The organism is Pseudoalteromonas sp. S4741 (genome assembly GCF_005886135.1).
Lineage (GTDB): Bacteria > Pseudomonadota > Gammaproteobacteria > Enterobacterales > Alteromonadaceae > Pseudoalteromonas > Pseudoalteromonas tetraodonis.
This window is the reverse complement of the sequence record NZ_PNCN01000015.1, coordinates 1-57671: the sequence shown is the minus strand read 5'-3', so window position 1 is coordinate 57671 and position 57671 is coordinate 1. Positions and strand designations below refer to the sequence as shown.

Below are 57671 nucleotides of genomic sequence, written 5' to 3'. Positions count from 1 at the left end.
GAAGCTATCATCACTATCTAATAATGATAATGCGTAAAACAGCGCTTTTTTAGCTTGTTCAATAGACTGCCCATGCATAGATCCCGAAGTATCAACTACAAACACCATTTCACGCGGTAAACGCTGAGATTGAGTAAAACTATCGCTTGGCGGCATTAACATTGCTAACGCATACTGCTCACCATTTTGTGCTTGCTGAGTAAAAAGTGCAGCTTGCGCTTTCGCTATTTGAAGTGGCTTAAACTCAAGTACAAAGTCTCTATTTATGGCTTGCTGTGGTTTTAGCACAATGCTGTATTGCCCAAATGCAGGGTTTTCAATATTAACTTGATGGTACTTAGCATTTATATCAACCAATTCTAAGCCTATATCCATGTTAATTGTTAAGCTTAAATCGCTGGCATTTGCCGCCTCATTGGTTTGTTTTGTATAAACAGGGCTTAACCAACCCTGTGGAGTGAACGAAGGTGCATTAGTGTTTTTTACCGCATGCTTATCTTGATCATCGTTAACTTCCCCTGTTATTGCATGATAGCGTGGCGTAATTGTGGTTGGAAAATGAATCGCAAAGGTTCCGTGTTTGTAATCAATAATCTCTTGATACTCAAGCGTTATAACTATTTCTTCTCCTGGCCCTACATTTGCCACATTTGTAATAAACATATTTGCACGTTGCTGTCGCAACAATGAAGCTTGTTTGCCTGCTTTTTTGGCAGCTTGGTACTGTTTTTCAGCTTGGCGTTTTTTTGCTATTTTACCTTTGATAACTCGCTCGCCAATGCGCATGGTCATTGCTTGCACGGCGCTTTCATCGGGTAAAGGAAATACATAACGTGCATTTACGGCAAAAGGGTTTTCATTTATGTAGTGCTGCGTTACTACAACATGATTAATTAGCCCTGTTAGGGTCATTTTTGCATCGCTTTTTAAAATAACCCCAGGGTTAACCGCCACTCCTTGGCTATCAAACAAAGATAGTTTTGGCGACTGTGCATGGCTTTTAAAGCTGGCCAAAAGCACGATAATAATAAAAATAAAAAGGCTTACCTTGGTAAGCACTTTGGTGGGTTTACTCAACATAAATCACTCCATCGAACGCCTTGCGATTAATTGCTTGCTGTTTGATTACTTGACTGATTTAACGCACGAGTAGTGAGAGTAACGCGTCTGTCAAAAAAGTTATCTTCAAGGGTGTTACTGTTTGCTATGCTTTGTTGCTCGCCAAATGCTTGTGCGCTTAAACGTGTATGGCTTACTCCCTGTTTAATTAAGTAACTTTGTACGGCGTTTACTCTGGCTTTTGAAAGTAATAAATTTGCTTGCTCTTCACCGCGCTGATCGGCAAAGCCACTTAAATCGAGTGCGAGTTGCGGCTGGCTTTTTAATAACGCAACTAATTGATCAAGCTGCTTGGCAAAATGAGGAGCAATATCGCTAGATCCAGTTTTAAATTGCACTGTCATCGCCAATAAATTATTAAGCTGTGATTGCGTTAGTTGCTCATTTTGCTGCGTCAGTAGTTCAAGTTGCGCCTCTAGGTGGCTGTTATGATTAAGTACGTGCTGGTAGTCGTTGGTTTTCTCTGCCATTACAGTTAAAGCTTGCTGCTGCTCAGCAATGGTTTGCTCAGCCACCTTGGCATCGCCAATTAAGCCACCAGCAAATGCGCCTACAAACGCGCCAATAGGCCCACCAACAACACCACCAATAATGGCACCGGTGCTCAGGCCAACAATTGTTTCTTTTTTTGCTTCTTTTGATGGGGTATCCGCAGCAAATACTGGCGTACAAAAAGTGCTAACAAGTGTGAGTGCGATTAATGTTTTCTTCATGGTCTATTCCTTACTATTAATAATGGTTGGCAAGCTATTGGTTGGCACTTGCGTTGTATTGGTAATTTCAATAGCTGTATTAAAACACCATGAAGTGGCAATAAAGGGGAGTAAAAATGGCAAACTGCTGAGCAATTGTGGCAAAAAAATGGCAATTGTGTTTTTAACCTTACTTAGCGCAAAAACTTCGCTATAGTGCGCCTAAGTCAATATGAGTAATTAAAAAATGAAAAAAATAGCTATCGTTGAAGATGAAACCGCCATTCGCGAAAACTACATAGAAATGCTAAGCGCTCAAGGCTATCAGGTAAGTGGTTATGAAAACCGCCCTCAAGCAGAAGTAGCTTTTAAAGAAGCACTCCCCGATTTAGCCATTGTTGATATTGGCTTAGGCCATGAAATAGATGGCGGCTTTTTACTGTGCCAAACACTGCGTTCACTTTCTAAAACCTTACCAATTATTTTTTTAACCGCTCGCGACAGCGAAATAGACACCGTATGCGGCCTGCGCATGGGCGCCGATGACTACTTAACCAAAGATATTAGCTTAGCGCATTTAGCCGCGCGTATTGGTGCGTTATTTCGCCGCATGGAAGCATTAGAGCAACCCGCCGATGCCAACGCATTAATAATTCGCGGTCAACTAACACTCGACACGCAACGCATGCAGGTGCTTTGGCAGCAACAGTTGGTTGATTTAACCGTAACTGAGTTTTGGATGCTGCATTCACTCGCCCAACGACCTGGCCACGTTAAAAGCCGTAATGAGTTAATGAGCGATGCTAAAATTTATGTAGACGACAGCACCATTACCTCTCATGTAAAACGCATTCGCAAAAAGTTTATAGCACTCGATAGCCAGTTTGACTGCATTGATACCGTGTATGGCATGGGTTACAGGTGGGAGCAACCCACATGCTAAGATTTGGCCTACGCAGTAAATTTATTCTACTTTCATGCTTTTTGTTTTTGTTGCCATGGTTAGGCTACGAATACGTATGGGAAATGGAAAAGTTTTTACGCCAAGGCCAAGAAAAAACGCTCGTAGGCACTACACGCGCACTGGCCACGGCCCTGCATGAACGCCCCGCTTTATTTGACGAACAAACCAACTTTTTAGATCAAGTTGTAAAAGGTCGCGATCTCTATGCTTATAATTTAAAAAGCCCGATTCAACTCGATGGCAAACTCAACGACTGGGACGCTTATCAATCGCTGTTTTGGCTTTATGATAAACGCTACTTACAAACAGCCAATGATAACCATCAACTGAGCAACTTATCATTTAGCCATATGGTAGGTAAGTTTGATAATTACTTATATGCTGTATTTAAAGTCACAGATGACACTGTAATTTACCGTGCTAAAAACAGCCTCAGCATTACCAATAACGATTACATAAAAATTGGCCTAAAAAATCCTGATGGACAATTTAATACTTATATTATTGCTCCGCGCCAAGATGGCTGGGTCAACGCATTTGATGCCTACAGTAAAATGCCTTTTACTAAAATTCAGGGCTTTTTTAAACAAACTGAAACAGGTTACAACCTTGAGCTGCGCTTTCCTTTGAGTATGCTTGGCAATAAACTGGGGTTTGCCATTGCTGATGTTGATAGTAAACAGCCAAGCCAAACACCTAATATCATGTCTACATCCAACTTAAATAACCCAAATGATTTAGGCTCAGTACTGGTGCCCTCCCCTGAAATAAACCGTATATTAAAAGGCATGGGCCACAGCGGCAGTCGCATTTGGGTGGTCGATAATCATCACCGTGTTTTAGCGCAATCGGGCAGTATTCAAAATGCCGATGGTGTATGGGCCGATGGGCTAAAAAATCAAGCGCCAAAAACTGCGTGGCAGCGCTTTGAACAGGCCTATTTACATCCTTTGTATTATAAAATTTTAACCCGTCCTGAAGATGAATTTATAGATACCTTACACGATGTTGCTTCAATGCAAGGTACTCATTTAGCCAAAGCACTCAAAGGCCAACCCGCATCGTCGTGGCGACTCACCCCCGACAATAAAGCAGTGATTTTATCGGCCGCGTATCCTATTTGGATTGAGGATAAGGTTATTGGCGCAGTTATAGCCGAAGAAACCACCAATGGCGTGCGCACACTGCGTAATAAATCGCTGGAAAAACTGTTTAATGTGATTTTAGCGGTCATGTTAATTGGCACAGTCACTTTGTTCTTTTTTGCCTCACGTATATCGAGCCGTATTAGGCGACTACGCGATACAGCAGAGCAAGCCATTGATGCACAAGGGCGGGTAACAGGCCATATAAATTACAGCGATGCCAATGACGAAATTGGCGATTTATCGCGTAGCTTTTCAAATATAGTGAGCCGACTTGGTGGCTATACCGATTATTTAGAAAATATGTCGTCGCGCTTATCTCATGAGCTGCGCACGCCGGTTGCGGTTGTACGTTCATCACTTGAGAACTTACAAAGCTTGCAGCAAAGTGAACTGAGTCAAAAATACCTTGAGCGTGCCAGTGAAGGAGTTGAGCGTTTAGGGAAAATAATTACCACTATGAGTGAAGCAACCCGACTTGAGCAAAGCATTCAAAGTAATGAGCCAGAGCCGTTTGATTTACAAAAAGTAATTAGTGGCTGTATGCAGGGCTACCAACTTACTTATCCTAACCAGTTATTTACACTCAACATTTGCCAATGCACACTGCCAATGCAAGGTGCCCCTGAATTTATAGCGCAACTGCTCGATAAGCTAATAAATAATGCCTTGGAATTTAGTGAAGCCAAGACCGCGATTGAAGTCAGTCTGAAGCAAAGCGAAAACAAAGCAACATTAACGGTAAGTAATACAGGTACTTTATTGCCTGAGGGGCTTACTGAACATATTTTTGATTCTATGGTTTCGGTGCGCAGCCAGCAAATGCAGCAACAACCGCATTTAGGCTTAGGACTTTATATTGTCAGACTGGTGTGTGATTACCACAAAGGTACAGTAACGGCGCACAATAATGAGCAAGGTAATGGGGTGGTATTTACTGTGAGCTTGCCACTTAATAACTAAAGGTTCCCTAGAAGCTATGCCTCTTTTTTTAACAAGCGATACAAAGTATCCATACGCTTATGCGCTTGCTGCACCTTTGCTTGCGCCTCAACTTTTATAGTTAAGATAAGTAGTAACAACAGATAAAAACTAGGCTGAGCTAATACGTCTGGGAACATCAATGAAACAAATGCGATATAAGCAAAACTGCCAAATAATCCCTTAAAAATATCAAAGGGTTTAGATGAGTGTTTTTCAAACTCATCTTCAAGAACTCGTTTTTTTTCAGCTTCGCTTATCGCTAATTTTGCGTTAATTTGTTCTGGTGTCATTAAATTAACTCCTTTTAAGATAAATACAATTATGGATATGCAGCTTTCACTATTAAGAATGATAAGCAAACTCAATTGTATCGCTATTTGGTAAAAGTGACGAGCAAAAAAGGCTGAAACGTCCTAGTTATAGCAAGGACGTTTAAAAATGACTTAATGCAATATTACAATCAGTTTAAGTGACCTTGGGAGTGTTAGTGTTTAAAAACGCTTTAATGCAGTCTATTTCTGCCTGTTTGACCGTTTCGCCTATTTCGGGGCCCTTTTTGCCGCTTTTAAGCGCGTCTTGCACTATCTGCTTTTTATCCATTTTTTGTAGTTCATTGTGAATAGCACGTAATTTAGCGGCTTGTGGATAGGGCTTATCCACCAGCGTTTCGCCTCGTCCTTGTGCATCACACTGGCACGCTTGAGTAAAGGCAATAAAACGCTCTGGGTGCACTAGTGCATTTAAATTAGTGACGATTAATTTATGAATGGTTTGCGGCCTTAATTGTTCAAGTGTGTGGCAAAGGGTATGGTTATCACTGGTGAGCACGCCGATATCACGAAAGCGATTAGGTACTTTTAAACGTTCACAAAAGGCCTCAACTACAGCAACCCCTTCACGTTCATGGCCGCGTAAATTACCGCGTTTTTTATAGCTTAGCGCTTTACCAAAGTCATGGGTTAAAGCAGCAAACCGGGTTTCTAGGTTAAAGCCTAAATCGGCTGCTCGTCTAAGCACTAGCATAGTATGGACAAACACATCGCCCTCGGGATGATGATTTGCAGGCTGCGGGGTGTTTTTCATCAGTTCTATTTCAGGAAAAATACCTAACCCATCTAATGCTTGAAAATAAAGCTCGGGGTGTTTTTCGCCAAGCGCTTTTTCTGTTTCAAGCCATACTCGCTCTGGCACTAAATGTTCCAGCTCGCCTTTATTTTTAAGCTCATGCATTAATGCAGTAGTACTTGGATGAATAGACCATTCACTACCATAACGGGCTAAAAAACGGGCAATACGTAATACCCGAACCGGGTCTTCTACAAATGCGTGTGTGGTGTGGCGCAGTATTTTATTTTTTAAATCAGCTTGACCATTAAACGGGTCAATAACAGTGCCGTTTTCATCTAGTGCCATAGAATTTATGGTTAAATCTCGGCGTGCTAAGTCTTCTTCAAGCGTAACATTGGGGCTCGCATCCACTACAAAGCCGGTATAACCTTTACCACTTTTACGCTCAGTGCGCCCTAGTGCATATTCTTCTTTAGTGTTTGGGTGTAAGTAAACGGGAAAATCGCTGCCAATGGGTAAAAAGCCAAGCGCTTCCATAACCTCTGGCGTTTCACCAATAACAACGTAATCGTTATCTTTTGATTGTATGTTAAGCAGTTTATCTCGTACTGCTCCGCCCACTAGGTAAACTTGCTTTAAGCTTTGTTGCACTTTATTCCCAACCACTACTTTTAAGGTTTTCTTTGATGTTAATCATACCTAATCGCAATATAAAAATCAGTGTTGTTTGCCAAGCTTTAGTAAGCTCATTACAATAGCGCATTATTTTTTTATACCTCAACTCACCTTAACTAATGAAAAAACACTCAGCAAAAAAAGAACTTAGGTTACTGCCCATCCTTTTGGTGGTTATTATTATGTGTGTTGCGGGGCATTTCTTGCTGCAAGCTAATTTTCAAGACAGTCATCTGGTCGAATACCTATTAGCCGCGATTCCATTTGCTATGTTTGGCTTAGTGATAGTGGCCTTTAAAATGGCAGCTAAAAGTGAACAACAAGAAAATGATGAGTAAATAAGTTACTGATAGTTTTTTTCTGCTTTAGTGACTTTATATAAATAGCGTCTTGATTCCGCACGTGAGTGCTTAGTGGTGAGAATGTTATAAAACTGGCTTGCAGTAAGCTGATTTATTTGTGAAAACGCCACACTTCTATTTTTATTAAATATACGCAGTACATTACCCGCCCCGCCGTTATAAGACGAGATCATGGCAAAGTGCTTACTTTTGTCGGTACTAATTTTGTTTAAGTAGTTATTTTTTAAAATACTTAAATAGGCGCTGCCAATATCAATGTTATGTTTTGGATTAAACAATACTGCTTTGGTTGGCTGCCCAGGTACTTTTTTTATTTTTTGGTATACATCGCGCCCTGCGGTAGCCGGGATCACTTGCATTAATCCATAGGCGTTTGATGAGCTCACCGCATGTGGATTAAAGCTACTTTCGGTTTCAATAATGGCATAAATAAGTGCTGCCGATATTTGATATTTTTTTGCAGCCGCCAGCACATAGTCACTGTATTTTTGTTTTCTTAAATGGGTGTTTTGCTCCACTAAATCAAAACTAACCGACGAAATAACGTGCCCATATTGACGTTGCTTTTTTAAATTATTATTTACTAAATAACGCGCAAATCGATTAGCACGCCAGCTATATTTTATGGGTAACTTATCTTGATCGAGCACTTGTTGGTATAAAAACGGCTCGCCTTCTAAAATTGGCGCTTCGCTGGTAAAAATATCGGTTTTATCGGGGTTGCTGGAGGTCAGTAAGGTCATAACAATGGCCTGCTGTAACAAGCTTATTGTATTTTTTAACGCGATGGTTTCTACTTTTACAGTGCCTTGCTCAAAATCAATAATGGCACGCGCTTGGTAATCATTACTGTATTTTACGTATTTTTTGGCACTAGGTTGCTGAGTGTTTTGTTTACCCCACTTGCGCCCAACAACGCTTTCTAATGCGGCTAAAAGCTGTTTTACGCTACCAACCTGTGCCTTAATAGAACGGTGTGTTTTTTGTGCTTGCTTGTGAATTGCAACCACGTCAGTAGGATCGTTTTTTACTTGCTTTACCAGTTTATTTAAATCAACAACGGGCGGTAAACCCGACAGTGATTTACAGCCACTTAAGCCAACTAGCAAAAGTATAAACGCATACTTTTTCACACAACATCCTAATAAACTTAATAAATCCTCATTTATTATAATACATGATAACCAAACCAGTCAGGTTTAATTGTTTGTGCTTGACCACTTGGGGTTAGTTTAATATTAAGCTGACTATCGAGTAAATCAATCGCAAAGCAGTCATCAACGTCATGTAAATCATCTTTATGTAGATGGCTCAGCCCTGCTAATAAGTCATTTTTAGCGCGCTGTTTTGCTTCTTCACTACTGCTGGCAACATACAAAGCAAAGTCGTGTTGCTCTGCTAGTGAGTCGCTTCTGTAAGCACCTAAGTTAACAAAATAAAGTTGCTTATTTTGCTCTACATAACTATCAACTACCTCGATTTTATAACCATCAATGTGATTAACCGCCATGTAGCTATCCATGTGTACACTGTTTTTATCACCCACCCATTGGCCTTTTAATTTGGTATAGGTTTGCTCAATATTTTGGCCTACCACAAAACGTACGTCGTGCATTTCTATGTGGCAACCTTGAATACGCCCACCTAAATACACCATGAATAACTGCATGCTCACTTCCTTTTAAAAACCAAATTAAATTAAACTATCTACGTCAATCTCATGCTTTTTAATCAACTTATAAAAATCAGAACGATTACGCTTGGCAAGTTTGGCGCCTTCTGCCACATTGCCCCCTGCCATTTTCAGGGTATTAATTACATAGTCTCGTTCAAATTCTTTTTTAGCTTCATTAAGTGATAATGGCTCAACGTTGCTTTCATTACTGTTTAGGGCACTAAGCACTAAATGTTCAGATATAACCTCACTAGGAGTCAACGCAACCACCTGCTCCACTACATTTTGTAATTGACGTATATTACCTGGCCAATCATACCTTACTAGGGCATGCATGGCATCGTTTGCAAAGCGCTTTTCTTTTTGCTCCATACGCTTTGCGATGTTGGCACTAAAAAAGTTGGCTAATAAGCTAATATCTTCACGGCGTTCACACAGCGGGGGCAACTTTAAGTTTACGACGTTTAACCGGTAGTATAAATCTTCTCTAAACTGTTGATTACTAATCGCTTCAGGCAGGTTTTTGTGGGTTGCAGAAACAATTCGCACATTAATAGGAATTTCTTCTTGAAAGCCCACTGGGCGAATGGTTTTTTCTTGTAGCACACGTAATAACTTAACTTGTAAATTTAGGGGCATATCACCAATTTCGTCTAAAAATAAGGTACCGCCTTGCGCTTGCTGAAATAGGCCTTGGTGATCTTTTACAGCTCCTGTAAATGCCCCTTTTTTATGACCAAATAGCTCTGATTCTAATAGCTCACCAGGCACGGCCCCACAGTTTATTGCCACAAATGGACCATCACTAACATGGCTATGCTGATGAATCGCCTGCGCAAGCAACTCTTTACCGGTACCGCTGGCACCAGAAATAAGCACGTTAACTTGTGTAGGCCCTAATAGTTTAACTTGCTCCAGCAAATGCAGCATAGCGCCACTGCGGGTGACAATATTACTTTGCGGAGTAATATTATCATTATTAACCCCATGTATCTCAATGGCTTTGGCTAGGCTGTCAAACAGCTCATCTTTATCAACGGGTTTTGTGATAAAGGCAAAAATACCTTGCTTGGTGGCCTCTACCGCATCAGGGATAGATCCATGAGCCGTCATCATAATAACAGGCAACGCAGGGTAGCGGTTTTGCAATTGTCGGTGCAGCGCCATGCCGTCCATTTCATCCATTCTTAAATCGGTAATCACCGCATCAAACACTTGGTTTTTAAGTAGTTGTAATGCGTTCATACCACTATCACAGGTCGTTACTTCATAACCCTTTGATTGAATTCGAATTGCCAGTAATTGCAGCAAGCTGGCATCATCATCAACGAGTAAAACTTTAGCACTTGATGGAAGTGTGACTGACATAGTTACTGCTCCTTGGTTTCTTCACGTAGTAAAAGTTGCTGTTCAATTGCGGCTAATGACGACAAGGTTTTTTGCATTTTGGCGTTCAATGCTTGCTGTTGTTTTTTTGCATCTATTTGCATTAATACGTGCTGTTTTTGCAGCCATAAATAGTGCTTTATATCATCGGGCCAATAGTACGCCTGATCCAGCTTAAGTAATTGACTCATAACAGTATTGGGGTCACTACTAAGCTTTAAACATGCTGTACTAAAAAACGCTTTCAGTGCTTGCTCCCCTAAGTAGGTTTCATTGTCAGGCGTTAATTTAAAGCCACCACACTGATTGGCATGCCAAGCAATAACTTGCGCTGCAGAGGGATATATTGGCTCTGCTTTTGGCCGAGGTTTGGGGTTTGGCTGATTCGTTTTTTTATCTGGCTGAGAGGGTACATTTAATGCTGATTCACCCTGTGTTTGAGTGTTTGTTATTTCACACCCAGATAAAAAAACAAGACTGCTGGTTAGCCATACAATAGCCATTAAACGCGCAGACATATTATTTAACTCCTTTATTTTTATAGGGGATGACAATGTTAAATCGACAGCCTTGCGGCTCATTATGCTCAATTTTTAGTTGTCCATGTAACTGTTCAACTGACTCTTTGACTATAGTAAGGCCTAAACCACTGCCTTGTAAGCTAATCTCTTTGGTATGTTTACCTTGATAAAACGCCCCAAAAACATGTTCTCTTTCATGCTCTTTAATGCCACAGCCCTCATCTGCCACCTGCATATTTAGGCCGTTATTTTCTAGACTCAAGCTAATAGTAACGACTTGGTTTGGCTGAGAAAACTTTAAGCTATTGGAGATTAACTGAATTAAAATCATTTCAATTAACTCCCGTGGCAAACTAAGAGAAATATTAGGTAAACTATTGTGCCAAATAAGCGATTGTTCTCGCGCATTTAAGCGGTGCTCAAAGTGGTTATTTACCTTTTTTATTAGCTGATTAAATTCCACTTCACTGACGTTGTCTTTACTGGTGCGAATGGCGTTATAACTCAATAAACTGTCTATCATAGTACGTAGCCTCACCATCGATTGACTGATCAGCCCAAGTACCGCTTTTTGCTCGTTATTGATGGGGCCAACGATTTCATCGGCTAGTAATTCAGTGCCCTCAACCATAGAAGCCAAAGGGGTTTTTAATTCGTGAGTAACGTGGCGTAAAAATGTATCTTTTTGTTGTTCTAACATATGCAGCTGCGCTTGCACCCACTGCAACTTGTTACCTAACTCTATGAGTTCAGCTGATCCCTGCACCGATATTTTTTGCTGCCAATCTCCTTGGCCTAATTTATCAATCACTGAGGTTAAGCTTTTTAAGCGCCCGCTTATGCGCCACAAAAACCCGCCACCAACAAGTAGCGTTAAAGGCGTAAGTGCAACCAACCAGTTTATAAATGAAGCTTGTAAATTTGTGAGCTTAATTTGGTTTTGAGTGATTTTGGCTTCATTTTCCTCACGCAACCACAATGTTAGCTCCGCTAGTATTTCGCTGATTGGCACAAATAATTCAGCTTGTTGACGCGCTTCAACCACAAGTTGAGTATGCGCCGTTTGCAAAGTATCCGTTAGCCGTTGCCATTGGTGTGTATTTGCTTGGTTATTTGAAAGTTGTTTTAGCTCATTGATGTTTTGCAATGATGATTGCCATTTATCTACGATTAGCTTATCGAGTGAGTCGCTCTTTAATACCCAGTTTTGTCTTGTTGCCCTTTCTAAACTATTAAGCTCTTGCTTAAGCACATTAAACGACTTAGTTACTTGGTAATTATTACTCACAATTTGCTGAGTGACCGCTAATTGCTTATTTAATACATTTAAAAACACAATAACTACTATAGATAAGGGCAGCAGCGACAACAGCATGCTCATTACAAATTGGCCAATTAAATTGGGGCGCCAATTTATCAATGCTTTATATTTTTCAGCCATGACTGCGGGCATACAAAAGTCCTTTGCTATTTTTTTAACGTTCTATTATTAAGTGCTCAACTTATACACTCGCTGAACCATCAAGGATAAAAACCCCTACTGTCTCAAAATAGCGACAAGTTAAGCAATTGATTTAAAAAATTTTAAACGCTTATAACTGCAAAATTGTTGCATAAAACACACAGTTACTTGTAAAAATTACGCACCAACCACCACAAAAAAACATAACCCGCTGATTATTAATAAAAATTAATATTGGCATCATTTTTGTAATGGAAACATTAATATTAATTTTAAAAGAGCCAAGGAATGTTCAGAAATAATTTACAGAACGCTGCACTTATTGGTCTGTGCCTAACCAGTACTCATTTATTCGCTCTTGATGTAGATGCTGAATTTAATCGTTTAGACAAAGACAGTAATGGCACATTAAGTGAAGCTGAAGCAGGTGAAGATGCTTTATTACATGAGAACTTTGCACAGATAGACACCGATGAAAACGGACTCATATCTCTAAATGAATTTAAGCTGTTTATAAAATAAAGGAGTACATTCATGAAACAACTAATTGGTGCTTTTTCGCTCCTATTTTTAGCTATTAGTGCCACCGCACTGGCATCGCCATTAAATGTACGTTTTATGCATTTAGATAAAAATATGGATGACCAAATATCGCTTGTTGAGGCAAAGCAAGATAAACAATTACTTAAGCAGTTTGCCGATTTAGACAAAGATAACAACGAGATGATTTCTAAAAAAGAATTCCAAAACTTTAAACCTTAAGTTTAGATTCAAGTTTAATCTATTAGTATAGAGTTAAAAGCACTTGCCATAATCCCTGAGGGAGTGTGTAAACGGATTTAATGTTGGGAGTTAAATTATGGCAAGTGCTTTCTTTCAATACTGTCAGCAATTAAAATACACCTTGGAACGCCAACTATGAGAATACTGCTTCCCTTTATTGGTGCTTTACTTTTTATCAGCCAAAGTGCATTCGCACTTGATGTAAAGCAACGCTTTGACCACTTGGACAAAAATAATGATGGATATTTAACCCATAGCGAGCTTGCTGCTCAGCCTCAGCTATTAAACTCATTTTCAAATTGGGATGAAAATCAAGATAACAGAATTTCTTTAACTGAGTTTAAAAACTACTTAACCACTAACCTGTACTGAGCATTTATATGAAGCCTTTTCATAATATTATTTTACTAACACTGACTGTTTTTAGCTGTATGAGTTTTGCAACAAGCAGTTATATTGCCGAAAAGTTTGAAAAACTTGACCGCAACCAAGATGGCTTTTTAACTTACCCTGAAGCTGCCAGTGATCCTGCTTTATGGTCACGTTTTGGCAGTTATGACCGTGATAAAGACGCACAATTATCATTAAGCGAATACAGCTTGTACGCCAGTAAATAAATAGCCCCACTCAATTAAAGCTTGGTTAACAATATCAAGCTTGAAAAAGTTTAACTCCTATTGTTAACACATCCTATTTCACCCTTAACTTGTTGCTTGCTTTAGCTAAAAGCTGACTTATACGACGCTTAATAAATTATGCTATTGGTATTCTAAATTTGAGTTTGCTACTGTGATAGTACAAATAATAACAACATACCTCTTATGCAACTCAATAAATTAATTAAACCGGTATTACTAGCAAGCCTCTGCGCCTTATCTAGTGTGGCAATTGCACAAACGAAAGTAATATATAATGCCAATGGCTACACCCCTTTATACAAAGGAAAAATGCGCCATGGCGAAGTAAATACGTTTACGACCTTAGTTATAAAAGATGGCAAAGTAGTTAAAACAGGTCCTGACAGCTTAAAAAATAGCTTCCCGGGCGCAACCCTAATTGACGCCAATGGAAAAACCTTATTACCAGGGCTCATTGATGCCCACGGACACGTAATTGGACTGGGTGAAAACTTGTCACAGCTTGATGTGCGCGGTGCAAAATCAGTCGATGAAATAACCGCTAAGCTCAACGAATTTGCCAAAGGTAAAGAAGGTTGGCTCATTGGTCGGGGCTGGAACCAAGAGCTATGGTCCGACACGCGTTTCCCTACCGCTGCTGATTTAGACAAAATCGTCAGCGACCGCCCTGTTATTTTATCGCGAGTAGATGGTCACGCCATTTGGGTTAATTCAAAAGCACTAGAACTTGCCAATATTAATGCTGACACACCAGCCCCAGCAGGTGGAGAAATTATAAAAGACGAGTTTGGCAAACCAACCGGTATTTTTATAGATAAAGCAGAGACCTTGGTTACCCAGCATATGCCTGCAACGTCTGCGCAATCGGTTAGCAATGCATTAGATGCCGCAGGTAAACATTTGTTAAGCTTAGGCATTACCTCAACACACGATGCAGGTATTGATAAAACCACGTGGCAAGTTTATAAACAGCGCGCTGAGTTAGGTACATTACCGCTTAGAATTGTAGCGATGTTAAGTGCAGCAAGCCCAGATTTAAACATGATGCTTAAAGCGGGTCGGTATCAAGATGCTCAAGATTTTTTATCTATTCGCAGTGTAAAAATTTACGCTGACGGTGCCTTAGGGTCACGCGGTGCCGCGCTTATTGAAGAATACGCAGACAGAGCAAACCACTTTGGCCTAATGCTTGAAACCCAACAAAAGCTAGAACAATTATTTACACTCACTTTTAAAAGCGGGTTTAGTGCAAATACCCACGCAATTGGTGATAGAGCAAATAAAATTGTGCTCGATGCCTATCAAAATGTATTTAAGCAAACCGGTGGTATACTACTGCGTAATCGCATGGAGCATGCACAAATAGTCTCGCCGGAGGATATACCGCGCTTTAAAACCCTGAAAATAATTCCATCAATGCAACCTGTGCATGCTACATCTGACATGCATATGGCAGAGCAGCGTTTAACCGATAAACAACTCAAAGGCGCATACGCTTGGCAAACATTCTTAGAGCAGGGGTCGACTATTGCAGCGGGTTCTGATTACCCTGTCGAGCTGGCGAATCCGTTTGATGGCTTATATTCTGCCATTACACGTATGGATCATAATAAATTGCCTGAAAATGGTTGGCGCGCCAGTGAAGTGTTAAGCAGAGAAGATGCATTACATGCGTTTACCCTTGGCGGCGCGTATGCAGCGCATCAAGAGTTTAAGCTAGGGAGTTTAGAGCAAGGTAAATGGGCTGACTTTATACTGGTTGATCAAGACTACTTTAAAGTCCCCATTGAGCAGCTATACAAAACTCAGGTGCTGCAAACGTGGATTGCGGGTACGTTACGCTACGAAAAAGACGCTGGAAAAGCTGAGTAATTAAAAACAAAAAAGGGTTAACTTGCGTTAACCTTTTTTGTATCAACTTTTGACTGACGATATAGCTTAATAATGTGATAAATATTAACCAAAGCCAACAAGCCGTTGGTAAAAGCCACCGGCATTGAGCCTATAGCCGCACCGTAAAAAGTAAACGCAATACAGCCCAATAAATTAAACCAACGGAGTTTGGTTACATCAGTCATGGTTAATGATATGACTAATAAGACGGATGCTAAATAACCTAAATATTCCCAACTCAATTGTTCTCTCCTAGGCTTTAGGTTAGTATTACGCGTTAAATTTTAGTACATTATTAAGCTACGCTACGCAGTAGTTAAAATAAAAAAGCTAACTTACCAATAAAACCTTAAAATATACTGGTTAATACCACAATTTTTAATCATTACACGGAAGAATGAAGGTCATTTAACGCTGTTAATTATATTAACGGCGTGGGCAAGTTAGCATAAATTCTTAATCTTAATGCTATCGTCATTAAGGTGTAATAAATAGGACAATTGTCCGAAGAGCATGATTGATGTTTCAATACCATTTTTCCAGTTACCTTGTTGATCAACTGCTGACGTTTGCCGGCAGTAGCTTTCAGCAATCAAAAAAAGAAATATTAATACAGCAAGACCAACCGTTAACTAAGTTGGTGTTAGTGCGAAGTGGAACTGTATCGTTTAGTTACGATGTAGGTAATGGCAGGCGCCTGCTTCTTGGCCAACTCGACTGTAACAATACCCTAATTGGCGAAATTGAAGCACTTAATAATAACCCCTGCATTTACACGGTAACCTGCTTTAGTGATGTCACGTACAACTTGATTGAATTAAAACATTGGCGCGCATTATTGCTCGATAAACCCGAGCTAAGCTTATATACGGCGCAAACGATTGCGGCTAAGTTTCAAGAAAATCAAAAAATTAATTTAGATAAGCTGTTACTGCCGTTGAGCTACAATATTGCCAAAGACTGCTTATTACGTGCAGAGAATAACAATCCCACTTTATTACGTGCTTACCCTACGGTAAATGCAGAAGCTGAGCGCTTTGCAACCACTGAGCGTGCATACAGGCGTGTAGTGAGTGAGTTAGTAGAGAAAAACTTAGTGCAAAGAAGCACACAAGGACTACAAGCTGTCGACATTCCTAAATTAAGTGACTATGTAGATAGCTTTGCACAGCTTTAAAGACAATAAAAAAGGCCATTAAGGCCTTTTTTATTGAGCAAAATCACGTTTACTTTTCAAGTAAAATATCGTGGATTTTAGCTAAATCAGATTTACCTTCAATAATTTCATCCGGCGTTAAACCTGATAATTCATGCGGGAATACTAACCATTCTTCAGATTCATGAATGTAGTAATCAGGCACTGTATCAACTTTTGAATTTTTTGGCTTGTAGTATGGACAAGCAATACGAATATCACGTGGTAAGTTTAAACGCATTAGCTCAGAAAGCTTCTCTTTTAACGCTACAATACTACGACCTGAGTCAAAAACATCGTCAACAATCAGTAAAGAGTCACCAGCATTTGCGTTCTCAACTATGTAGTGTAAACCATGTACTTTGATTTCTTTTGATTGCTTACCAATACCGTAATAAGATGAGGTACGAACCGCAATGTGATCCGTTTCTATGCCTTTGTAATCATAATATTCCTGAACCGCTATCCCAATTGGAGCACCACCGCGCCATATACCAATAATAAAATCTGGACGAAAGCCATCTTTATACACTTGTGCCGCTACGCGGAATGAATCTTCAAGTAATTGTTGAGCCGTGATATAGCACTTTTCTGACATAATAAGGATCCCAGTGGTATGTATAATATTTGAGCGAGGTTTAAATAAAAATAGATGCCCAAACACGTAATGGCGAAAGATTTTACCGTAAATAAAACAAAATTGCTTGTTTGACGGATAAAAAAATAGGCACCCTAAGGTACCTATTTTTTAACTAATGCGTAATCTCAATAGATTATGCCTTTTCAAGTAGGGTGCGTGCTACGGTGCGCATACCTTGTGTAGTTGCACCTGAAGCCCATTGACTTGTGCTACCACCCATATTAAATGCAGCAGCTAAATCGATGTGTACCCAGCCTTTGCCATCGTTTGGCACAAAGCGAGATAAGAAACCAGCGGCGTTAGATGCACCACCGAAACCACCGCCTTTTTGGGCGCGGCTATTTGCTGTATCCGCATACGGCGATGGGCAGTTTTGTTGATGCCACTTTTCAAGTGGTAATGGCCATGCGGCTTCCATTTCTTGTGACGCAAAGTCTTCCACTTCACGCACTAGCTCTTTATCAAGGGCAAACAATGCGTTGTACTCTTGACCAACAGCAACAAGGGCGGCACCTGTAAGGGTTGCCGCATCAATAATAAGTGGAGCGCCTGTCTCACCTGCGGCCATTAGGCCATCAGCTAATACTAAACGCCCTTCAGCATCGGTATTTACAATTTCAACGGTTGTGCCATTTTTGTAGGTAAGAATGTCACCTAGCTTGTATGCATGACCGGAAATTAAGTTCTCTGCACAACATAAAAACAACTTAATACGCTTTTCTACGCCACGGCTAATTGCCAGTGCCAAACCTGCGGTTACCGTTGCTGCACCACCCATGTCGCACTTCATACCCAACATACCTTCGCTTGGTTTAATTGAGTAACCACCTGAGTCAAACGTAATACCTTTACCAACAAGTGCTGCGCTTACCGGTGCGTTCTCATCGCCAGTTGGGTTGTAATCAAGCTCAAGTAATACTGGCGGACGCTCACTACCACGACCAACGGCATGAATACCAATCCACTGCTGTTCTAATAGCGCATCGCCTTTTATTATTTGATAGCTAACATGCTCTGGTGCAAGTGATTGAATAAATTCAGCGGCTTTTTCAGCCAAGCTTTCTGGGTAAATGTCATCGGCGGTGCCATTGATCATTTCGCGCGCCCACGTTGCCGATGCTTTTAAATCAGCAAGTTCTTTTAAATCAGATTGTGCGTTATCAACAAACTCAACACCGTTTAGTACTTTTGGTGATACAAAGCCTTGGTAAAAAGCCCATTGGCTCTCTGTACACCAAACATCGCCTTCAAGCACAACACTTTTAATGCCTTGGCTGGCAATAGTACGACCTGCTTTTTGCACATTTTTTAATGTTTCTTGCTCAGATAAATGAACCGTTGCGCCGTGTTCGTTAAAAGATAGTGACGCACTTTCGCCCCAATGCCCTGGTGCCAACTGCTCGCTTAATTGAACAACAAATTTTTCACTCATGTTAGAATATCCTTGCACTTAAATGTGTGGTTGAGTTTACTATAGCGCGCTTAAGTTCCCAACTGCTTGCGGTAAATAACCTCAAATAGTCCGTAAAGTCTTATTTTACTTAACCTGAATTCTGGTTATAAAAGGAAGTCATTAATGAAGTACACCCCGCCATTACAATCTGCTACGTTATTAAAACGTTACAAACGCTTTTTAGCTGATTTAGAGCTCAGTGATGGCAGCACTTTTACCGCTCACTGTGCTAATACGGGTAAGATGACGGGCTGTGCCGATGCCGGTTTTACTGCCTTTTATTCCACCAGCAGTAATACTAAGCGAAAGTACCCGCAGTCATTAGAGCTGACGCAAAATAACTTATCACAACTTATTTGTGTAAATACAGCCGTTGCCAATAAAGTGGTCGAAGAAGCACTTAATAATGGGGTTATTGATGAGCTTACAGGCTATCAACACATACAAAGTGAAGTGAAGTATGGCAGTGAAAACAGCCGCATCGACTTTTTACTTACCCACAGCAGCAAAGCCAATTGTTATGTTGAAGTTAAATCAGTCACGCTGCTGAGCGAAGATCGTCCACAAAGCGGTCAAGGCTACTTCCCTGACGCCCAAACTGTTCGTGGGCAAAAGCATATTCGTGAATTAATCGACATGGTAAATCAAGGGCATCGAGCGGTATTACTATTTGCAGTGCTGCACCAAGGCATCACACAAGTCAGTGCTGCGGTGCATATTGACCCAACCTATGCACAATTGCTTAGCGAGGCCATTGAGCAAGGCGTAGAAGTATTAGCTTATAAAGCCCATATTTCTGCCAGTGAAGTAACTTTGGTTGAGAAAGTAGCATTTGTTGAGTAAAAAGAGCGCATTTAAGCGTTGGTATTTCGCCACGCCCAAAAAATACTTATCCGAAAAGTAAAAGATAAGTTGTTTTTATTATTTTTGCCCACATAACAACGCCAGTTTATAAACCGATACTGTAATAAAAAATATAAACACTGCTTTTGCTACTTTTATATGGGTAAACAGGGTTGAAGCTAATTCGATTATTTAAAAATAAATTTGCCTAGGGTATGAGTTTCTGCTATTTATACCGCCGGCTAATGCTGAGGCATTAAATTAAGGATTTAGGAGAGAGTTATGCCAGACCAAAAAAGACATGGTTTATTGGCTCAAGCCGGTTTAGAACCATACCAAGAAAAACCGGGTGAAGAGTACATGAATGAAGCACAACGTGCTCATTTTAAAACAATTTTAGAAACTTGGCGTAATGATTTACGAAACGAAGTTGATCGTACTAAGTCACACATGCAAGACGAAGCAGCTAACTTTCCTGATCCCGTTGACCGCGCAGCACAAGAAGAAGAGTTCTCATTAGAGCTTCGTACTCGTGACCGCGAACGCAAATTAATTAAGAAAATTGAAAAAACAATCAACTTAATTAAAGAAGACGAGTTTGGTTTTTGTGAGTCTTGTGGTATTGAAATTGGTATTCGTCGTTTAGAAGCACGTCCTACTGCTGATTTATGCGTAGACTGTAAAACACTTGCCGAAATTAAAGAAAAACAAGCTGGACGCGGCTAATTAAGTTATAGCCATGTCTTCTACAGCCGTTACCGCGCAAGTATCTGACTATCGCGGCCGATTTGCACCGTCTCCTTCGGGGCCGTTACATTTTGGCTCACTTGTGGCGGCTGTAGGTAGCTACCTAGATGCAAAAGTTAACCAAGGAAAGTGGTTAGTTCGCATTGAAGATATAGACACTACTCGCGTTGTTAAAGGCGCCGCCACCGATATCCTAAATACCTTAGACGCCTACTGCCTTAATTGGGATGAAAACGTTGTGTATCAAACACAGCGTCTTACTATTTATCAAGATGCAGTAAACTCACTGTCAAAACAACACCTTATTTATGCCTGCCAATGCTCTCGTAAGCAAATAAAAGCCCTCGGCGGTATTTATCAAGGGCAATGTAAACACAGCCAACTCAGTGAACAGGGTCATGCCCTTCGCTTAACTCAATGCCATGCAACCGTGACTTATAACGACCTTATTCAGGGGCGTATTGACGTTAACCCTGCTCTGGCCCATGAAGATTACATTATAAAACGTAGCGACGGTTTATTTGCCTATCAACTGGTGGTGGTTATTGATGACATTGAGCAAGGGATCAATCGAATTGTACGAGGCGCTGATCTACTTGAACCTACCGCCCGTCAAATAAGTCTGTTTAAGCAACTTAATAACCCTATTCCAGAATTTGCTCATTTACCTTTAGCGGTAGCAAAACCAGGGTTTAAACTGTCTAAGCAAAATTATGCCCCTGCAATTTGCAAACAAAATCCAAAACCCACTTTAATAGCTGTATTTAAATTTTTAGGCTTGCCAATACATGAGCAACTAATGGATTTAACCTGCGAACAATTACTCGCTTGGGCCGTGGCGCATTTTAACTTAAGCCTTGTTCCTGCTAAGCGTGAAATACAGATTTAACCTCCCTTTACGTATTACGTGGAATTAATTCAAATAAAATCGTTAAAAATGGCTTAATTTCAGTGCTGCAACTTAATTTTTTTACCTTGCTGGTATATGATAGCCGCCTAAATATATGCTAATTACATTAAACAGTAAAAATAACGCTTTAAGCGAATACTTGCTGTGATTTTGATTGCAATGGCGAGTAAATCAACCGCTTCTCTAGGAGACAGACTATTATTTCCAAGCTTTTTCAATTTTGTCGACAAATTATTGGCCCAAGTGCCAATAACGAAAATGTCGCAATCAGCAGTGAGCCGTTAGTGATCCCTAGAGGTGAGCATGGTATTTCTCGCAAACAATTTAGCCCAAATGCAATCAAAGTACTCTATCGCCTAAAAGATGGTGGCTATGATGCCTACTTAGTTGGTGGTTGCATTCGCGATGTATTGTTAGGCCAACAACCTAAAGATTTTGATGTTGTAACCAATGCAACCCCTGAGCAAGTTAAAAAACTGTTTCGTAACTGCCGTTTAATTGGCCGCCGCTTTCGTTTAGCGCACATTGTTTTTGGTCGTGAGATTATTGAAGTGGCCACCATGCGCGGCCATCATGAAGCACAAGAAGATAAAAATCAAATTAGCCAATCAAGCGAACATGGGCAACTACTTCGCGACAACGTATTTGGCAGCATTGAAGAAGATGCCGAGCGTCGTGATTTTTCAATCAATGCCTTATATTACTCAATCAATGATTTTTGTATTTATGATTACGCCAATGGTTTAGCGGCCATAAAGGCAAAACAAATAGAGTTAATTGGCGATCCTGAAACACGCTACCGTGAAGACCCCGTGCGTATGCTTCGCGCAGTGCGCTTTGCAACCAAGTTAGATATGCAAATAGCGCCAGCAAGCGAAAAGCCGATTACCGAATTAGCGAGCTTGCTTGATAATATTCCGCCAGCGCGTTTATTTGAAGAAATACTCAAGCTATTTTTAAACGGCAAAGCACAGCAAAACTTTATAATGCTGCGTCAGTACGGTTTATTTAAATCGTTGTTCCCAGAACTTGACCGGATTTTAGATAAAAACCCAGACGGGCTTGAAGAAACCTTCATCAAGCAAATGTTTGCAAACACTGACATCCGTATTAATTCAGATAAAAAAGTCACTCCTGCATTCGTATTTGCAGCATTACTGTGGTTCCCGCTGATTGAACGTACTGAAAAAATTAGACGCCAAGAGCAACTCTCAGAATACGATGCATTTGCTCAAGCAATTAATAAAGTACTGAGTGAGAATGCCCAACATATTGCCGTACCAAAACGCTTTACGTTAGGTGCTCGTGATATTTGGCATATTCAACAACGCTTAGATAAACGTGCAGGCCAACGTGCCTATCGTTTAACACAGCAGCCGCGCTTTAAAGCCGCTTATGATTTTTTACTATTGCGTGTTGATGCTGGTGAAACTGAGCATACAGAGCTGGCACAGTGGTGGACACAGTACTTAGGTCAAGATATTAATGGCCAAAAAGAAATGGTGCGAGAGCTTGGTCATCAAGGTGGCCCAAAGCCACGCAAGCGACCTCGTCGTCGTACTACTAAAAAGCCAGCTGAGTAAATAATGCAACGTGTCTATTTGGGTTTAGGTGCAAACCTTAACAGCCCTAAAAAACAACTTGATAACGCTGTTATTGCACTTAAAAGCTTGCCAAACAGCGAACTTATAGCCTGCTCGCATTATTATGCGAGCAAGCCTATGGGACCACAAGATCAACCTGATTATGTGAATGCAGTCGCCTGTATCAACACTTCACTTGAGCCAGAGCAACTACTCGATTTAACCCAAGCCATAGAGCTGGAACATGGTCGAGTCAGAAAAGCTGAGCGCTGGGGCGCACGCACACTGGATATTGATATTTTATTATTTGGTGAGCAGGTTATAAATACTAAACGTTTAACGGTGCCTCATTACGGGTTAAACGAGAGAGAATTTGTTGTTTACCCGCTGCAAGAAATTGCACCCGAACTTACTTTACCAAGCGGCGTATCTATCAAACAGATAGCAAATAACCTACCGCTTAACGACTTACAACAATTACCGCTGTAATTAACTAAGGCCACTGTCTGCGAGAATATTATGTCTAAAATAACCGTTTCAACTTTGAATAAAATGAAGGCTGAAAGTAATAAAATCACTGCGTTAACAGCTTATGATGCCAGTTTTGCTAAGTTATTTCATGAGAATGGCGTTGAAGTTGTTTTAGTCGGTGATTCTTTGGGAATGGTATTACAAGGTGGCGATGACACACTCGCTGTAACAAACCAAGAAATTGCGTACCATACTCGCTGTGTTCGTGCTGGAAGCCGTGACCTATTTGTTATTGCCGACTTACCGTTTATGACCTATGCAAATCCAAATGATGCCTGTAAAAATGCCGCAGAGTTGATGCGCGCAGGTGCTAACATGATCAAGCTTGAAGGCGGTGAATGGCTACATGACAGCATTAAATCACTCACTCAACAAGGTATTCCGGTGTGTGGGCATTTAGGGCTTACGCCACAATCTGTGCACGTATTTGGTGGTTTTAAAATTCAAGGCCGTGAAGAAGTACAAGCACAAAAAATTATTGCCGATGCAAAAGCATTAGAGGCCGCGGGTGCTCAACTACTCGTGCTTGAGTGTATTCCAAGTGCCTTAGCAAAACGTATTACTGACTCATTAAGCATTCCGACTATAGGGATTGGTGCGGGCAATGTAACCGATGGTCAAATTTTGGTTATGCACGATTTAGTCGGCATTTCTGCAGGCTACATTCCTAAATTTTCAAAAAACTTTTTACTCGAAACAGGCAACATGCCTGCCGCTGTTAAAAAGTATTGTAACGATGTTAAAAGCGGCGTTTTTCCAAACGCTGAACACGAGTTTAAATAATGCAGTCAATCACTGAAATTAAATCATTACGCAGTCAAATAAGAGCTTGGCGCCAAGCGGGTTTAAGTGTTGCACTAGTACCTACTATGGGTAACCTGCACCGCGGCCACTTTTCGTTGGTAGAAAAAGCAAAAACACTGGCCGACAAAGTCGTTGTTAGTATTTTTGTTAACCCGATGCAATTTGGTGCTAACGAAGATTTAGACAATTATCCGCGTACCTTAGATGCCGATAAACAAGGTTTAGCCGATCTTGAAACGGATATTTTGTTTATCCCCAGTGTAGAGGCTATTTACCCAAATGGCTTAGGGGTGCAAAGTTTTGTTGATGTACCAGGTATTTCGATGGGCTATTGCGGCGGCTCACGTCCTGGTCATTTTAAAGGTGTAGCAACAGTTGTCACTAAACTATTTAACTTAGTCCAACCTGATTACGCCTGCTTTGGTGAAAAAGACTTTCAACAGCTGCAAGTTGTTAAAACAATGGCCCGTGATTTGTCGATACCAGTAGAAATTATTGGTGTGCCAACGATACGTGAAGTTAGCGGCCTTGCCATGAGCTCACGCAATGGGTATTTATCAAGTGATGAAAAGCAAACCGCTACGATTTTATTCAATACTTTAAATCACTGTGCGCAGCAACTAAAAAGCGGAAATAAAGCGTTTGCTACTCTTGAAGCTGATGCTAAAGCGACTTTAGAAAGCGCAGGGCTAAAACCAGATTATTTTTCGATAGCTCAACGAGATACATTAAAAGCTGCTACACTCGAAGATACACGATTTGTTATTTTAGCTGCCGCCTTTTTAGGAAGTGTTAGATTAATCGACAATATACAGGTTGAAGTTTAATACTGGTGTAGCCTCACTTTAAGGATAAGTATGAAAACTTTTATTAAAACTAGCCTCGTGGCTTTTTCGTTTGCAGTTCTTGCTGGCTGCCAGAGTCAAGCGGGTAATCCAGCACTTAATCAATGTGCTCAGCAAAGTTATCAATGCGAAACCAGCTGTGAACAACAAACAACCACCGACAGCCTTAAGTCACAGGTTTGCTCATCTAAGTGCATCGAAGCGTATAATCAATGCAAAGTACAAGCTGAAAACTTAAGTAAAGCTGACTAATATCAATCGGCATAAATTGTAAACCAAAAAAAACCGCTCATTTGAGCGGTTTTTAATTATTAGCGGTTTATTTTAAGCCTAACTTTTTCAACTCAACTTCAACTAGCTTTGCAGAAAGTGGCACATAACCATCTTTTTCTACAATTTTTTGACCTTCTTGCGAAAGTACCATCTTTAAAAACTCAGCTTCAACTGGGCCAAGTGGCTTATTTGGGTGTTTATTTACATAAACATATAAGAAACGTGAAAGTGGGTATTTACCTTGAGCTACGTTTTCAAGCGTGGCATCTACAAAGTTAGTACCTTTTTTAGATAACGGAACAGTGCGCACACCCGATGTTTTATAACCAATGCCAGAATAACCAATGGCATTTAGTGATGCTGAAATTGACTGTACAACAGAAGCTGAACCCGGTTGCTCGTTCACGTTATTACGAAAATCGCCTTTACATAAGGCTTTCTTTTTAAAGTAACCGTAAGTCCCTGATACTGAGTTACGTCCATATAATTGCACGTCTTTTGCAGCCCAATCACCTTCTAGACCAACATCACTCCAGCGGTTTACTTGCTCTGGTGCGCCACATTTACGTGTTGATGAGAAAATAGCATCGATTTGGTCAATACGTAGCCCTTCAATTGGATTATCTTTATGAACAAATACCGCTAATGCATCAATTGCTACACGTACTTGTGTTGGCTTATAACCATAGCGCTTTTCAAATGCTTCAATTTCTTTCGACTTCATAGCACGGCTCATTGGACCTAAATTTGCCGTACCTTCTGTTAGTGCTGGTGGCGCAGTAGACGAACCTGCCGCTTGAATTTGAATATTTACATTTGGGTAAATACGCTTATATTCTTCAGCCCAAAAGGTCATCATGTTGGCTAACGTATCAGACCCTACCGATGAAAAGTTACCTGATACACCGCTAATTTTTTGATACTCAGGCATACCGTCTTCTAATGCTACTGCTTGCGCAGATACAAATGTTGTAACAGCCACACCCATTGCGGCAACTAAGTTTTTAAATTTCATTTTGGGGTTCTCCAGTTTGTTCGTCCCATTTCCTAACTGCGGTTCACTCTAAAGTGAGTACATGACAATGGTGTGACTCTTAAATGACACTTTTATGACTAGCAGTATTACTCGTCACTAATGGCGGAATAGAGATCAGCCTATCGCTTGAAAACGCAAAAGAAAAACAGGAGCCTTTACCCAGTTCACTGCTAATTTTTAATTGGCTACCATGGCGAGTAAGTACATGCTTAGTAATTGCTAAGCCTAATCCTGAGCCACCTGTGGTGCGGCTTCTGGCTTTATCGACCCGATAAAAACGCTCAGTTAAGCGATTTATATGCTCTGGTGCAATACCATCACCATTATCGATAACACTAAAACATGCCTGTGCATTGTTGCGCTGCCAACACACCTCAATTTTACCACCTGGCTTAGTATAATGAATGGCATTAAATACTAAGTTTGAAAACGCACTTCTGAGCTCATCCTCAGCACCGGTAATATCAAGTGACGCATCAATATTAAAAATAAGTTGATGGCCTTTATTTTGATTTATAGACTGTGCTTCAATTTCAATCAGTTTTAGCAATTGCGGTACATTTACTGCCTTATCATTACTGTGGCGTTTTGCGCCTTCAATACGTGATAACGAAAGTAACTGATTCACTAAACTATCCATGCGTTTACATTGTTCTAGCATGGTAGTTTGTGCCTTATTCCACATTGCAGGCGGAGGGAGCGAATCACTGTCGAGCATTTCAAGGTAGCCGGTAACAACCGTTAAGGGGGTTCTGAGCTCATGAGACACATTAGCAACAAAGTCTTTACGCATCTGCTCAAGCTGCTTTAAACGGGTGACATCACGTACTACCACCAATAACTGAGTGTTAGCATAAGGCATCACCCTAAACTCAAGTACTTGCTCTACACTGTGGCCACTTTCAAGCTCCAGTGCATCACTAAACTCTTTACGGCGCATATATTTAGCAAATTTAGGATCGCGAATGAGGTTATCTAAACGCTGACCATGATCAACCGGCCATTGTAACCCTAACACTTTGAGTGCAAGTTGATTACACCACACAATTGATAAATCGTTTTGCAATACAACAACGGCATCAGGCACCGCCTCAGCACCGTCACGAAAACGGCGTATCAGCTCTGCCAGTTCGTTACGCTTTTTACGATTACGATGTTGCAGCTGATAGATGCCTTCAAATACTTGTTCCCACGACCCTTCACCTTCTGGTGGGTTAAAACTGCGCTGGTTATGCAGCCAATCACTTAACCGATAAAGTTGATGGTAATGCCACATAAGTAGCGAAAAAGCGCCCAAAAACAACATCAAAAATGGGGCATCAATAAGCACCCCAATTAAAAGTAAAGGTATAAAATAGACAAACAGCCGCTTTGTTAGCGCCTGCTTGTTAATAACTCGATACATACACGCTCTTTACCTTATAAACGCTAGCAGACAAGTTGACTGAACTAGGTTAATAGATTGCTACTTAACTAAGTAAGCTTAATTGTAAGCACACTATAGTTTACTCGAAAAGCGATAACCAGCTCCGCGTACCGTTTGTACTAAGCGGTCATGTCCAAGCGTAGCAATCGCTTTACGCAAGCGACGAATATGAACATCTACGGTTCTGTCTTCAACATACACATTCGTGCCCCATACATGATCAAGCAGTTGCTCACGGCTGTAAACACGCTCTGGATGGGTCATAAAAAAGTGTAACAGTCTAAATTCGGTTGGCCCCATATCAAGCTCACTGCCCCCTGAGGTAACACGATGCGAAATAGGGTCCAAGCGCAGGCCATGCACTTCAATTGCTTCTTCTAAAGAGGTAGGTGCTACTCGGCGAATAACCGCTTTAATACGCGCCATTAACTCTTTAGGTGAAAACGGCTTAGTAACGTAATCATCAGCGCCCACTTCTAAACCGCGTATTTTGTCTTCTTCTTCGCCGCGAGCAGTCAGCATAATGATAGGGATTTGGCGTGTGTGTTCATTTTGTTTGAATTTTTTAGCAATTTGAATTCCACTACCACCAGGTAGCATCCAATCGAGTAACACCATATCTGGATAAGGTTCAACCATTGCGGCTATTGCAGAATCATAATCTTCTGCCTCAATGGCTTGAAAGCCATTTTGTTCTAAAACAAAAACCAACATTTCCCTGATAGGTGCTTCGTCATCAACGACTAATACTTTACGTGACATTCCAATTTATCTCTTAGGCTATTGAGTAGGTTTCATTATTATGACTAAGTATGACATTTTTATTAAAGTGTAACGTCTAAATTAAAATGAAACTAAAAAAAACACAAAATAGTAACAAAAAATTGAATATGTCATATTTTTATCATCTTGAGCAGTAAATAAAAAAGTGGTTTGCAGTAAAGTGAGTCGTTATTAAAGGCCTATTTATGATATTAACTTGGGATCATCAAATTACTAACTAGCAGCTATTTTTAGTCTTAATAATAAAAGTCGGCACCTATTTAGATCAGGTTTATTATGATCTTAAATACAAGGATCAGAGTTTTATTAAGCAGATCCCTTTTCGGATCACTATTTTACCCACTAACAAAGCTAAACCAATGATTTACTGTGTGATTTTTATCCATTTATTATGATATTCGACACTTAAAAGTACAAAATGCGTCACTTTAAGCCCTTCACTTAGTAAAGTAATGATCCCAGATATGACAAGTTAGTAATCGAGTGATCCCAAATTAATAACTAGGTAAAATACTGATCCCCCACAGATCAAAAAAGCCAGTGCGTAAGCAACTGGCTTTTTATAATGAGTGCGAGAGTATCGCCGTTATTGGCTCATTATTTTATTTTTGGATTTAACTCACCGCTTAAGTATTTAAGGTGCATTTCATCCAATGAAATTGGCTTAATTTTACTTGCTTGACCCGCAGTACCAAACGCTTCGTAACGGGCAATACAAATGTCAGTCATTGCTTGTGTTGCAGCGGCTAAGAACTTACGTGGGTCGAAGTTCGATGGGTTCATTGCCAAATGACGACGAATCGCACCGGTAGACGCTAAACGTAAGTCAGTATCAATGTTTACCTTACGCACACCGTATTTAATACCTTCAACAATTTGCTCAACTGGCACACCGTATGTTTCAGGAATTTCGCCACCGTATTGGTTAATCACTTCTAACCACTCTTGTGGTACAGAAGACGAGCCATGCATTACTAAGTGCGTGTTTGGAATACGCGCATGAATTTCTTTAATACGATCAATCGCTAAAATATCGTCGGTTGGTGGACGCGTAAATTTGTAGGCACCGTGTGATGTACCACAGGCAATAGCCAGCGCATCAACATGGGTTTTATTTACAAAATCTGCCGCTTCTTCTGGATTCGTTAGCATTTGCTCTGTGGTAAGTTTACCCTCAGCGCCAACGCCGTCTTCTTCACCCGCTTCACCGGTTTCAAGTGAACCTAATACACCTAGCTCACCCTCAACTGAAACACCACATGCGTGTGCCATTTCAACTGTTTTACGTGTTACATCAACGTTGTAATCGTAGCTTGACGGAGTTTTGCCATCGCTCATTAACGAGCCATCCATCATTACTGATGAAAAACCTAACTGAATTGAACGCTGACATACACCCGGTGATGTACCGTGATCCTGATGCATAACCACGGGGATATGTGGCCATTCTTCAACTGCCGCTAAAATCATATGACGAATAAAAGGTGCACCGGCATACGCACGTGCGCCCGCAGAACCTTGCACAATAACAGGGCTGTTTGTTTTATCAGCCGCTTCCATAATTGCGCGCATTTGCTCTTGGTTATTTACATTAAACGCGGGTACACCGTAACCATGCTCAGCGGCATGATCCAGAAGTTGTCGCATACTGATTAAAGCCATTGGGTATTCTCCAATTTATCGATAGTCATTTAACTATCTAGTTTGAACGGATTTGTTAGTTTGGTGCAATAACTGCACCTCGAACCTTAAAGCTCAATGCCTAAAATTCGAATTAAATAACTAATAAATAAAAGTGAGAGGTATTTATCAGTTAAGTGTAGCAGATGCGGACACTCCACATCTGCCTAACGGCTAGCTAATACTTTACGTATTACTTAGCACGTGATTCTAGCATCGCTACTGCAGGCAGTTTTTTACCTTCTAAAAACTCTAAGAAAGCACCACCACCGGTAGAAATATACGAAACTTTGTCACTAATGCCGTACTTGTCAATTGCTGCTAAAGTGTCACCACCACCTGCAATTGAAAACGCTTTTGAATCAGCAATCGCTTGGGCAATGGCACGTGTACCATTACCGAACTGATCAAATTCAAAAACACCCACTGGGCCATTCCATACAACGGTGCCCGCATTAGCAATAATTTTTGCAAGTTTGTTTGCTGTATCAGGACCAATATCAAAAATCATATCGTCGCTGGTAACTTCGCTTACATCTTTAAGTGTTGCTACAGCTGATTCTGAGAATTCATTACCTACAACAACATCTGTCGGTACCGGAATTTCACCCTTGTTAGCTTTTGCTGCTGCACATAAGCGATTAGCTTCGTCCATTAAGTCAGCCTCAAAAAGGGACTTACCTACAGGGTAACCTGCAGCTGCAATAAAGGTATTAGCAATACCGCCACCCGTAACAAGCTGGTCAACAGTTTTAGACAATGAATCAAGTACGGTTAACTTAGTTGACACTTTAGAGCCACCCACAATCGCCACTAATGGGCGTGCTGGGTTATCAAGCGCTTTGCCTAGCGCTTCAAGTTCAGCCGATAATAATGGACCGGCACACGCTACATCAGCAAATAAACCTACACCATGCGTTGATGCTTGTGCCCGATGCGCAGTACCAAAGGCATCCATTACGTACACGTCACATAATGCAGCGAGTTGCTTTGATAAGGTTTCGTCGTCTTTTTTCTCGCCTTTATTAAAACGCACGTTTTCAAAAACAACGACTTCGTTATCTGCAACATCAACGCCGTTTAGATAATCTTTTTCTAGGCGAACTGTTTGCTCAAGTGCATCATTTAAGTAATCGACAACCGGAGCCAATGAAAACTCTTCTTCGTATTGCCCTTCCGTAGGACGGCCAAGGTGTGACATAACCATCACTTTCGCGCCTTTCTCTAACGCTAGTTTGATAGTAGGTAACGCAGCGCGAATACGTGCATCTGACGTCACTTTTCCTGCTTTAACGGGTACATTTAAATCTTCACGAATTAATACGCGTTTGCCGTTTAAATCTAAATCTGCCATTTTAATGACCGACATGAACATCTCCTTAGTTAACGATACTAAACCTAGGGTCTGTTGACCTTTCAAGGTTGAATTTGCAGCTGCCTGTTTGGTATTTAGGCAAGGCAGAGCCTATGTGGTGTGGTTATTCCCCATAAATAGGCGATAACGCAGCATCAATGCCAAACAGGCGCTGCCCAAAGGGTTCTACCTAGGGGCAATCAACTCTTTGTTGCTCGGTTTTTACTTAGCCCACTAGGTTACAAACCTCGCGCCGCGATTAAATTGCCCTTAGTTTGAACAAATATTAATCCGCAAAGGTCAACAGACCCTTACAAATACGTTTAAAATATTACTTAAATGCCATCATAGCACGCGCGGTATCGAGCATGCGATTCGCAAATCCCCACTCGTTATCACACCAAACTAATAACTTTATCAGTCGTTTATGACTAACACGTGTCTGTGTGCCATCTATGATACAAGAATGTGGGTCATGATTAAAATCAACTGATACCAATGGCTCTTCGGTGTAACTTAAAATACCTTCAAGGCGGTCTTTAGCTTGTGCTTTAAGGGCATTATTAACCGCACTTAAATCTACATCTGCATTAACCGTGACACTTAAATCCATCGCCGTCACATTAATGGTCGGTACACGGACCGCAATGGCCTCAAAGCGACCTTTAAATTTGGGTAAAATACGATCTATACCACGAGCTAATTTTGTATCTACAGGAATAATAGACTGGCTGGCGGCACGCGTACGGCGTAAATCATGATGATACGCATCAATTACTTGCTGATCGTTCATTGACGCATGAATAGTCGTAATAGCACCTGATTCAATGCCAAAGGCATCATCGAGTACTTTAATAACAGGAACAACGCAGTTGGTGGTACACGAGCCATTAGAGACAATAGTATGCTCGCTTTTAAGCTCATCGTCATTAATACCGTAAACAATAGTGGCATCAACATCATTATCCGCAGGATGTGAAAACAACACTTTTTTAGCGCCTGCGGCAATATGTAACTGTGCGTGCTCACGTGAGTGGTAAACCCCCGTACATTCAAGCACCACGTCAACATCTAACGTTTGCCACGGTAATTCAACTGGATTTTGTTCACAAAATAACGCAATAGTGTCATCAGCTACGCTAATGGTGTCTTCACCTAGTTTAACTGGAAAAGCAAAACGACCATGAGAGGTGTCGTATTTTAATAAATGGGCAATAGCTTCAGGGTCGGCTAATTCGTTAATTGCAACAATTTTGATCTCGTCGCTTAAGCCTGATTCGTATAGTGCACGGACAATATTTCGACCAATACGACCAAAACCATTAATTGCAAGTTTGATTGCCATGAAATATAAAATCCACTCTAGTTACGTACAGAGAAAGGCAGCGTCGCCTTTTAGATGGCGGTATTGTAATCGACCTTGCTTGTGATTATAAGAGCCAAGCATTAGAAACTTTAAATTAACGTCATAATCAACACACACTGCACTTTTACTTTTAGTCCTGCTAGTGGGTATTTGCACTGTTTGCTATTTTAGTTTTAAATCAAACACCACCTTTATTGATGCTTTAACGCTTATTGTTGCGCCTAAATATTGCTGCTGCATAAATGGATTCTCGTTATTACTAGCAACCACGCTATTTCTATCGCTAGATAAAATAATGTGCTTAACACCGCCCGCGTCATAATCGTAATCTGAGCTGCCGGAATTTGCACTGATACTGTAAACGTTGCCAAGTTCAGCGCCAAAAGCTTGAGCGAGCTTATTTCCCTTCGCTTTTGCGTTATCGATTGCTAATTGTGTTGCTTCTGCCTTTAACTGATTAACTTTAGAGGATAAACCATTAATTTTTTCGATATTGTCTATTTTTAAGCTTTGAGCAAAATTAATAAATTCATCGACTTTTTTAATATCTTTTAATGTGACTTTAACTGTTTTCAGGGCTAAATACTTATCGCCTGAAACAGTCCCAGATTCTGTACCAATCATAGTGTATACCTTGCTTTTTAAACCCGATATATAAACATCGTTTTGGTCAAAACCGTATTTGTCTGATTGTTCAAGTAGCAAGCTAATCCGGTCATCAAGCTCACGTTTAGCCTCAAGGAATGTAGCTTCAGTGCTTTTTACTTCAAATATAATTTGAGCCATATCAGGCTCAACAAATACCTCAGCTGACCCCTGCACTGCAATGTGACGATTAGCTGGCACGCTTGAATGAGCAAAAGTAATAAGAGGGAATAAGGTAATAAAAATAGCGATGATAAGTTTCATATTCGTTCCTTGAATTCATAATAAATCACACGTTCCCATAGTTATACAAATAAAAACAAAAGTAAACTGCCTCAGTAATCTAGTATTTATGTATTCTTTATAGGTTGGGTTTCGCTTCGCTCTGCCCAACTTACGTTAACTCGCCTACTTTGAGCTCCTTACCGGCGCTTATCTGATGGCATTGGGCTAATAACAACTCAGCAGTAGCTTGTGCATCGGTAAGGGCGTGATGACAATGATAGCTTGGTAAGCCGTAGCGTTTACGACATTCATTAAGAGTTAAATCGTCTAATTTTATATCTGAGCTATGTTTTAGCAGACGCTTTTTTTCTATTTGTAAGGTGTCGATAATCAACTTGGGGCGCTGGGTGATCCCTGCATTTTTTAGTGCTAACTTTAAAAAACCCCAATCGAGCATGGCATTATGAAATACTAAAATACAGTCACTAAAGTGAGCGCTTAAAGACGTTAAAATGCTTTGTAGACTTTGCCCTTGTGCCACCGAGTCAGTACTAATGCCATGAAAAACGGGGCTCTGCTCTAAACTTTTCACCTCTTTATTAACCAAATGCTGCGACTGACTGTTTTTGATACATTCGTTATCAATCAGTACCCAAGCAACCGAGACAATTTCATGTTGTTTAGGAGCAAGCCCTGTTAATTCCAAATCAATTACTAAATAACGTTGCTTTAAAGCACTTTGCACGAGCAAATGACGGCGCTTTAAATAACGAGTAATAAGCTGCTTAACCATTGTTGTTACAAACTCCCACGCGAAAATTTAAACGCCGCGCCTTGCTGCGCTTGTTTTACTAGGTAAAAAGCTTCTTTAAGCTGATGACGCTCTAACGAATTGAGCTTATCTGGGTTTATACAATTGCTGGGTAACCCCTCTTCGTTTATTTGTGTGCGCAGCCGAAGCTGAGTTAAAAATCGCCAACAATCTTTTAAATTATAAATATCTTCTTTGCTTAACAATGAATACTTTAATAAGGCGTCTAATCGCTCTTGGGTGTTAGCACGACGGATGCCTACTTTTAATGCATACAACCTTGCCAGATCGTTAATGATCACCACCCCGCGCTTTTTAAGATCGATGTACTTGTGGTGTTGCTCTGTTTTTTCGGTTTTAAAGTTATTGAATAAACCAATCGGCGCGCTGTTGGTATTCACATCGCTGGCCATTGCCGCATAAAAAAGATCGTTGCGAGAAATATGAGTTAACTCTTCACAAAACTGGCTATAAAGCGTGGTTGATCCTTCAATAAAACGCAGATCAAAAAATATTTTACAGTTGAGCATTGCCTGGGGTGTGGGGCTGGTGATCCACTTTAAAAACTTCGCCCGCCAATCACTGACACTCATTCGACACGCATCACTGCTGGCCATAATGTTACCAGGGCAACGACGAATACCGCATTCAACTAAGTTTTCACATACAAATTCACCCATTTGTTTAAAGTACGCGTGCTGCTCATCGTTTAGACCATCGGGTAATAACAAGCCATTATCTTGATCAGAATGCAGTGTTTGCTCTTCGCGCGCCTGAGAGCCAAAACAAATAAAGCTAAAGCTCGTAGGTGCAACACCATGTTGTTGTTGAAATAAAAATATTAGCCGCGAGGTTAGCGCATCAGTTAAACCGCTGAGTAGTTTTCCAATCAGTGAAATATCATCAATATTATTAGAAAACCCCTTTAATAACTCAGGAATTTCTTTAGCGTAACGCTTTAAATCAGCGACATTATGCGCTTTATAAATACGGCCAATGAGCTGGACAGGGTCGCTTTTTTGTTGGCGTAGTAAGTCTGTACTAGTGATCATACCTAGCGGTTTATGATTTTCATCAAGCACAGGTAAATGATGAATATTATGCTTAAGCATTAAGTGTAGCGCTGAAAACACACGATTATTTTCAAATATAAACTTAGGCTTATTGGTCATAATACTATTGATAGCTTGCGCGGGGTCCACCTCATCAGCAAGCACTCGATTACGTAAATCACGGTCAGTAACCACCCCAACAAGGTGCGAGTTTTCGGTGATCATTATTGAAGAAACCCCATGCTCTTGCATTTTTTTAGCACTATGACGGATGCTGGCATCGGGGGGCAGCGTTATCGCTTTGCGAGTCATAATCTCTGATATTTTACGCTCAGACCAGCTGTCGTTGTTGCTCTTATAATGCGATGACAGTAATCGATTTGCATGTGCACGGACAAAATATTGCTCAAAGGCTTTATATTCTCGGCGTAAATAATCAAAATGCGTTTGGTCGAGCATATACACTATGCCCTCTTTTTGTACTTCTAAGCTATTTTGTATTGCATCTCCCGTTAATAAAGAGGGGTAACCAAAGTAATCACCTTGAGTTAAACGCGTTACCGTATCGCCTTTGGCATCGACTAAATCGTATAACCCAGAGCGGATTAAAAATAACTTAGGCTGTTCACTGTTAAGCCATTGCGTTTGGTTTTCTCGGGTCAAATAAATACTATCCAGATGGTTTACAAAATAACTGCAGGCGCTGTCTTGTAACATTGAAAATGGCGCTTGCTTGTTAATAAACTGCGCGACTTCCTGTTGCTCATTACTCATAAATCATCCTCAATAAAAAAGCGACTTAACCTGAAATATGGTTATCTAATATAGCGATTATTTAATGTAGTCATTATTTAAACAAATAAAAAGCCCGACTTAAGTCGGGCTTTGATGCGTTATATCATTAGCTATATGGATTAGTGAGCATGCGCTTCACTAGACCCTTTAGGATTACGAATGCCTTCCACCATTTCTTGGATTTCAATTGGTGTTGGTTGAGTCATTTTCATTACAACTGCAGCTACTGCAAAGTTAATGATCATACCTACTAAACCAATCCCTTCAGGTGAAATACCTAAGAACCAATTTTCTGGGCTATTAAGCTCTGGGCTCACAAACTTGAAATAGATGATGTATGCAGCAGTAAAGGTGATACCCGTTACCATGCCTGCAATTGCACCATGTTTATTCATTGATTTAGAGAAAATACCCATAATAATTGCAGGGAAGAAGCTCGCTGCCGCTAAGCCGAAGGCAAAGGCAACAACCGAGGCCACAAATCCTGGCGGGTTAATCCCAAAGTAGGCGGATATTACAATAGCAATCATCGCTGCTAACCTCGCTGCAAGTAATTCTTGCTTGTCGGTTATATCCGGTTTGAGTGTCCGTTTTAGCAAATCGTGCGATACTGAGGTTGAAATAACCAATAGTAAGCCCGCTGTAGTCGATAGTGCCGCGGCAATACCACCAGCAGCAACGAGTGCAATAACCCATGCTGGTAAGTCGGCAATTTCAGGGTTCGCTAGTACCATAATATCGCGGTCAACGTTTACTTCGTTCGCGCTATTAGGGTCAGTGATTTTACCTGATGTGTAAAACATTTTGCCGTCACCATTTTTATCATTAAAGGTAATTAGGCCTGTACGTTCCCAGTTTTTAATCCAAGCTGGTGCATCTGCATACGCTGTGCCGCTACCGTCTTTACCATTAATGGTGTCAATCATGTTTACACGGGCAAACGAAGCTACTGCGGGTGCTGTTGTGTAAACAATAGCAATAAATACCAGTGTCCACGCCGCTGAAATACGTGTGTCCTTTACGCGAGGAACAGTGAAAAAGCGAACAATTACATGTGGTAAACCAGCAGTACCGACCATAAGAGCACCTGTGATTGCAAATACATCAATCATGCTCTTCGAGCCTTCAGTGTATTGACCAAAGCCCAACTCAGCACTTAAACCATCTAATTTATCCAATACATACATGCCTGAACCATCACTTAGCGTGGCACCAAACCCTGTTTGTGGGAAAAAGTGACCGGTTGCCATCATCGAGATGAAAATAGCCGGTACCAAATAAGCAAATACCAGTACACAGTACTGCGCAACTTGCGTGTAAGTAATGCCTTTCATGCCACCAAGTACAGCATAAAAGAAAACAATAATCATGCCGATGTAAACGCCGGTTTCAATTTCAACTTCTAAGAAACGAGAGAACACCACACCCACACCACGCATTTGACCCGCAATGTAAGTAAAACAAATAAAGATGGCACATAAAATAGCCACTAAACGCGCAGTACGTGAGTAGTAACGATCCCCGATAAAGTCTGGAACAGTAAACTTGCCGAATTTACGTAAGTAAGGCGCTAAACACATGGCCAGTAGTACATAACCACCCGTCCACCCCATTAAGTAAACACTACCGTCATAGCCAGCAAACGAAATAATACCTGCCATTGAAATAAATGACGCAGCACTCATCCAATCCGCAGCAGTTGCCATACCATTGGCTAGTGGAGGTACACCACCACCGGCAACATAGAATTCATTTGTTGACCCTGCACGAGCCCAGATTGCAATGCCGATATAAAGCGCAAAGCTTAAACCGACGATTATAAAAGTGAGTATTTGAACATCCATTGCTTAGCTCCTATTCGTCTACGCCATATTTTTTATCTAACGTATTCATTTTGAAAACGTACACAAAAATCAAAGCTACAAAGGTATAAATCGCGCCTTGCTGGGCGAACCAGAAGCCAAGTTTAAACCCAAAAAAACGTACTTCATTTAGTACATCTACAAGTAATATGCCAAAGCCAAAAGAGACCACAAACCATACCGCTAATAACTTAAACAGTAATGAAATGTTTTCTGCCCAATAAGCTTTTGCTTGTTCTTCATTTTTAAAAGCCATTTTTATTTTCCCCTTTAAACATCGCAAGATTACGATGGGTGGTTTTTTATATTCGTTAATCAATTTAGCAACGCTACTCAAATATTGAATTGCGACAATGGTCGTAACAATGTGTTAACGTTTTTGTAAACTATAGGCGTTTAATTAGTAAACAATAAGTGAACTACTTTAATTTCAGTAAGTTAATTAATTTTTTTGCGAGATGTTTACGCCAATTTTTGAGTAAAGCGTGGGAATAAGACATTAGTCTAACCAAACAACCAATTTAAAATAAAACTTTAAAAATCAAATGGTTATGTTATTTATAGATAATATAAATAAAATGTATACCCCTAACTTAATCCACTGCCAGGTATTGTAAATAACCAAACGGCCTCAAATGCCAACTGACGCTCGCATCTTGAAATAGTTTGGGTATAGTTATGGCAAATTATAAAAATATTCTACAAGGTTAAATAAACATGACGGCTGTACTACTCATTGTTGCCTTTGGTTACATAGGCGTGCTGTTTTGGCTGGCTAATTGGGGGGATAAAACCACGCCACTTGCCAAGCGTATTAGTCATCACCCGTTTGTGTATTCATTTGCACTAGGTATTTATTGCACTTCATGGACTTACTACGGCTCAGTAGGCACAGCAGCGACCAGTAGCTGGAGTTTTTTACCTATATTGTTAGGCCCCGCTTTATTGTTTTTTTTCGGTCAAGGCTTTTTACGTAAACTGGTACTGGTGAGTAAAAAACAAAATATCACCACTATTGCCGACTTTATTTCAGCCCGCTATGGTAAGCGTCAAACCACCGCCATTATGGTGACAATAATCGCCTTATTGGCCACCATTCCGTACATTGCATTGCAATTAAAAGCACTCAGCTCTAGCTTTTTACTCCTACAAAACAGCAATCAGATATCAGGGGATATTTTGGCGCTATCGGCCACGTTAATGATGGCGTTATTTGCTATATTTTTTGGTACGCGCAAAGTTGATGTAACCGAATACCGTTCAGGTTTAATGCTCGCTGTAGCGTTTGAATCTTTAGTTAAACTGTTTGCCTTAGCCGCCGTTGCTGGGCTTGCGATATACAGCTTATTTAATTTACCTACAGAGAGCTCTAGCCAAGTCGCCGAGTCTATTTGGATGTATTGGACACACTTTGACTTTTTTAGTTTTAATTTTATCGGCCAGTCACTTATGGCAGCAGCGGCTATTATTTGTTTGCCACGCCAATTTCATGTAACCGTGGTCGATAACCAAGATAAGCGCCATTTATTCACTGCGCGTTGGGCCTTTCCGCTGTATTTACTATTAACAGCAGCAATGATTTTACCTATTGCCACCGCTGCGATTCACCCCGAAATAGGCCGCAGCTTATCACCAGACAGCTTTGTACTGGCACTGCCTATGTTGCACGATAATGCTTTTTTAACTACGTTTGTGTTTATTGGAGGGCTTTCAGCAGCTACAGCCATGATTGTTGTAGCCACGCTTACGTTAAGTACCATGATCTCAAATGATGTGGTACTGCCGTTAATGTTACGTCGTAAATTTAAACGTAACTTAATTACCAGCAGCTATAAGTCTCGTATTTTACTGGTGCGTCGATTTACCATTGCTGGGGTGCTTATTTTAGCTTACTTCTATCAGCAATGGTTTGGTAATGGCAGTGCACTGGCTAGTATGGGATTGGTTGCTTTTTCATTGGTATCGCAGCTATTGCCTGCCATTGTGGGTGGCTTATATTGGCGAAAAGGCCATGCCTATGGTGTCTATGCAGGACTACTCGCCGGCGTGATATGTTGGGTGCTGTTTTTAATGCTGCCTATTTTAGATGCCCCCAACCCACTAGACAGTGAGTTACAACAAACCCTAATTACACGCGGTACACTTATCGCGTTGTTCGCCAATATTGGCTGTTACATTAGTTTTTCGCTAGGGGCTGAAGAGCGCTTAATCGATAAAATTCAAGCGGCTGCTTTTGTTAATCCAAAAGATCAGGCTATTTTATCGCGCCGATTAAATAAAAATGTAAAAGCCACGGTATACGACTTCAAAATACTGCTACAGACCTTTTTAGGCATTCAACGTAGCCAGCAAGTATTATCACACTATGCGCTTCATCACGACTTAAACGACAACAATGCTCACCCTCGCGCTGACTTTATTGCTTACTGCGAACGTGCACTTACTGGGGTATTAGGTGCCTCGTCGGCGCAAGCGCTTATTCATACCGTATCGTCGGGCAAACGCATGGCGTTTGAAGAGGTGGTAAACTTTTTTGATGAAACCACACAAGCACTGCAGTTTAATCAAAACTTGCTGTTTACCTCGTTAGAGAACTTAAGCCATGGCCTATCCGTTGTAGATAAAGACCTTAACCTCGTGGCTTGGAATAAGCGCTACAGTGAAATGTTTAACTACCCCGAGGGCTTTTTACAAGTTGGCCAACCTATTGAGGAAATAATCCGGTATAACGCAGAGCGCGGTGAATGTGGCCCAGGTGAAATTGACCGTCATGTTGATAAGCGAGTTCAGCATTTAAAAAATGGTAGTTCACATCACTTTATTCGCCATCGTCGAAACGGCCAAGTGTATGAAATGATTGGTAACCCACTTCCTGATGGCGGATTTGTAACCAGTTTTTCTGATATTACTACTCACATTAGTACTCAAAATGCGCTAGAAGAAATTAATATGGACTTAGAAAACCGTATTGAAGCCCGCACCCAAGAAGTACAAACGATTAATAGTAATCTACAAGCACAAATAGATAGCCGCGTACAAACAGAGCAAGCACTTACTTTAGCCAAGCGCGAGGCAGAACAAGCTAATGATAGTAAAACTCGCTTTTTAGCATTGGCCAGTCACGATATTTTACAGCCATTAAATGCTGCACGTTTATACCTTGCCGCGATTGATGAAACACAACTAGACACCACGAATAAAAATAATTTTAATAAGCTTGGCGACAGTTTAGATTCAACTGTGCATTTAATGTCGGCCTTACTCGAAATTGCAAAATTAGAACAAGGCGCAATGACCCCAAGCCCACGTCACTTTTGTATTGACGATATTTTAGATCCTCTCAAAAGTGAATATGCCATTTTATCAAGCGATAAAGGACTGTCATTTACAGTGCGCTCAAATAAGCAAATAGTGCATAGTGACATTACCTACTTGCGCCGAATACTACAAAACTTGCTGTCTAATGCGATTAAATACACCGAAAATGGCCAAGTGCTAATTGCCTGCAGAAATCGTAAACACAGTTTACGCATAGAAGTATGGGATACAGGCCAAGGCATTAGCGATATTGAACAGGCAAAAATATTTAACGACTTTTACCGAATTGAAGCGGGCGACAATAAAGGCGTAGGCCTTGGTCTAGGGGTAGTTAAACGTATGGCTGATTTACTGAGCCTGCCGATTGATGTGGTTTCTTTACCTAATAAAGGCAGTCGATTTAGTATAGAAGTGCCTTATGGTGATGCGCAATTAGTGCAACAAAAACAAACAAATCAAAATATCGTAGACAACCGCGCTGCGATTAATATTATTGCCGTTGACGACGATCCTGAAAACTTAGCCGCGATGGCCAGCTTATTGAAAAAATGGCGGGCAAATTACACCTTATTCGACAAAGTTGATGCTGTGTTAGCGTATGCTAAAGCGCATGCAGCGCCCGATGTTATTTTAATGGATTATCAATTAAGTAATGATTGGGATGGCATTACTTTAATTAAAACACTGCGAGAGACTTGGCAAAGCGACATTCCGGCAATTTTAATTACCGCGGTGCGTGACACCGAGCTAAAACAAACAACCAAAGCTGAAAATATTCATTACCTAAGTAAACCAGTAAAACCAGGTAAACTTAAGGCCCTGCTTAATCATAGTACTTAACCACCAATAAACGCTTAAGCCCAGTAAAGTACTGGGCTTAAAGCTATGCTTAATTGCTATAATTACGCTTTCTTAGTTTTTGGAACAACCAACTAAGCCCGACTAACGAAAGCCCTAAGCCAATAAACGATAATGCCTTTAAAAGCCCAGTTAAATTAGCCATATCAATTAAAAATACTTTAACAATTACTGCACCAAGAACCCCCAAACCAACATTTTGTAATAATCGCAGCTGTTTTAAATGTCCGGCGATCACCACCAATGCGCCAAGTAATAACCAAATAACCGAATAGCTATATAGCTCGGCGTCACTGGTTGCCTTATCAAGGTAAATAAAGCCGCCTTGCCAATATTGGCGGATCAAGGTGTTGATAGCTAACAGGGCTAATAAACCAGACACACCGAGTGTAATTTGACTCAATTTAGCATTTAACGATTTAACTAAACTCGCTAACCATAACGCCAGCAGGCTCGGGACGAACCAGATTAAAAGCAGCCAGTTAAATATTGGCGTTTCACCAACATAAAGACGCATTAATAACGGATTATCATCCAACGTTGTATTGATTAATAATAAGCCAGCTAACGCTGATAAAATCAAACCTGCAGTGCGGTATAACTTACCCAGCTGCCCTGCACTTTGCGCGCGATATAAATAAACGCAGCCTAAAGCAAGCAAGTTACAGCTGAGCAAAACTTGCTCATAAAAACTTAAAGAAAAAAGCTGTGGGTAGTGCCCTACCAGTTGATAACTGGTTTCGGTTGTCACAAATAACGCTAAACAATGCAGTGCCGCCCCCTCTAACCATATTTTTAGTTGTGAGGTATTAAAACATTTAGCCGCTGCAAAAAATAACCCAATACACAGCGGGTAAACAACTAAGCTCCAATGCAAATCAAAGATAGTTAGATCATCATAACTAGGCGTCCACGGCGATAAGGTAAGGCGTAAAAGTAATGCCGCCACAAGGGCTTTTATTGGCCAGTGTGGCATAGCCACACTGTATTTTTTTATTAATAAGCTCAGCAGTAATACTTGAATAGCCAGTGCAATAGTAAGGCCGCTATCGCTGAGTAACATAGTAATTGCTAAAGTGATATTGGCGTTTGCTCCCACCCAATAACTAAAACGCTGCCATAAGGTTGTATTATTTTGCGTAAATTTAATTAACACCGCACTCATTAAACATAACAATACCGCCCAAAGTGGATAAGCGGTTGCTAAAGCCGTATTTGGGATCATCGCATACAAAGTGCCAACTAATGCAAACACGCTTAATGAAGCAAGCAAATGAAAAGCTAATCGTTTTGGGTATTTATTACCAAAATAGAGTCCATAGCCACTTAACCCCAGAGCAAGTAATAAGCCAAGCCCGTATTCGTTTTTAAAAATAAATAACGCATCATCAAAGGTATAAGTTTGTTTAGCACTGATCACTAATAACAGCGCAATCATTAAAGAGACTCCTTGCCATGCATCCCAACGACTATTTTTTAGCACTAAAAATAGAAGTAAAGCGATGCTTAACAATGCCACTACTTGCCACTGTAAATTAAACACACTCAACAACATGGCAATCATTAAAGGCGCCATAAAGGCCAGTAATAACCCGTGATCTGGAAATAAATTCACTAATCGTTTAAAGCTGTGCGGGCGTGCTTCAAGGGTGTTGAAGGTTAATCCTAAGCGTGCAATAGCGATTAACCCTAAAATACTTAATAACGCAAAAGCACCTATTAACCACACTGTGTCGTAGTTAAATAAAGTGAGTCCAACCAAGTACCAACCAATATGCCCTGCCCATAATAAATACCACAGCCAAACGCGCTTTACTTTATGTGCCACTACTGTCGCAGCAACACTCACAAGGGCAACATAAATAAGCAAAGAAAATAACTGCCCGCTGCCCGTATTCACCCAAACAGGGACACTATATGCGCCTATAATGCCAATTACAGCAAGTAAAGGACCTAACTTAATCGCCATTGCACTGGCGCACAAAGCAATCACTGCTAAGCCAATAAATGCCCACTCAGCACTTAGCATGCTAAAGCTGTTATAGGCCAAAAACATTAAGGCAAAGCAAGTCATAAAGCCGCCACTAGCTAGGGCTGCAGGAATGTAATTATTAAAGCCTTCAAAAACGATACGTTTATAATGTAAATAATACGCTGCGGCGATTAAGCCAATGCCAAATAATCCACCGGCACTGAGCCTCATTGCAGGTGAAAGTAGCCCAGCCTCTAAACTGTATTTTGCTAAAAATACGCCACCTAAAGCCAAAGCAATAGCACCAATCCAGGTCATCCAATTTTGCTCAAAGCCTGCACCTAACTGCTTAAAGAGCAGTTCAATACTCGATGGTTTTTTAGTTATAGTTTTACGAGCTGATGTAGCTTTAATGCTGGTTGGCTTATAAACAGCGGCTGGAATATCTGAGCTGTGTAGAGGTTTTACATTATCTATTTGAGGATCAGCGGGAGATTTTTCATTTATTGCTGCATTTGCGTTTAACTCAAACTGAAATAGTTTTAGTTTTAATGCGGCAACCTCTTGTTTAAGGGAGTTCAATTGCACTAAGGCTACTAACCCACATATGGCCCCTGCAACAATAACAATAGATATAATAATTGCTAATCCGATTAACTCATCCATACAATTCCTTTTTATCTCGCAACAAGAGTTCCCAAAAATAGCACAAGCAAAGTCTATTTCATAAAATTACGATGTTTAAGCAAACTCAAGGCGATCACGGCCTGCTTTTTTAGCGCGGTATAATGCTTGATCAGCACGTTTCATCACATTATCAAAGGTCTGGTCGCTTGTACGATGTGCAATACCGATACTGACCGTTAAAGAACGCTGATTTTGTACTGTAATAGTGCGAGCAGTCTCTAGGATAGTCTGCGAGAAGTTAAGTACTTCATCAAGCTCATAACTAGGCAGGTAAGCGGCGAATTCCTCCCCCCCTATGCGAGCAAAAATATTTTCATCTTTAAAAAGACGATTCACTTTATCAGCAAACTGTTTAAGCACCTTATCGCCCACATCGTGGCCATAATCATCATTAATACGTTTAAAGTGGTCGAGATCTATAATTAAAACAGTGTAAGGATTATTAACAACCCCCTTCACATGCTGATAAAAGCAGCGACGGTTATACACTTTCGTTAAATCATCCATAATAAATTCTTGCGCCAAGCGGGTATGCATTCGCTGCATAAAGTGCATGGTTTTAAATAAACCATAAGCGGTAATTAGCATACCTAATGTGCGACATAAGTCTTCTACGTAATTACTTATCCAAAAAGGCTGACGTATCACTTCATCGAGCACATCGGCAGTAGAGCCTACAATCCATAGCATTAAACCGATACTGACATATAAATACGCTTTTTTAGCTAACCGTGAACATTGCACTACAAAAAAAATAGCAAAAATCACCACTAAATTAATAAAATCAGTGGTAAAGCCATAGAGGTTTTGGGTTATGTCTAATGGGGGAAAGTACATCAACGAAAAAATTGAGAAAGCAATAATAAACGCCAGCGTCATCAAAATTAACAGCTTATTTAATCTGGTAATTTTAACAAAATGGCTTAACTTTAAACTCACTTTTTCCGGATTCATCATGGGCTGTATTTAAATTTATTATTGTTACTAAAAACTATACCATAAACTTAAACTGCTTTATTTATATTTGCGTACTAATTATCCAGCCAATAGCAATTAAAATAGTTAATCCAATCATAGTTTTAGTTTTATGTTTACTGATAAGTCGCTCAGCTTGATTACCTGCATAATATACCACTAACGCTAACCCAAAATAGCGTATAGAGCGGGCAATCGCAGATGCCACTAAAAACAGTGCCAGCGAATACTTAGTTGCACCAGCGGCTAGCATCGCAATTTGAAACGGAATAGGCACAATACCTAAGCTTAATACAAACCAAAAACCTTGTGTCTGCATTTTTTGCTTAACGTTTTCAAACTGTTCAGGACTAGAAAAGGTATTAATGATCCAATCGCCCACTACATCAAATAAATAATAACCCAACGCATAACCAAACAACGCCCCAATAACACAGCCGATTGTGGCCATAAGGGCAATTTGCCAAAGCTTTTCCCGCCTTGCTTGCATTAGCGGTACCAGCACCGCCTCGAGTGGAATGGGCACTATGGTGGATTCTAAAAATGAGGCGATAGTAATACCACCCAGCATGTTTTTAGACTCAATAAACTGACGTGTTTTTTTCTTGAGCTTTTTTTGTATAGCCATAAACGTCCTGTTAGCAATTATGTAAGTGATTAAATCATCTTATAATAAGGTTAATGCTGCCTGAAGAAATACAGTCAACATAGTAATCAGTAAAAGACTGCTTTATTATCTTTATATATCATTATACTTTTAAAATTTTCACCATATGCAAACTGCTCGCTACATTCCCTTTAGAAAACACGACATCATTACAATGTGCGCCAAAGAGCTTGCTAAAGACCAACAAACTTCTTTTAAGCAGCTTTGTGAACTTTTAGCTAGCTTAATTCACTTTCAGTACCATGGCACACTTGAGTCATTAAAAAATAATTACGCGCCTTTTGATCCAAATAGCGATACTCGTTTGATAAACAGCGTGACTGATGAACAAAAAGCCCAGTGCCAACGCGATTTTGCTATAGATTTCGCCAACGTATTAAACGCGGCTAATTTTGAAGTGATCACCCATCAAGACCTACAAGATGCACTCAACGAAGAATCGCTTTTTAAAGTTCGCCTTGAGGTAGAGTTTGACGACTTTGAAGAAGTGGTTTTTTATCGCAGGGGCGAGTCGCAACTCACCGAAACCATAACCAGCTTTTGGGGGTTACGTAAAAAGCCACTGCACTTTACCAACTACGACCGCGTAGCGGTATTTATTCGCTTTAAAGATAAAGCCTATTTTGAATCAAAAAATAAACTACCTATGGGGTTTGAGCCAAGTTCGACCATAGTAAAACTATTTCAAAATGTGCCAAAAGCTGACTTAGAAATGCTGTTTCCGAATAGCGAAGTGCGGATGCGCCCGATTGATAAAATTATTATTGGCTCATCTGCACTTATTGGCGGTGCTGTGGTGTTAGTTACCAAACTGGGCGCCTCATTACTTTTATTGTTTGCTTTGTTTGCATTTTGGGGAGGGTTTAGAGATGAAGCCGTTACCATGACTCAGCAGCACTTTATTACGTTAGCCATTGGTATTGGAGTATTTGGCAGTTTTGTGTTTAAAGAGTGGAGTAAATTTAAAAACCGCAAAATTAAATTTATGAAAGCACTGAGCGATAATCTTTACTTTAAAAACCTTGATAACAATGCGGGTGTTTTCCATACACTAATAGACGCCGCCGAAGAAGAAGACATTAAAGAAGCCCTACTCGCTTATTCATTTTTACTAAAATCTAAAAATGGCTTAAGTGCTCACGCACTTGATGAGCAGATAGAGACGTGGTTTAAAAGCAAGTACCAATGCGAGCTAGATTTTGAAATTAGCGACGCGCTTGAAAAGCTTGAACGTATGCATTTAGTAACTTGCACAAACACCCTATATAACGCGGTAAATCTAGAGCGCGCAAAAGCCATATTAGATGAGCGCTGGGATAGCCTATTTCAATATAACTAAGCAACTCCTTACTTAACAAAAAAGCAGCTGACACTTCAGCTGCTTTTTACGTTATTACCTAATTAGTAATTAGCTAAGCTGTTTGCAGCTTTTTAAATTTTGCATGCACTAATTTATAAAGTGCTGGTAAAATTAACAATGTGAGCAAAGTGGATGACATAATTCCACCTACCACCACGGTTGCCAAAGGCCGTTGTATTTCAGCGCCGGTACCGGTATTTAGCGCCATAGGTATAAAGCCTAAACTAGCCACAAGCGCGGTCATTAGCACTGGGCGTAGTCGCTGTAATGCCCCACTATGTATTGCATGGTATAAGCTTAATCCCTCATTTCGTAACTGCTTAATAAACGACAGCATCACCACACCATTTAATACCGCAACCCCACTTAGAGCAATAAACCCCACACCCGCTGAAATAGAAAGCGGCATATCTCGTAGCAATAATGCCAATACCCCACCAGTTAGTGCCAGTGGTACGCCACTGAATATAATCAGTGAATCACGCAGCGATCCAAAAGCACTATAAAGTAAGCCAAAAATAAGCAATAAAGTAACAGGCACTACCAACGACAACCGTTTACTCGCCGATTGTAATTGCTCAAACGTACCGCCGTATTCAAGCCAATAACCGCTGGGTAGGTTAAGTTGTGCGTTCATAGTCGCTTGGGCATCTCTTACAAAGCTGGCTAAATCGCGTCCTGTTACATTCGCTGTTACTACCACATTGCGCTTGCCGCTTTCGCGATTTATTTGATTAGGGCCTTTTTCAATACTGATTGTAGCCACTTCTCCAAGCGGTACAAATGCAAGCTCAAGGTTACTACTTTTAGGTAACGCAATAGGTAAACGCGCAAGCACAGAGACATCATCAGACCAACGCTTATCTAAGCGTACTAATAACGAAAAGCGCTTATCACCCTCATAAATTAGCCCTGTTTGCACCCCACCAACAGCAGCGGCAAGAGTTTGTTGAATGTCGTTTACAGTCAATCCTAGTAGCGCCATATGGTCTCGCATTGGGGTAACAGAAAGTGTAGGCAAGCCCTCCATTTGCTCTAAACGTACATCAGTAGCACCGGTAATATTTCGCATTAAACCAGTGGCTTTTTCGCCAAACTGTTTAAGTATGGCTAAATCATCACCGTAAATACGCAGCGCTACATCGGCACGCACACCGGCAATTAACTCGTTAAAGCGCATTTCTATAGGCTGGGTAAATTCATAGTTATTACCCGGTACCTCATTCACACGATGACGAATTTGCTGCACTAACGCGTCTTTACTTAGTGACGGATCTGGCCATTGCTCACGCGGCTTTAACATTAAAAAAGTGTCGGCAACATTAGGTGGCATAGGATCGCTGGCGACATCCGCGGTGCCAATCTTTGAAAATACGTTTGCAATTTCAGGTTGCTCTAATAAAGCCTGCTCCAACTGCTTTTGCATTTGCACCGATTGTTCGATACCGGTGCCAGTAATACGCAACGCATGCATTGCAATGTCACCTTCATCTAGCTGCGGTAAGAATTCGGCGCCCATATTTTTAACTTTAAAGCCAAGCACTAATACCAAAACAGTGGCAATACTCACCATCAGCCACGGTAATTTAAGCGATAAGCTAAGCAGTGGCTTGTAGATTTTTTTAACGCCACGCATTACTGCGTTTTCGCTTTCATCTACTTTACCACGCACAAATACGGCAATAGCCGCTGGCACAAAGGTGACAGCAAAAATAAGTGCACCTATTAACGCGGCAACCACGGTAAACGCCATAGGCTGAAACATTTTGCCCTCAACACCACTGAGCGCAAATAGCGGTAAATACACCAACATAATAATTAAAATACCAAATACTGCGGGGCTAAACACTTCTTTGGTGGCTGAAGTTACAACCTCTAAACGCTCACTGAGCGTAAGTAAGCGACCATGTTTATGTTGAGCCATCCCTAATTGACGAAGGCAGTTTTCAACCACAATCACCGCGCCATCAACAATTAATCCAAAATCGATTGCACCTAAGCTCATTAAGTTACCCGAGACTCGATTGCCCACCATGCCTGTAATAGCAAATAGCATACTCAGCGGAATAACCATGGCGGTAATAAGCGCACCAGTGATATTCCCAAGCAATAACAACAGAATGACGATGACCAATACCGCACCTTCAAACAGGTTTTTTTGTACTGTGGCGATGGTTTTATCAACCAGATTGGTGCGGTCATAAACAGGCTCAATAATAACCCCTGCAGGTAAACTTTTTTGTACTTGCATAAGCTTATCAGCCATGGCTTTGGCAACCACACGGCTATTTTCACCAATTAGCATCATCGCCGTGCCTAATACGGTTTCCTCGCCATTATAAGTAGCCGCGCCAGTTCTTAGCTCTTTTCCTAAATACACATTTGCCACGTCTTTAATTCGCACAGGAGCATCATCACGCTTAGCAATAACGGTGTTTGCTATATCGGCTAATGTTTTTAATTGCCCAGGCGAGCGCACTAAATATTGGCCGTCAAAGCGCTCTATATAACCGGCTCCGCGATTGCTGTTATTAAGCTCAAGTGCACTAATAACATCGTTGATTGTTAGCTTATAAGCGATGAGCTTTTCTGGCATGGGCGCAACTTGGTACTGGCGCTCAAAGCCACCTTGGCTGTTTATTTCGGTTACGCCTTTTACTTTTAAAAGCTGCGGACGAATAACCCAGTCTTGCAAAGTACGTAAGTCTTCGGCGTTATACGCCGTACCATCACTTTTTAACGCATCGGGTTTTGCATGCACGCTATAGGTAAATATTTCACCTAAACCACTGGCAATAGGTCCAAGGTTTGGCTCAATATTATTAGGTAAATCGGCGCGAATACTTTGAATACGTTCACCAATTTGCTGACGCGCCCAATAAATATCGGTGCCTTCATCAAAAATAACAGTTACTTGAGAAAGCCCATAGCGAGAAAGCGAACGGGTGTAATCAAGCTTAGGAATACCCGCCATCGCCGTTTCGACTAAGTAAGTGATACGCTGCTCAACTTCAAGCGGTGTAAAACCAGGCGCTTTAGTATTAATTTGCACTTGCACGTTGGTAATATCGGGGACAGCATCTACCGCTAAGTTTTGGATGTTATATACACCAAACCCAGCAAATAAAAATGTCAGTGCCAGTACCATCATGCGGCGTTTAACCGCAAAAGAAACAATCCAGTTAATCATGGTACCTCCTAGTGAGCGTGACTTGCGCCGCTTTTTAAAATATCGGCTTTGATCACATAGCTATTGGTTGTGACGTACTCGCTACCTGGGCTTAAACCCGCAATGACTTCTACCCACTCGCTACTTTTTGCGCCTAAAGTAACCGGGCGTACTTCAAACACACTATTTTTACGCACAAACACACTCGCCATACCGTTAAACTCCTGAATAGCCTCAGGCTTTACACGCACGCGAGCATTGACTTTATCGATACTGACATCAGTATTAACATGCATGCCTGGACGCCAATGACCATCAGGGTTATTAAGCTCAATACGAGCACGTGCAATATGCCCGCCGGTCATCATAGGCGCTATAAAAAACACCTTACCTTGGGCATTTAAATGATGATGTAAATCGTACACGATGGCGCTTTGACCAATGGCTAGGTTTTCAATATTTTCAGGAAAGGCAGAGAGCTCAACCCATACTTTATCAAGGTTCACGACTTGCATTAGCGCACGAGTACTTGCCAGTTCGCCACGCTTTAAATATTGCTCGGTTACCACACCGCTAATGGGGCTTTTAATACTGTAGTTTTGCAATGTTTCACGGTTGGTGACGCTGGCCAGTACCTCACCTTTTTGAACCTTTTGACCAATGCTGACAAAAATATCGCTGATCAATCCGGTATATGGCGCCATCACTTCTACTGTGCCGTGCTGTGTAGGTGTAATAACACCAAACAGCGTGTCAGAAATATCAACCTCGCCGCTTTTTGCTATCTGCGTTTCAATACCCGCACCTTTAATCGCTCGCTCACTAAGCATAGTGCGGCCTTCGTGTTGGGTGTACTCAAAACTAACGTGTTCACCTTTATAATTGGCAGTAATGAAAAGCGCAAACGAATGTGGCTCATTTATGGGTTGCGTGCTAACAAGGTACTCATTCTCACGCGTAAATTGTATTTTTTGCGGCGCTTCTACTAATCGTTTTAAGTTCATTTCGATGCTTAAATCGTTGATATCTACCGGCTGATTTTGCTCATAACCATATACGCGCAGCTCAACTTTACCTGCCAATTCTTGCAGCTTTAACTCAAGAGTGAGCTTTTCGTTGGTTAATAAAAAGCCGCCATGGGCGCCTTGTTTTTGGGGTTGCTGCGTTTGCCCATGCTCTGCTGAGGCAAATGTATGTGTGCTTATAAGGCTCGTTGTAAACGAAAGTGATACTAATAATGCGATAAACGTGTTGTTCATGGTTGAAAAGTCTCAATTAAAGATTGGCCAGTTAAACGCTCAAGAGTAAGGTGCGTTTGATATAGTGCTGCATAGGTATTGATAAGTGCGCGTTTAGAGTCAAATAGAGCTTGTTGGGCATCGAGCAATTGCAACACCGAAATTTGTCCGCGTTGATAGCTTTTTAAACTTTGCTCAATGAGTGTTTGGGCTTGTGGAATAACCTGCCCTGATAACAACTGCGCCTGTAACGTTTTGCCTTGGTAATAGGCGTACAAGGTACGAACTTGTTGGCGTAACTGAACCCGTAATTGCCCTTGCTGCTCACGTAACAATGCCAACTGACTGTTAGCCGCTTCAATATTACCGCTATTTGAGTTACTCAATTGCAATGGCATAGAAAACGAAAACAGTAACGAACTAGTATCGCTTTGCTGATTGTAGCGCAGGCCCGCACCTACATTTATGTCGCTTTGCCCGTTAGCTTTTTGCAGCGTTAAGTTGGCCGCTTGCTGTAAGTATTGTTGCTGTAACATGGCAAACTCAGGCGCTTGGTTAACTGCATTGAGTAACGCTTGCTCAGATTTAAGCGGTATTAAGGTAGCCATATTCCCTGCGAAATTCGTGTAGTCATGTTGCTCATTCCACAGCTCATTGAGCGATAAACGCGCTCGCTCAAATTCGCTATTTAGCTTAGCTGTCTCAAGCTCAACTTGGCTTAGTGCATAACGCATACGGGTTACATCGGCTTGCGATACAGCGCCAGCGTTAGCCCGTTGCTTTATTGCTTTGAGAGCTTGGCTCACCACGTGTTGTCGTTCGCTGTTAAGCGTAAGTAAGGTTTGAAATTTAAGCGCCTCGTAATATCGCTCACCAGTGGTTGCTAATAAAGCTAACCGAGTATTTTGATATTGTATTGCTTGGGCTTTAATGTTCGCCGTTGCGTAATTTATGCGGCTTTGGCGTTTATCTCCAAGCTCTATAAGCTGGCTAAATGCCAAGGTTATTTCAGCCCCTTGCACACCACGCGCATCGTTTGTTCCTAAGAGGTTTTCGGCTTCTACATTTATTACAGGGTTAGGCGAAAGCGCCGCTTGAGATTTAAGCGCGCTGAGTATTTTTTGATGATAAGGATAGCGTTTTAATAGCGGATTTTGTTGCTCGGTATTTATCAACGCTTGTTTTAGGGTTAACGTTTTAACATTTGCAAACGCACTAAAAGCAGGTAGCGCGCACAGCATCACCACCAGCATAATTGGTTTTTTATTCATATAGCTTGTCCGTTTTTTAATAAACAGAGTTCACTTGCAAACCATTCACAACCTACGCTAAAAACAGCGACAGTGTAAAATAGTTAGCAATTTAAACATGCCTATAACAGCCCATAAAACGCTTACGCGCAGGCAGCTAAAAGCACAATAATTAATTGAAATTAAATTAAAAACTAGCTAAATGAATTCGGTGGGGGTACATCAGGTGGATAATTTAAACCATGGTAATACACAAGTACTGAGGGTTTACTTTGTTGAGGAATAATAGCGTGACTAAGTGTGCTGTAATAGCCACAGTGACAATGTTGGTGTGCATGAATCTCAACCGGTGGCTAATTATCGATTTGTCCTTGGTCATTATCAGCGGTTATAGTGTTTTGTGATAATGCGTTGCTTACATGCTCAACGTCTTCTTGTAAATGGTATGCAGCGCCATCACAACTTATAAAGCTGTGCACAAGCACGAGTAACATGACCATTAACAAACGATTTGAGCGCATAATTTAGCTATCTTCTCAGCCTAAAATTGACTTAAATAAACCTAACCAATTGAAGCCACATAGTATATTAGCGGCAAACGACAATAAAGTGCTTTTTATCAATTAATGGCGCCAATTGCGTTTACTGAGGTTAACTATAAAACAAAAAACCACCGGCTTTAATAGCCAGTGGTTTTTTAAAATTAACGCTTAAGCAACCGCGTGTTCTAAAATTTCACGGCTTTCTTTTAGCGTAATCGCTTGGTTTTCACCAAGAGCAACCATGCCATGTGCTTCTAGTTTGCCAATAATATTATCAATGGCAGCCGCTTTATCATCACCATGTTCAGTTAGCTGTGTTGCAACCTCAAGGCTGTGGTAAAACGCTTCAATCGCTTGAATTGTTTGCTCTGCTAAATCGTCTGTTTGCTCAAGGCCAAATACGTTTTTACCCATTTGCTCTAGTTTCGCTTTTTTAACTGCAAATTGATTGCGCAATAAAGAAGGCTGAACAATAGCAAGCGAACGCGCATGGTCAACACCATAGGCAGCAGTAAGCTCATGGCCAATCATGTGAGTTGCCCAATCTTGCGATACGCCAGAACCAATTAAGCCATTAAGTGCTTGGTTAGCTGCCCACATAAGGTTTGCACGCCATGCATCGTCTTGGTTTTCAAAGTTATCGCCCAGTGTTTTGAGCGTTTTTAACAGTGCCTCTGCGTATCCTTCTTGTACCAATGCGCCTTCAGGGAACGTAAGGTATTGCTCACAAGTATGCACCCACGCATCAACTAAGCCATTTACAAGCTGGCGCTGTGGTAATGTTTTCATTACATCAGGATCCATAATCGCAAATTTAGGCAGTACTTCTGGTGAAGCAAACGGCAATTTTTGCTTAGTCGCTTCTTTGCTTACCACTGAGTTTTGGTTAGATTCAGAACCTGTAGCTGGTAGCGTTAATACGGCACCAATTGGTAATGCGCTGGTAATTGTATGCTTACCAGTAGGAATGTCCCAACCTTCGCCGTCGTATACTGCAGAAGCCGCAATGTATTTAACGCCGTCTATTACAGAGCCGCCGCCGACACCTAATACAAAGTCGATATCTTGTTCTTTACAAATTTTAACCGCTTGGTCAAGTACTTCAATTGTTGGGTTAGCACCCACACCCGAGAATTCGACCCAATCAAAACCTTCAAGTGCAGCAGCAACTTGGTTATACACGCCGTTCTTTTTAATTGAGCCGCCGCCATAAACAACCAATACTTTTTGATCTTTTGCGATCAAGTCGCTAAGTGCGGCAATTTGCTGTTGGCCAAATTGGATGAGAGTGGGATTTACGTAGCTAAATTTCATTATTTTGCTCCTAGGTGACGGTTAATTTCATAATGCTTTACTTAGTCACATATCAAGTAAAGCTTTGATGAATGCATATTAGTAGCAAAGTTAATATATAAAAAGCCCAATAACTACCTAAAGCTTGCCTAAAACTACCAGCACTGTTATTTTACGCAAAATATTTTAATTACAGATACTTTTATGCCCATCATAGCCAAAATGTTGCAACAATACGCCGAGCACAATAATTTACTAAGCTTTGAGGGCACCATGGAAACAATTATTCCTGGGGTGTATTTTCATCGCGCTACCAAAAGTTCACCGCGCCAGCCGCTTATTTATAATTCAGGCATAATCGTGGTTGGCCAAGGCCATAAAATAATTCACTTCCCAGAACATCAAATAAAATACGGCGAAGGTGATTACTTGGTACTAGGTGTACCGGTCCCATTAGAGTGTGAAGCGTTTACCGATAATGACTTACCGGTTATGGGCATAGCTATAGATATAAACCCTGTCATGTTGCACAAGCTGGTTAATCAGATGATGCAGCACCAGCCTTTACCTGTCTCCAGCGCGAACATTGGCGCAGTACAATCCGCCAAGCTAGACTGCGCAATGGAGCAAGTGACGTATAGGTTATTAACAGTTTTAAATAATCCACTTGAAGCTGAGATATTCGGCGAAGATATAGTAAAAGAGCTTGTGTATCGTGTCCTTTGCGGCCCCCAAGGGGATACTTTAATAGGCCTAGCTATGCATGATGGCCATTATGCGCGTATAGCTCGCACACTAGCAACGATGCATCAGGACTATGCAAACCCTATTACTGTTGAAGGTTTAGCTGAAGAGGTCAATATGAGTGTCTCCTCTTTTCATCGTGCATTTAGGCAGGTAACGTTTGAATCTCCCTTACAATACTTAAAAAAAGTACGTTTAGCTAAAGCAAAAGAGTTAATTACCACAGCGGGCAGCAAAGCAAATGAAGCTGCTTTTAAAGTAGGTTACACCAGTGCATCACAGTTTAGCCGTGAGTTTAAACGCCACTTTAATAAAACCCCTAGTGAAATACAGTTATAAAAATAAGATTTACCCATTCATGCGCTACATCAAACTTTACTATTAATTTTTACTAGCAAAGATAATAAGCTTTGTTAATATAAGGTAACTGCCTTTTTTTATAACCCTATTATGCTCAATAACACCGTAACAATAAGGAAGCACTTACATACAACCACCTCCTTATGTATTAAATTTTGCGGTGCTTTACTTGTCATTTTTACTTTTCTCATCAGCAATACAGCTATTGCAAAAGATAGCTGCAATTTAAAATCTATCGCAAACAGTGTATCCACTCCCTTATCGCAAGGTATTGCTGAAGACATAAAACTAGAAAAAGGCATTAACCAATTTGAGTTGGTATGTACGCTAAACCAAAGCGGTGTTTTTACGTTTACTCGCCCTGCACTTGAACGTTTTTCGTGGCAACAAAATAACCAATTAAAAGCCCCTTTAAAAACAAATCAAATGGCTATTTTAATGGAACAAGGTAGCTTTAATGCAAAGCTAACTTTAACCACTACTGCCAGCTATAACCCCCGGTTTACTTGGCTAGACTCACAGCAATTTATTGAAAAGGTTCAGGTATACAATTTAATATTTGGGGTGTTTTATGGATTATGCGCAACGCTTATTTTTTATGCTTTAATAATAGGTTATGGCATTAGAGACGCTATCTTTAACCAATATGCTGCCTACCTTTTTTGTATCGCTAGCTTTATTTTTTTACAAGAAGGTCAACCCTATTTATTTACCAATGGCTACTTTTCTGCATATATCAGCCACCTTTATACATTAAGCATTGGTTTAACTATAGCCAGTGCCACTTGGTTTATGAGCGCACTATTAGAGCTACCTGAGTATTGGCGCAAATTAAGCTATGCATTAAAAATTATCGCGTTATGTGTACTGACTCTGTGCTTACAAAAAATAGCTTTAGATTTACCCGCTATTACTAGGGCGTGTTGATCTTTGTGGTATGAAAAACAAACAGCATGAAGATAAGGTATAATTGAATTCGCCAGAAAACTTTACACCGAACCTACATGCCAAC

At 40.8% G+C, this 57671-nt stretch carries 51 protein-coding genes and 1 pseudogene (1 of these 52 running past the window's edge); 21 read left to right on the top strand and 31 right to left on the bottom strand.

Annotated elements, in window-relative coordinates:
• Nucleotides 1-1080 carry the 5' portion of a marine proteobacterial sortase target protein gene (locus CWC30_RS02500; protein WP_138626338.1) on the bottom strand. Its footprint begins 921 nt before the window's first position, so the window shows 1080 of its 2001 coding nt (coding positions 1-1080); the start codon lies at nucleotides 1078-1080; its stop codon lies off the left edge, out of view.
• Nucleotides 1081-1106: 26 nt separating this feature from the next.
• Complete coding sequence (pdsO, locus tag CWC30_RS02495) at nucleotides 1107-1832, bottom strand: sortase-associated OmpA-like protein PdsO (protein WP_138626337.1); 726 nt, start codon at nucleotides 1830-1832, stop codon at nucleotides 1107-1109.
• Between the two features lie 226 nt (nucleotides 1833-2058).
• Here pdsO and pdsR point away from each other — a divergent pair, with 226 nt between their 5' ends.
• Nucleotides 2059-2754 carry a proteobacterial dedicated sortase system response regulator gene (pdsR, locus tag CWC30_RS02485; RefSeq protein WP_008111124.1) on the top strand — a complete coding sequence of 232 codons (696 nt, stop codon included), beginning with the start codon at nucleotides 2059-2061 and terminating at the stop codon, nucleotides 2752-2754.
• Nucleotides 2748-4883: a proteobacterial dedicated sortase system histidine kinase gene (gene pdsS / locus CWC30_RS02480; RefSeq protein WP_138626335.1), complete on the top strand. Its 2136-nt coding sequence runs from the start codon at nucleotides 2748-2750 to the stop codon at nucleotides 4881-4883. The genes pdsR and pdsS overlap by 7 nt, the downstream gene beginning before the upstream one ends.
• A 14-nt stretch (nucleotides 4884-4897) precedes the next feature.
• On the opposite strand, the gene CWC30_RS02475 is transcribed toward pdsS, so the two are convergent.
• Entirely contained in the window at nucleotides 4898-5194 is a 297-nt protein-coding gene (locus tag CWC30_RS02475) for a hypothetical protein (RefSeq protein WP_138606914.1), read from the bottom strand.
• A 175-nt stretch (nucleotides 5195-5369) separates the two neighbouring features.
• On the bottom strand, nucleotides 5370-6623 hold the full coding sequence (locus tag CWC30_RS02470; RefSeq protein WP_138626334.1) for a multifunctional CCA addition/repair protein: 1254 nt from the start codon (nucleotides 6621-6623) through the stop codon (nucleotides 5370-5372).
• 143 nt (nucleotides 6624-6766) lie between these two features.
• On the opposite strand from CWC30_RS02470, the gene CWC30_RS02465 reads away from it, so the two are divergent.
• On the top strand, nucleotides 6767-6985 hold the full coding sequence (locus CWC30_RS02465) for a hypothetical protein (RefSeq protein ID WP_138626333.1): 219 nt from the start codon (nucleotides 6767-6769) through the stop codon (nucleotides 6983-6985).
• Between the two features lie 5 nt (nucleotides 6986-6990).
• On the opposite strand, the gene CWC30_RS02460 is transcribed toward CWC30_RS02465, so the two are convergent.
• The 5 genes from CWC30_RS02460 to CWC30_RS02440 are packed head-to-tail and all read right to left on the bottom strand — an operon-like array spanning nucleotide 6991 to nucleotide 12044.
• A complete protein-coding gene (locus CWC30_RS02460) occupies nucleotides 6991-8142 on the bottom strand; it encodes a murein transglycosylase domain-containing protein (RefSeq protein ID WP_138626332.1) in 1152 nt (383 codons plus the stop codon).
• A 35-nt stretch (nucleotides 8143-8177) separates the two neighbouring features.
• On the bottom strand, nucleotides 8178-8678 hold the full coding sequence (locus tag CWC30_RS02455; protein WP_138626331.1) for a DUF1543 domain-containing protein: 501 nt from the start codon (nucleotides 8676-8678) through the stop codon (nucleotides 8178-8180).
• 24 nt (nucleotides 8679-8702) lie between these two features.
• Nucleotides 8703-10052 carry a sigma 54-interacting transcriptional regulator gene (locus CWC30_RS02450; RefSeq protein WP_138626330.1) on the bottom strand — a complete coding sequence of 450 codons (1350 nt, stop codon included), beginning with the start codon at nucleotides 10050-10052 and terminating at the stop codon, nucleotides 8703-8705.
• Nucleotides 10053-10054: 2 nt separating this feature from the next.
• Nucleotides 10055-10588: a hypothetical protein gene (locus CWC30_RS02445; protein ID WP_138626329.1), complete on the bottom strand. Its 534-nt coding sequence runs from the start codon at nucleotides 10586-10588 to the stop codon at nucleotides 10055-10057.
• Between the two features lies 1 nt (nucleotide 10589).
• Nucleotides 10590-12044 carry a HAMP domain-containing sensor histidine kinase gene (locus CWC30_RS02440; RefSeq protein WP_138626328.1) on the bottom strand — a complete coding sequence of 485 codons (1455 nt, stop codon included), beginning with the start codon at nucleotides 12042-12044 and terminating at the stop codon, nucleotides 10590-10592.
• Nucleotides 12045-12341: 297 nt separating this feature from the next.
• On the opposite strand from CWC30_RS02440, the gene CWC30_RS02435 reads away from it, so the two are divergent.
• From CWC30_RS02435 to CWC30_RS02415, 5 genes are all read left to right on the top strand, one after another.
• Nucleotides 12342-12575 carry an EF-hand domain-containing protein gene (locus CWC30_RS02435; protein WP_036981479.1) on the top strand — a complete coding sequence of 78 codons (234 nt, stop codon included), beginning with the start codon at nucleotides 12342-12344 and terminating at the stop codon, nucleotides 12573-12575.
• A gap of 12 nt (nucleotides 12576-12587) precedes the next feature.
• Entirely contained in the window at nucleotides 12588-12815 is a 228-nt protein-coding gene (locus CWC30_RS02430) for a hypothetical protein (RefSeq protein WP_024602367.1), read from the top strand.
• A 156-nt stretch (nucleotides 12816-12971) separates the two neighbouring features.
• Nucleotides 12972-13208 carry an EF-hand domain-containing protein gene (locus CWC30_RS02425; protein ID WP_010387655.1) on the top strand — a complete coding sequence of 79 codons (237 nt, stop codon included), beginning with the start codon at nucleotides 12972-12974 and terminating at the stop codon, nucleotides 13206-13208.
• 8 nt (nucleotides 13209-13216) lie between these two features.
• Nucleotides 13217-13453, top strand: coding sequence for a calcium-binding protein (locus CWC30_RS02420; RefSeq protein WP_036981474.1), 237 nt, complete (start codon nucleotides 13217-13219; stop codon nucleotides 13451-13453).
• 204 nt (nucleotides 13454-13657) lie between these two features.
• Nucleotides 13658-15346 (top strand): amidohydrolase, encoded by a 1689-nt coding sequence (locus CWC30_RS02415; protein WP_138626327.1) that lies wholly within the window; start codon nucleotides 13658-13660, stop codon nucleotides 15344-15346.
• A gap of 17 nt (nucleotides 15347-15363) precedes the next feature.
• Here the strand turns inward: CWC30_RS02415 and CWC30_RS02410 are convergent, their stop codons facing one another.
• Entirely contained in the window at nucleotides 15364-15609 is a 246-nt protein-coding gene (locus CWC30_RS02410) for a YgjV family protein (protein WP_069440154.1), read from the bottom strand.
• Nucleotides 15610-15887: 278 nt separating this feature from the next.
• On the opposite strand from CWC30_RS02410, the gene CWC30_RS02405 reads away from it, so the two are divergent.
• Complete coding sequence (locus CWC30_RS02405) at nucleotides 15888-16544, top strand: Crp/Fnr family transcriptional regulator (RefSeq protein ID WP_013465733.1); 657 nt, start codon at nucleotides 15888-15890, stop codon at nucleotides 16542-16544.
• Between the two features lie 49 nt (nucleotides 16545-16593).
• Here the strand turns inward: CWC30_RS02405 and CWC30_RS02400 are convergent, their stop codons facing one another.
• Together CWC30_RS02400 and pepB are read right to left on the bottom strand one after the other, a co-directional pair.
• Nucleotides 16594-17160, bottom strand: a complete 567-nt coding sequence (locus tag CWC30_RS02400) for a phosphoribosyltransferase (protein ID WP_008111161.1) — start codon at nucleotides 17158-17160, stop codon at nucleotides 16594-16596.
• Nucleotides 17161-17335: 175 nt separating this feature from the next.
• Complete coding sequence (gene pepB, locus CWC30_RS02395) at nucleotides 17336-18634, bottom strand: aminopeptidase PepB (protein ID WP_138626326.1); 1299 nt, start codon at nucleotides 18632-18634, stop codon at nucleotides 17336-17338.
• Nucleotides 18635-18778: 144 nt separating this feature from the next.
• Here pepB and sfsA point away from each other — a divergent pair, with 144 nt between their 5' ends.
• The 8 genes from sfsA to CWC30_RS02355 all read left to right on the top strand — a co-directional run bounded on the left by sfsA (nucleotide 18779) and on the right by CWC30_RS02355 (nucleotide 25170).
• Entirely contained in the window at nucleotides 18779-19498 is a 720-nt protein-coding gene (sfsA, locus tag CWC30_RS02390; RefSeq protein WP_138626325.1) for a DNA/RNA nuclease SfsA, read from the top strand.
• 282 nt (nucleotides 19499-19780) lie between these two features.
• Complete coding sequence (gene dksA / locus CWC30_RS02385) at nucleotides 19781-20224, top strand: RNA polymerase-binding protein DksA (protein ID WP_013465738.1); 444 nt, start codon at nucleotides 19781-19783, stop codon at nucleotides 20222-20224.
• Nucleotides 20225-20237: 13 nt separating this feature from the next.
• A complete protein-coding gene (gluQRS, locus tag CWC30_RS02380) occupies nucleotides 20238-21134 on the top strand; it encodes a tRNA glutamyl-Q(34) synthetase GluQRS (RefSeq protein ID WP_138626324.1) in 897 nt (298 codons plus the stop codon).
• Between the two features lie 305 nt (nucleotides 21135-21439).
• Nucleotides 21440-22738: a polynucleotide adenylyltransferase PcnB gene (gene pcnB / locus CWC30_RS02375; protein WP_036981462.1), complete on the top strand. Its 1299-nt coding sequence runs from the start codon at nucleotides 21440-21442 to the stop codon at nucleotides 22736-22738.
• A 3-nt stretch (nucleotides 22739-22741) separates the two neighbouring features.
• Nucleotides 22742-23227, top strand: coding sequence for a 2-amino-4-hydroxy-6-hydroxymethyldihydropteridine diphosphokinase (gene folK / locus CWC30_RS02370; RefSeq protein ID WP_138626323.1), 486 nt, complete (start codon nucleotides 22742-22744; stop codon nucleotides 23225-23227).
• A gap of 30 nt (nucleotides 23228-23257) precedes the next feature.
• A complete protein-coding gene (panB, locus tag CWC30_RS02365; RefSeq protein ID WP_138626322.1) occupies nucleotides 23258-24052 on the top strand; it encodes a 3-methyl-2-oxobutanoate hydroxymethyltransferase in 795 nt (264 codons plus the stop codon).
• Nucleotides 24052-24900, top strand: a complete 849-nt coding sequence (gene panC / locus CWC30_RS02360; RefSeq protein WP_138626321.1) for a pantoate--beta-alanine ligase — start codon at nucleotides 24052-24054, stop codon at nucleotides 24898-24900. The genes panB and panC overlap by 1 nt, the downstream gene beginning before the upstream one ends.
• A 30-nt stretch (nucleotides 24901-24930) precedes the next feature.
• Nucleotides 24931-25170, top strand: coding sequence for a hypothetical protein (locus CWC30_RS02355; RefSeq protein WP_036981457.1), 240 nt, complete (start codon nucleotides 24931-24933; stop codon nucleotides 25168-25170).
• A gap of 67 nt (nucleotides 25171-25237) precedes the next feature.
• Here CWC30_RS02355 and CWC30_RS02350 read toward each other — a convergent pair whose 3' ends face one another.
• The 11 genes from CWC30_RS02350 to CWC30_RS02300 all read right to left on the bottom strand — a co-directional run bounded on the left by CWC30_RS02350 (nucleotide 25238) and on the right by CWC30_RS02300 (nucleotide 38482).
• Complete coding sequence (locus CWC30_RS02350; RefSeq protein WP_013465745.1) at nucleotides 25238-26206, bottom strand: PstS family phosphate ABC transporter substrate-binding protein; 969 nt, start codon at nucleotides 26204-26206, stop codon at nucleotides 25238-25240.
• Nucleotides 26207-26285: 79 nt separating this feature from the next.
• Nucleotides 26286-27632, bottom strand: a complete 1347-nt coding sequence (phoR, locus tag CWC30_RS02345; RefSeq protein ID WP_138626320.1) for a phosphate regulon sensor histidine kinase PhoR — start codon at nucleotides 27630-27632, stop codon at nucleotides 26286-26288.
• Nucleotides 27633-27725: 93 nt separating this feature from the next.
• The gene (phoB, locus tag CWC30_RS02340) at nucleotides 27726-28415 is read right to left on the bottom strand and encodes a phosphate regulon transcriptional regulator PhoB (protein WP_013465747.1); all 690 of its coding nucleotides are present in this window, start codon (nucleotides 28413-28415) and stop codon (nucleotides 27726-27728) included.
• A gap of 618 nt (nucleotides 28416-29033) precedes the next feature.
• A complete protein-coding gene (gene fba / locus CWC30_RS02335) occupies nucleotides 29034-30098 on the bottom strand; it encodes a class II fructose-bisphosphate aldolase (protein WP_008111197.1) in 1065 nt (354 codons plus the stop codon).
• A 211-nt stretch (nucleotides 30099-30309) separates the two neighbouring features.
• Nucleotides 30310-31485: a phosphoglycerate kinase gene (locus CWC30_RS02330; protein WP_069440148.1), complete on the bottom strand. Its 1176-nt coding sequence runs from the start codon at nucleotides 31483-31485 to the stop codon at nucleotides 30310-30312.
• Nucleotides 31486-31801: 316 nt separating this feature from the next.
• Complete coding sequence (gene epd / locus CWC30_RS02325; protein WP_036981451.1) at nucleotides 31802-32815, bottom strand: erythrose-4-phosphate dehydrogenase; 1014 nt, start codon at nucleotides 32813-32815, stop codon at nucleotides 31802-31804.
• Between the two features lie 183 nt (nucleotides 32816-32998).
• A complete protein-coding gene (locus CWC30_RS02320; RefSeq protein ID WP_138626319.1) occupies nucleotides 32999-33745 on the bottom strand; it encodes an SIMPL domain-containing protein in 747 nt (248 codons plus the stop codon).
• A 130-nt stretch (nucleotides 33746-33875) separates the two neighbouring features.
• A complete protein-coding gene (locus tag CWC30_RS02315) occupies nucleotides 33876-34499 on the bottom strand; it encodes a 3'-5' exonuclease (protein WP_036981448.1) in 624 nt (207 codons plus the stop codon).
• 5 nt (nucleotides 34500-34504) lie between these two features.
• Nucleotides 34505-36343: a DUF294 nucleotidyltransferase-like domain-containing protein gene (locus CWC30_RS02310; RefSeq protein WP_069440145.1), complete on the bottom strand. Its 1839-nt coding sequence runs from the start codon at nucleotides 36341-36343 to the stop codon at nucleotides 34505-34507.
• A gap of 140 nt (nucleotides 36344-36483) precedes the next feature.
• Entirely contained in the window at nucleotides 36484-38208 is a 1725-nt protein-coding gene (locus CWC30_RS02305) for a sodium:solute symporter family protein (RefSeq protein ID WP_036981444.1), read from the bottom strand.
• Nucleotides 38209-38218: 10 nt separating this feature from the next.
• Nucleotides 38219-38482 (bottom strand): DUF4212 domain-containing protein, encoded by a 264-nt coding sequence (locus CWC30_RS02300; RefSeq protein WP_008464847.1) that lies wholly within the window; start codon nucleotides 38480-38482, stop codon nucleotides 38219-38221.
• A 461-nt stretch (nucleotides 38483-38943) separates the two neighbouring features.
• Here CWC30_RS02300 and CWC30_RS02295 point away from each other — a divergent pair, with 461 nt between their 5' ends.
• Nucleotides 38944-42384, top strand: a complete 3441-nt coding sequence (locus tag CWC30_RS02295) for a PAS domain-containing hybrid sensor histidine kinase/response regulator (RefSeq protein WP_138626318.1) — start codon at nucleotides 38944-38946, stop codon at nucleotides 42382-42384.
• A gap of 49 nt (nucleotides 42385-42433) precedes the next feature.
• On the opposite strand, the gene CWC30_RS02290 is transcribed toward CWC30_RS02295, so the two are convergent.
• From CWC30_RS02290 to CWC30_RS02280, 3 genes are all read right to left on the bottom strand, one after another.
• Nucleotides 42434-45040: a DUF2339 domain-containing protein gene (locus tag CWC30_RS02290; RefSeq protein ID WP_069440143.1), complete on the bottom strand. Its 2607-nt coding sequence runs from the start codon at nucleotides 45038-45040 to the stop codon at nucleotides 42434-42436.
• Nucleotides 45041-45115: 75 nt separating this feature from the next.
• Nucleotides 45116-46015, bottom strand: a complete 900-nt coding sequence (locus tag CWC30_RS02285) for a GGDEF domain-containing protein (protein WP_138626343.1) — start codon at nucleotides 46013-46015, stop codon at nucleotides 45116-45118.
• 64 nt (nucleotides 46016-46079) lie between these two features.
• Nucleotides 46080-46664: a YqaA family protein gene (locus tag CWC30_RS02280; RefSeq protein ID WP_138626317.1), complete on the bottom strand. Its 585-nt coding sequence runs from the start codon at nucleotides 46662-46664 to the stop codon at nucleotides 46080-46082.
• 145 nt (nucleotides 46665-46809) lie between these two features.
• On the opposite strand from CWC30_RS02280, the gene CWC30_RS02275 reads away from it, so the two are divergent.
• Complete coding sequence (locus CWC30_RS02275) at nucleotides 46810-48042, top strand: TMEM143 family protein (RefSeq protein ID WP_138626316.1); 1233 nt, start codon at nucleotides 46810-46812, stop codon at nucleotides 48040-48042.
• Between the two features lie 73 nt (nucleotides 48043-48115).
• On the opposite strand, the gene CWC30_RS02270 is transcribed toward CWC30_RS02275, so the two are convergent.
• From CWC30_RS02270 to CWC30_RS02250, 5 genes and pseudogenes are all read right to left on the bottom strand, one after another.
• Entirely contained in the window at nucleotides 48116-51253 is a 3138-nt protein-coding gene (locus tag CWC30_RS02270) for an efflux RND transporter permease subunit (RefSeq protein ID WP_138626315.1), read from the bottom strand.
• Nucleotides 51254-51261: 8 nt separating this feature from the next.
• On the bottom strand, nucleotides 51262-52491 hold the full coding sequence (locus tag CWC30_RS02265) for an efflux RND transporter periplasmic adaptor subunit (protein ID WP_138626314.1): 1230 nt from the start codon (nucleotides 52489-52491) through the stop codon (nucleotides 51262-51264).
• Complete coding sequence (locus CWC30_RS02260; RefSeq protein WP_138626313.1) at nucleotides 52488-53741, bottom strand: TolC family protein; 1254 nt, start codon at nucleotides 53739-53741, stop codon at nucleotides 52488-52490. Before CWC30_RS02260 ends, CWC30_RS02265 begins: the two co-directional genes overlap by 4 nt.
• A 173-nt stretch (nucleotides 53742-53914) precedes the next feature.
• A pseudogene (locus tag CWC30_RS19105) lies at nucleotides 53915-54241 on the bottom strand (hypothetical protein).
• 189 nt (nucleotides 54242-54430) lie between these two features.
• A complete protein-coding gene (locus CWC30_RS02250) occupies nucleotides 54431-55576 on the bottom strand; it encodes an iron-containing alcohol dehydrogenase (RefSeq protein ID WP_096038729.1) in 1146 nt (381 codons plus the stop codon).
• Nucleotides 55577-55759: 183 nt separating this feature from the next.
• Between CWC30_RS02250 and CWC30_RS02245 the strand changes: the two genes are divergently transcribed.
• Together CWC30_RS02245 and CWC30_RS02240 are read left to right on the top strand one after the other, a co-directional pair.
• On the top strand, nucleotides 55760-56638 hold the full coding sequence (locus tag CWC30_RS02245) for an AraC family transcriptional regulator (protein ID WP_138626312.1): 879 nt from the start codon (nucleotides 55760-55762) through the stop codon (nucleotides 56636-56638).
• A gap of 111 nt (nucleotides 56639-56749) precedes the next feature.
• Complete coding sequence (locus tag CWC30_RS02240; protein ID WP_249929812.1) at nucleotides 56750-57586, top strand: 7TM-DISM domain-containing protein; 837 nt, start codon at nucleotides 56750-56752, stop codon at nucleotides 57584-57586.
• The last annotated feature ends 85 nt before the right edge of the window (nucleotides 57587-57671 follow it).

Bases quoted from the DNA above. Each gene is read 5' to 3' on its own strand.
- pdsO (WP_138626337.1), bottom strand. From the start codon at position 1,832: ATGAAGAAAACATTAATCGCACTCACACTTGTTAGCACTTTTTGTACG.
- CWC30_RS02295 (WP_138626318.1), top strand. From the start codon at position 38,944: ATGACGGCTGTACTACTCATTGTTGCCTTTGGTTACATAGGCGTGCTG.
- CWC30_RS02245 (WP_138626312.1), top strand. From the start codon at position 55,760: ATGCCCATCATAGCCAAAATGTTGCAACAATACGCCGAGCACAATAAT.
- CWC30_RS02240 (WP_249929812.1), top strand. From the start codon at position 56,750: ATGCTCAATAACACCGTAACAATAAGGAAGCACTTACATACAACCACC.
- CWC30_RS02270 (WP_138626315.1), bottom strand. From the start codon at position 51,253: ATGATTAACTGGATTGTTTCTTTTGCGGTTAAACGCCGCATGATGGTA.
- CWC30_RS02320 (WP_138626319.1), bottom strand. From the start codon at position 33,745: ATGAAACTTATCATCGCTATTTTTATTACCTTATTCCCTCTTATTACT.
- pdsR (WP_008111124.1), top strand. From the start codon at position 2,059: ATGAAAAAAATAGCTATCGTTGAAGATGAAACCGCCATTCGCGAAAAC.
- CWC30_RS02475 (WP_138606914.1), bottom strand. From the start codon at position 5,194: ATGACACCAGAACAAATTAACGCAAAATTAGCGATAAGCGAAGCTGAA.
- CWC30_RS02305 (WP_036981444.1), bottom strand. From the start codon at position 38,208: ATGGATGTTCAAATACTCACTTTTATAATCGTCGGTTTAAGCTTTGCG.
- sfsA (WP_138626325.1), top strand. From the start codon at position 18,779: ATGAAGTACACCCCGCCATTACAATCTGCTACGTTATTAAAACGTTAC.
- CWC30_RS02425 (WP_010387655.1), top strand. From the start codon at position 12,972: ATGAGAATACTGCTTCCCTTTATTGGTGCTTTACTTTTTATCAGCCAA.
- CWC30_RS02310 (WP_069440145.1), bottom strand. From the start codon at position 36,343: ATGAGTAATGAGCAACAGGAAGTCGCGCAGTTTATTAACAAGCAAGCG.
- CWC30_RS02450 (WP_138626330.1), bottom strand. From the start codon at position 10,052: ATGTCAGTCACACTTCCATCAAGTGCTAAAGTTTTACTCGTTGATGAT.
- panB (WP_138626322.1), top strand. From the start codon at position 23,258: ATGTCTAAAATAACCGTTTCAACTTTGAATAAAATGAAGGCTGAAAGT.
- CWC30_RS02455 (WP_138626331.1), bottom strand. From the start codon at position 8,678: ATGCAGTTATTCATGGTGTATTTAGGTGGGCGTATTCAAGGTTGCCAC.
- CWC30_RS02400 (WP_008111161.1), bottom strand. From the start codon at position 17,160: ATGTCAGAAAAGTGCTATATCACGGCTCAACAATTACTTGAAGATTCA.
- CWC30_RS02280 (WP_138626317.1), bottom strand. From the start codon at position 46,664: ATGGCTATACAAAAAAAGCTCAAGAAAAAAACACGTCAGTTTATTGAG.
- CWC30_RS02330 (WP_069440148.1), bottom strand. From the start codon at position 31,485: ATGTCGGTCATTAAAATGGCAGATTTAGATTTAAACGGCAAACGCGTA.
- CWC30_RS02350 (WP_013465745.1), bottom strand. From the start codon at position 26,206: ATGAAATTTAAAAACTTAGTTGCCGCAATGGGTGTGGCTGTTACAACA.
- CWC30_RS02440 (WP_138626328.1), bottom strand. From the start codon at position 12,044: ATGCCCGCAGTCATGGCTGAAAAATATAAAGCATTGATAAATTGGCGC.
- pepB (WP_138626326.1), bottom strand. From the start codon at position 18,634: ATGAGTGAAAAATTTGTTGTTCAATTAAGCGAGCAGTTGGCACCAGGG.
- phoR (WP_138626320.1), bottom strand. From the start codon at position 27,632: ATGTATCGAGTTATTAACAAGCAGGCGCTAACAAAGCGGCTGTTTGTC.
- CWC30_RS02355 (WP_036981457.1), top strand. From the start codon at position 24,931: ATGAAAACTTTTATTAAAACTAGCCTCGTGGCTTTTTCGTTTGCAGTT.
- CWC30_RS02435 (WP_036981479.1), top strand. From the start codon at position 12,342: ATGTTCAGAAATAATTTACAGAACGCTGCACTTATTGGTCTGTGCCTA.
- fba (WP_008111197.1), bottom strand. From the start codon at position 30,098: ATGGCTTTAATCAGTATGCGACAACTTCTGGATCATGCCGCTGAGCAT.
- CWC30_RS02445 (WP_138626329.1), bottom strand. From the start codon at position 10,588: ATGTCTGCGCGTTTAATGGCTATTGTATGGCTAACCAGCAGTCTTGTT.
- CWC30_RS02275 (WP_138626316.1), top strand. From the start codon at position 46,810: ATGCAAACTGCTCGCTACATTCCCTTTAGAAAACACGACATCATTACA.
- CWC30_RS02420 (WP_036981474.1), top strand. From the start codon at position 13,217: ATGAAGCCTTTTCATAATATTATTTTACTAACACTGACTGTTTTTAGC.
- gluQRS (WP_138626324.1), top strand. From the start codon at position 20,238: ATGTCTTCTACAGCCGTTACCGCGCAAGTATCTGACTATCGCGGCCGA.
- pdsS (WP_138626335.1), top strand. From the start codon at position 2,748: ATGCTAAGATTTGGCCTACGCAGTAAATTTATTCTACTTTCATGCTTT.
- CWC30_RS02315 (WP_036981448.1), bottom strand. From the start codon at position 34,499: ATGGTTAAGCAGCTTATTACTCGTTATTTAAAGCGCCGTCATTTGCTC.
- CWC30_RS02300 (WP_008464847.1), bottom strand. From the start codon at position 38,482: ATGGCTTTTAAAAATGAAGAACAAGCAAAAGCTTATTGGGCAGAAAAC.
- CWC30_RS02250 (WP_096038729.1), bottom strand. From the start codon at position 55,576: ATGAAATTTAGCTACGTAAATCCCACTCTCATCCAATTTGGCCAACAG.
- phoB (WP_013465747.1), bottom strand. From the start codon at position 28,415: ATGTCACGTAAAGTATTAGTCGTTGATGACGAAGCACCTATCAGGGAA.
- epd (WP_036981451.1), bottom strand. From the start codon at position 32,815: ATGGCAATCAAACTTGCAATTAATGGTTTTGGTCGTATTGGTCGAAAT.
- CWC30_RS02260 (WP_138626313.1), bottom strand. From the start codon at position 53,741: ATGAATAAAAAACCAATTATGCTGGTGGTGATGCTGTGCGCGCTACCT.
- CWC30_RS02430 (WP_024602367.1), top strand. From the start codon at position 12,588: ATGAAACAACTAATTGGTGCTTTTTCGCTCCTATTTTTAGCTATTAGT.
- CWC30_RS02405 (WP_013465733.1), top strand. From the start codon at position 15,888: ATGTTTCAATACCATTTTTCCAGTTACCTTGTTGATCAACTGCTGACG.
- panC (WP_138626321.1), top strand. From the start codon at position 24,052: ATGCAGTCAATCACTGAAATTAAATCATTACGCAGTCAAATAAGAGCT.
- dksA (WP_013465738.1), top strand. From the start codon at position 19,781: ATGCCAGACCAAAAAAGACATGGTTTATTGGCTCAAGCCGGTTTAGAA.
- CWC30_RS02285 (WP_138626343.1), bottom strand. From the start codon at position 46,015: ATGAATCCGGAAAAAGTGAGTTTAAAGTTAAGCCATTTTGTTAAAATT.
- CWC30_RS02465 (WP_138626333.1), top strand. From the start codon at position 6,767: ATGAAAAAACACTCAGCAAAAAAAGAACTTAGGTTACTGCCCATCCTT.
- CWC30_RS02290 (WP_069440143.1), bottom strand. From the start codon at position 45,040: ATGGATGAGTTAATCGGATTAGCAATTATTATATCTATTGTTATTGTT.
- folK (WP_138626323.1), top strand. From the start codon at position 22,742: ATGCAACGTGTCTATTTGGGTTTAGGTGCAAACCTTAACAGCCCTAAA.
- CWC30_RS02415 (WP_138626327.1), top strand. From the start codon at position 13,658: ATGCAACTCAATAAATTAATTAAACCGGTATTACTAGCAAGCCTCTGC.
- CWC30_RS02265 (WP_138626314.1), bottom strand. From the start codon at position 52,491: ATGAACAACACGTTTATCGCATTATTAGTATCACTTTCGTTTACAACG.